This is a genomic window from Burkholderia seminalis DSM 23518 (assembly GCF_902832885.1).
Taxonomy (GTDB): domain Bacteria; phylum Pseudomonadota; class Gammaproteobacteria; order Burkholderiales; family Burkholderiaceae; genus Burkholderia; species Burkholderia seminalis.
The window spans coordinates 746,680-803,613 of the sequence record NZ_CADFDK010000003.1; the positions used below are offsets into that span (position 1 = coordinate 746,680).

Genomic DNA, 56,934 nt, shown 5'->3' on the forward strand with positions numbered 1-56,934 from the left:
GCGCGACCGCATAGCCGTCGCGGGCGAGCCGGATCGCCGGCGCAAGCAGCGCGGAAAGCGGCAGCGTGCCGTGGTCGCGCGCGAGCGTCGCCCACGCGTCGACCGCGCCGGGCACCGTCACCGCGTGCGGCGAGTGCCGCTCGATCGACGTGATGCCGAGCGCGCTCAGCCGCTCGACGCTCGCAGCGGCCGGCGCCCAGCCCGACCCGTTGAAGCCGACGATATCGTCGCCGCCGCCGCGCGAATAAAGCGCGAAGCAGTCGCCGCCGATGCCGGTCGAGCCCGGCTCGACGACGCACTGCACCGCGCACGCGGCAATGGCCGCGTCCATCGCATTGCCGCCCGATTCCAGGATCCGGATGGCGGCCAGCGTCGACGCGGGATGCGACGTCGCGGCCATCGCGCCGGTCGACATCACCAGCGAGCGGCCCGGTTGTTCGAAATTCCTCATGGTGTTCTCCCGATTCAGCGTGCGGCCAGCGACCGGCGCCATGCGAGTGTGTCGTCGAGCGCCTGTTTCGACGCGTCGAACAACCGGTCGATTTCGTCGTGCGTGATGATCAACGGCGGGCAGAAATTGAACGTATCGCCCAGCGCCCGCGTGATCACGCCGTACGTCAGCGCCCGCTCGCCCGCATGGATCGCCACGCCTTCGGCGGGCGGGAACGGCGCTTTCGTCGCCTTGTCGGCGACCAGCTCGACAGCCGCGAGCAGCCCGGACCCGCGTGCCTCGCCCACGAGCGGATGCGCGGCGAGATCGGCCACGCGCTGCTGGAAATGCGGGATGACGTCGCGCACGTGGTCGAGCACGCCGTCCTCGTCGTAGATGCGCAGCGTCTCGAGCGCGACGGCCGCGCAAACGGGGTGGCCGCTGTACGTGAAGCCGTGGCCGAAGGTGCCAATCTTCTCGCTTTCGGCCACGAGCGCGCGATAGACCCCCTCGTTGACCATCAGCGCCGAGATGGGGAGGTAGCCGGCCGACAGCTGCTTGGCGACGACGATCATGTCGGGCTGCATGCCGAACGTTTCCGAGCCGAACATGTTGCCGGTCCGACCGAAACCGCAGATGACCTCGTCGGCCACGAGCAGGATGTCGTACCGTTTCAGCACGCGCTGGATCTTTTCCATATAGGTGGCCGGCGGGACGATCACGCCGCCCGACGCCATGACCGGCTCGGCAAAGAACGCGGCGATCGTCTCGGGCCCTTCGCGAAGAATCAGTTGCTCGAGCGAATCGGCGCAGCGCGTCGCGAACTGCTCCTCCGATTCGCCCGGCAGCGCATGACGATAGTAGTGCGGGCAGTCCGTATGCAGGATGCGATCGATCGGCAGGTCGAAGTCGCGATGGTTGTTCGGCAGGCCGGTCAGGCTCGCCGACGCGATCGTCACGCCGTGGTACGCCCGCGTGCGCGCGATGATCTTCTTCTTCAGCGGCCGCCCGAGCGCGTTGTTGTAGTACCAGATCAGCTTTACCGCGGTGTCGTTGGCTTCGGAACCGGAGTTCGCGAAAAACACCTTCGACATCGGCACGGGCGCCATCGCGATCAGTTTCTCGGCCAGCAGGATCGACGGCTCCGACGATTTGTGGCCGAACGCGTGATAGAACGGCAGCTTGCGCATCTGCCGGTCGGCTGCATCGGCCAGCCGTTGTTCGCTGAATCCCAGCGACGCGCAGAACAGGCCGCTCAGCGCTTCGATATAGCGGTTTCCTTCCGTGTCGTATACATAAACGCCCTCGCCACGCTCGATCACCATCGGCCCGACATCGCGATGGCGGCTCAGGTTCGTATACGGATGAAGGACGTGGTCGATGTCATTCTGCTTCAGCATGTGCATGGGTACCTTCCTGGTTTCGTCTCTTCCATGGTCGTGTCTTGCGTGTGCGGACCCGGCCGGAACTGGCCGTCGAATCCTGCTATTTGAGCCCGCCGGACAGGAATTTCTGCAACCGTCCGCTTTTCGGCATCCTAAATATGTCTCGCGGATGACCCTCTTCCTCCACAACACCCTGGTGCAGGAACATGACGTGGTTCGATACCTCGCGTGCGAAGCCCATCTCATGCGTGACGACGATCATCGTGCGGCCTTCGCCGGCGAGATCGCGCATCACCTTGAGCACGTCGCCGACCAGCTCCGGATCGAGCGCCGACGTCGGTTCGTCGAACAGCAGCGCGTCCGGCTCCATCGCGAGCGCGCGTGCGATCGCGACGCGCTGCTGCTGGCCGCCGGACAGATGGGCCGGGTACGCATCGGCGAAATGCGTCATGCCCACCTGTTCGAGATAGCGCTCCGCCCGCTCGCGCGCCTCCGCGCGGCCGAGCTTCAGGACGTGCAGCGGCGCTTCGACCACGTTCTGCAGCACCGTCATGTGTGCCCACAGATTGAAATGCTGGAACACCATCGCGAGCCGCGTCCGCATCCGGCGCAACTGCACAGGATCCGAAATCCTGATCCGGCCGTTGCGGTCGACCGACGTCCGCACTTCCCCGCCGCCCAGCGACACGCGGCCCGACGAAGGCGATTCCAGAAAATTGATGCATCGAAGCAGCGTGCTCTTGCCCGATCCCGACGAACCGATCACGCTGATCACGTCGCCCGGGTTCGCTGCGAGCGAGACGCCCCTCAGGACCTCGTTGTCGCCGTAGCGTTTGTGGAGATTGTCGACAGACAGTGCATTCATGTGGCGTGGCTCCGCGATTGAGCAAGCGTGGAAAGCGGCAGCGGCCGCAGGTGGACGAGCAGACGCCGCTCGGCGGTCCGGATCAGCAGCGCGACGAGCCCCGTCAACGCGAAATAGACGGTGCCGACGGAAATGAACGCCTCGAACGGCGCGTAGTAATTCGCGTAGGCATCCCGTGCGGCGCCCGTCAGGTCGATCAGCGTGATCGCGCTGACGAGCGATGTGCCGTGCAGCAACAGGATGATTTCGTTGCCGTAGGCGGGCAGGAACCGGCGCAGCGCCGACGGCAGCACGATGCGGCGCCACGCGGTCGCGCGCGACATCCCGTAGGCTTGCGCCGCTTCGATTTCGCCGTACGCGGTGGTGCGAATCGCTCCGGCCAGGATTTCCACGGTATACGCGCAGGTGTTCGCGGTCAGCGCGATCAGCGCGCACCCGAACGGGTCGCGCAGCGGCAACAACAGCGGATTGCCGCGCTGCCACGCGTCCTGGACCCACTGGAACTGACCGAATCCGTAATACACGAGCATCAGTTGCGCGAGCAGAGGCGTGCCGCGCATGAACCACGTGTAGACCGCCACCGGGCCGTGCACGACGCGGTTCGGCGACACGCGCAACACGGCCAGCGGAATCGCGAGCAGCAACCCGAGGGCCAGCGAGCCCACGGTCAACTGCACGGTGACCCACAGCCCGCCGGCGTACGCGCCGAGCAGCGCGATCCATTGTTCATGGCTCATCCGTGCAGCCTCCCCTCGCGCATGCCGCGGTTCAGGCGCACGCGGGCACGCGCCAGGCATGCCGTCGATCCCGACGTCACCAGCAGATACACCGCGCAGGCGGCCAGGTAGAACGTCATCGGCGCCTGGGTCGTGCGGCCGGCCTGGTCGGAGATGAACATCACGTCGTGCAGGCCGATCAGCGACGCGATCGCCGTCGTCTTGAGCAGCACCAGCCAGTTGTTCACGGCGGCGGGCAACGCGAGCCGCGCCATCTGCGGCAACAGGATGCGTCGAAAGGCGAGCCATCCCGAGAATCCGTATGCGCGCGCCGCCTCCATCTGGCCGCGCGGCACGCCGAGCATCGCGCCACGGAACGTCTCCGTGTAGTACGCGCCGAAAATGAAGCCGATCGTCAGCACGGCGGTGACGAACGCGTCGACGTCGGGCGCATGCAAGCCGAACGCGGCCGACAACTGGTTCAGTAGAATCTGGCCGCCATAAAACACCAGCAGCATCATCACGAATTCCGGCACGCCGCGAATCAGCGTGGTATACGCGGTGGCGGCGGACACCAGCACACGCGAGCCCGACAGCTTGGCCATCGCGCCCGCGATGCCGATGCACACGGCGAGCGCGACGGACAACACGGCGAGCACGATCGTCACCTCGGCGCCGCGCAACAGCGCCGGCAGGTATTGCTGCAATTCGGACATAACGCTCCTTTCCAGCGCGCTCGGGGTTCATATCGGCCATGCCGGCGCATCCATGCGCGTCGGCGCGGCGCCGATCGACACGCGATCAGTAGATGTCGAAATCGAAGTACTTCTTCTCGATGGACTGATACACGCCATTGGCGCGAATGGCCGTGATCGCCTGGTTCAGTTGCTGCCGGAGATCGTCGTCGGTCTTGCGCACCGGGATGCCGTAACCCTCGCCGAGCAACGCCTTCTGCTCGGGCGTCGTACCGACGATCGGCGTGCCGACGAACTTGAAGTTCGCGCCTTCCGGTTTCGTCAGAAATGCCGAATACGCGGCGGTCGCGTCCTGCAGCGCGGCATCGATGCGGCCCGAGCGCAGGTCGAGGTAGACCTCGTCCTGGGTCGGGTAGCGCACCAGCTGCACGCCGTTCTGCACCCAATACGCGCTCGCGTACTTGTCGGCCAGCGTGCCGCGTTGAACGCCGACGCGCTTGCCCTTCAACTCCGCCGGCGTCGCGTCCTTGACGGGGCTGTTTTTCGCGACGACCAGCCGGCGCGGCGTGTTGTAGTACTTGTCGGTGAAGGCGACCTTCTGCTTGCGCTCCGCGGTGATCGCGACCGACGCGACGATCGCGTCGACCTTGTCGGCCATCAATGCGGGAAGCAGGCCGTCCCAGCCGATCTGCACCAACGTGCAACGGGCGTGCATCTGCGCACACAGTGCATGGATCACGTCGATGTCGAAACCCACCGGCGTGCCGTCCGGCTGCATCGACGAAAACGGCGGATAAGCGCCTTCGTAGCCGATCCGGATGTCCTTCCACTCTTTCGCCTGGGCCTGCGCGGCCGCCAGCATGACGGCGGCGAGCACCAGGAATCTCATCATGTGTCGTTTCATGTCGATACTCCGTAACGTGTTTCGGTGGAAATGACTGCGTGGTCGTGTTGCAGGTCTCTCGTCTGACGATTATTTCGGATGCCTTATCGATAAGCACGAGGCGTCGGCGACCGCCTCGCCGCGTTCCGTCAGTCGCCGCCCGTCATCCAGTCGCGCAATGCCGGCACGGTCGCTTCGATGTGCTCGCGTACCGCCGCCTCGAGCGCGACAGGATCCCCGCACCGGATCGCCTCGATCAGCGACATGTGGTCGTCGCGCGACGTCTTCGGCTTGTACGCCAGCTCGAGCCACAAGCGCATGTGCGGTTCCACCATCGTATGCAGCCCGGCAATCTGCGTAATCAGGCGCTGGCGGCCGCACAGCTGGCACAGATACTCGTGAAAGCTGCGATGCACGGTCACCCACTGCTGGCCGTCCGGCTCGGCGCGCTCCATCGCGTCGATCAGGCGCGTCAACTCGTCGACATGCTGCGGCGTGATGTTCGGCAGCGCCATGCGCGCCGCCAGCCCCTCCAGCACGCCGCGCATGCCGAATACCACTTCCATCTCGTCGACGTCGAGCCCCCGCACGACCGCGCCGCGATTCGGCCGGATCACGACCAACCCTTCGCTGGCGAGCCGGCGAAACGCTTCTCGCACCGGCATGCGGCTCGTATTGATGTCGGCGGCGATGTCCTCCGGAATCAGGCGATCGCCCGCCTTGTACGTCCCCATCCGGATCCGGTAGAGCACGTACGCGTAGGCTTCCTCTTCCGCCGTCGCGGGAAATTGCGGATATGGCGAGGGTGTCTGTCCGTCCATGTTCATGTCATTGCCCTGTGTCGCTACGCTGGCTGAGCGTGCGTCGATCCATCCGCCGGGGAATCACCATCGCCCCCAATCGGAAAGTATTTTGTAAGACTGGATATTTGTATCCGTGGCTGCACTATACGACGCCAAAAATAACCGACGATACGGGTTTACCCGTTGGCAATCGCAACGCGCGTATCCGGTCACATCCCCGCGAGCCGCGCCGATCCGGCGGCTCGAGATTCGATCGCGCATGTGTTGCCGCCCGGCAAAGTTTGCTGATTCGCTCAAGCGATCTAATGAATGATCGACCACGCGTACAAGATCGAATCGAGGTGTCGTCGATGCGCGGGGTCGCGCGCGAGAATATTCAACGCACGCCCGTCCGCCAACGGGTCGCGCGCACAGCCGTAGCGCCATACCGGATCGGCTTGTGTCGCACCAGGCAGGCGAATGTTGCAGTCGCAACGACGGCGGCGTGGCCACCGCCGGGTCAGGGCTTCCAGCGCGTCGCGCCGTCCCGTTGGATGACTCGTTTTTTCGGCTGCATTCCTTCAGGCCGTCGATGACCAGCCATTGCAGCGATCAAACGTCCGAGCCGCTCGCGCTCCGACTCCCGGCCCCTTGAGCCGGCCGGCATCGGCCACATCCACGCCGCCGAACCGGTTGCGCCAGCGCTCGAACGTCTGTTCCGAGATGTCGTGGCGCTTGCCCGGATCATTCATGGGTTCGTCCCGACTCTCGGCTACGCGCGGAGTCCGGACGATCTGCTCGTCGGTCAACCACTTCTTCATCGAGTTCTCCTTGCCTCCGGGAAAAGAGAACCCGCTTGCCGAATGACTACGAGAAACGTCTCAGGCCCATGCCTGCTGGTTCGCCTCCAGCCGGAAGAAAGACACTGCGTGGTTCAGCTGTCGCCCTTGGTCTTCCAGTGATTTCGACGCGGCCGCCGCTTCCTCCACCAGCGCGGAGTTCTGCTGCGTGACATCGTCCATCTGTGTGATGGCCTGATTGACTTGCTCGATACCCCGGCTTTGTTCGGTCGATGCCGCGGCGATCTCGCTCATGATGTCAGTGACGCGAGCAACCGACTGCGTGACCTCGGTCATCGTTTTTCCTGCTTCACTCGCAAGGGACGAGCCGTCCTGGATCTTCTGCACGGATGCATTGATCAGATCCTTGATCTCCTTCGCGGCGATGGACGATCGCTGCGCGAGACTGCGCACCTCGCTTGCGACCACGGCGAACCCACGCCCCTGCTCGCCCGCGCGGGCCGCCTCCACCGCGGCATTGAGCGCGAGGATATTCGTCTGGAAAGCAATGCCCTCGATGATCCCCGTGATCTCGGCAATCTTGCTGGAACTTGCGCTGATATCGCCCATTGTGTCGACCACGCGGCTGACGACATGATGGCCGCGCCCTGCCACTTCCGACGCTTTGGCAGAAAGTGAGCTTGCCTGCTGCGCGTTCTCGGCATTCTGCCTAACGGTCGACGTGAGTTCCTCCATGCTCGCGGCCGTTTCTTGCAGGGAAGCCGCCTGCTGCTCGGTGCGCGCGGAAAGATCGACGTTACCCGACGCAATCTGGCTCGAACCGGTGGCGATGCCGTCCGCGGACGTCCGGACTTGACCAATCAGGCGCACGAGGCTCGCCTGCATCTCACCCATCGACGCGAGCACGCTGCCCGCGGGCGCGGCTTGCGCACCGGGTACCGGGCCCAGATCTCCGCCGGCCACGCGTTGCGCCACCTTGCCCAGGTCGGCCGGCTCGGCCCCGAGCGCGCGCAACACGCCCCGTGTAATGATGGCGCCGGCCAGGACGGCGATTGCAACCGCGACAAGGCAGATGATGATCAGCACGGCTCGTTGGGTCGAAAACTGTTCGCCCGCCTCCTGCACCATCTGCGCCGCGTGCTGACGCGTGAAGTCCGCATAGTCGTTGGACGCCTTGATCAGCGCCGCCAGCAGCGGTCTGCATTTCGTATTGATTTCGGCGATCGCTGCATCCCGCTGGTTGCTCACTGCCAACCGGTCGATATCCAGCGCCACCGGGCGGTAGAGCGCTTCGATCCGCGGGAGTTCGGCCGCGAGACTGCGCCCCTTGTCGTTCATGTCGGAAGCGCTGGCCACCATTGCATTGAACTTCTCGAGGTTGGACTCGACGCGCCGTTCGGCGTCGATCACGGCGGCTTTTTCCAGTTCGACGTCGGCCGGTGTCGTCACCAATACGAGGTTGCGCACCGCCATCGCCCGATCGTCGACCGCGGTACGTACGGCTTCGGCCATGTCGGCTCGTGCATTGATGCCGCCGATATATCCGGCGAAGCGGCTGTTGGCCTCGTTCAATTCCTTGAGAGACAGCCCGGAGACGACCAGCACGATGACTGCCAGTATCCCGAACGCTCCGGAGAGCTTCGTCTTGACCGGCAGGTTGTTCAGATTCATGTCTTCTACTCCAGGGGCAACAAGGCCGGACGATAAAGAGCAGTCCTTGCGATGTTGGATAATTGAAAGGTGTGCGCAGCAATTGCGACAGACTGACGAGAACGCGCCTGTATCTGCTTTACGGCGGCTCAGTCGGGCGCTGAAGTGCGACAGTCGCTCGTTTGGCATCCGCAAACGTTGGCGACTGATTAAATTTTTTTGAAGGAAAGGCGTAAATCTCGTGAAACCACGCTCATTCACGCGCCGCCCGCCACCGAACCCCCTTGGTCGTCCGGCCGGTGTCGGGGAGGCGCGCCCGTTGCGTGTCGCGCAGGCAATCCCGTGCATCGACCTCCTTGCCGCGCTCTACGCCTGCAGCAGGACAGTAAACCGCGCGCCCTTCCCTGGACTGCTCACCGTCAACTGCCAGTCGTGCGCGAGCGCGATTTCCTTGCAGATGGCGAGTCCGAGGCCGGCACCATCGTGCCGCGCATCCGGGGCGCGCCAGAACCGCGTGAAGAGAAAGGGAAGATCTTCCTGCCTGATGCCGGGCCCCTCGTCCTGCACGTGGATCGAGGCGTCGTCGACGATCAGCGTGACGACGCTATCGGGCGGCGAAACATTGATCGCGTTCTCGACGACGTTCTTCAGCAGGATGAACAAGCCGCTGCGGTCCGCCCAGATCGGAGATGGCGCCTTCGGTATGTCCAGCTGAAGCTGTACGCGTTTCCGGTCTGCCCGGCGCTCCAGATAGCTGACGACGTCCTGCGCGACGACCACACTGCTCACCTCGCCGAAACTGAAACTCTGCAATTCGCTGACCTCCGCCAGATGCAGCAACTGCCGAACCTGACGCGCCATCAGATCGATCTCGCGAAACAGCAGCTCCTTGCCCTCGATCTCCGGCTGGAGTTCGATCTGACCTCGGATCAGGGTGAGCGGCGTTTGCAATTCGTGCGCGGCCGAAGCAAGAAACTGTTGTTGCACCATATAGCCTTTTTCGAGTCTGCCCAGCGCCTCGTTGAATGCGTTGATCAGCGGCTTGATCTCGCTCGGAATGCCGTCGGAAGACAGCCGTGTCGTCAGATTGCGCGGCGTAATCAGAGCGGCGGCGCGCGACGCCTGCCTGAGCGGCTTGAGTACCCGGCGCACGGTGAAGGTCAGCGTAAGCCCGAAAATGATCGTCGCAACGAAGAACGTGACCCGGACGATTTTCGGAATCGGCGCGATCTTCACGCCGATCAACGCTTCGTTCAGACGCTTGCTCGTGGCGGTCTGAACGTAGTAGACCGCCTGCCCGTGCGGAACCTGCTGCGTCATGATGTCGAACGGTTTGCCGCCCATGCTCACTTGCAGGATCTTGCCGCTTGCGGCGGCAAGATCCCCCGCGAGCCAGGGTCGGCCGTCACGCGTGTCGCCCGACGCGAACAGCACGCGGCCCCGCTCATCGAGCACGCGATATTTGAGCTCGGTCTGCAATACGTCGAACAGCCACTGCGCGTGCTCGGGAAGCCGTACCGATGCCAGACGGCCGGTCTCGTCGAAGACAAGCCCGTCCACGACATGCATCACCTTCTCCAGTTGTTCGCTGCGGCCGAGCGTCTCCTCCGGAAAGTGACTGAACACGTGGATGACGAAGGCCGCCAGCAAACCCAGACACACCGCCAGCGCGGCAACGCTGGTCAGCCACAAACGTGCGGACAGACTTCGAATCCAGTGATCGAGCATATCGACAAGTACGGTTGGCTGCCGCTTCCGAAAATTTGCCCCGTCACGCAACTGATCCGGAGCCGGTACGATGCGGCGGTTCATCGCCGATCAAACACCGCGTACCCGGTTCGAGGGAGCGGCACCCACTCGCCGTCGAACATGAGGATGCGCGATGCGTCGCGACACGCGGCGGCGCCGTCCACCGCCGGAATCCGCTGCTTCATACGCCCTTCTTTCGTGATGCAGGTTGGTCAAGCAAACCACCCGGTTCGTCTTCGTTCGCGGCTTGCAGCGCGAAACCTGCGCCACGGGTGTTCGCGAGCCGCGTGGTCGCGCCGAGTGCCGCCAGCTTCTTGCGCAGCCGATACAAGGTCACTTCCAGCGCGTTGGGCGTGACCGCCTCGCCCAAGCCCCAGGCGGCATGCTCGAGTGCAGCGTGCCGCACGGTCCGGCCAGCCGCCTTCATGAGGCACAGCATGATCTGCAATTCGGCCGGCGCGAGCGTGATCGTTTCGGGACCGCAATGCATCGCGCGCTGCTGCGGGTCGACCGTGATGTCGGCGAACGACAGAACCAGTCCCGCCAGCATCGGCGGCCGGCGCATCAGCGTGCGCACCCGGGCGACCAGTTCGCTCATCGCAAACGGCTTGGTCACGTAGTCGTCGGCGCCGCTCTCGAGGCCGTCCACGCGGTCATGCAGTGCATCGCGTGCGGTCAGCATCAGACAGGGCGTCATCACGCCTGCCGCACGCAATGCGCGCAGTAACGCGAGTCCATCCCCGTCCGGCAATCCGCGGTCGACGATCAGCACCGCGTAGTCACCCCGGTTCACGCCGTAGCTGGCCTCGGAAACCGTGGAAAACAGGTCAGCTTCGATTCCGGCAGCCGACAGCGCCTGGCGCACCATCTCGGCCAGGCGCTGGTGGTCTTCGATCAATGCGACTCGCGACATGACGCTGCGCTCATTTGAATTGATAGAGGTAGCCGATCCTGACCGCCGGAATGTACCGCCTTCCGACGATCGGGCTGTCGGTAATACCGTTACCGAGACGCGATACGCCGAGGTCGAGGCTCACACTCTGATGGCGAGTGAACATGTAGTCGACCCGCGTGCCGATCGACGTGTCGTAGACCGCCTTGCCCGAATATTCGGGTCGGCCGGCGCGCACCTCGGATGGTCGCACGCCGTAATAATAGTTGACGTATTTGCTGCTCAACCAGTCGATGCCGGCATGCGGCTCGATGGACCAGTTGCCCAGATCGAAGGACTTGCTGAACGCAAGATTCGCCATCTGCCCCTTGTTGCCGCCCAGCAGGTAGTCGGCCGACAGCGTGCCGAATGCGGTTTTCCAGGCGAGTGCCGGTCCATACCAGAACGCACCGCCGCGATCCGCCATGCCGTTCAAGACGGCCGCATCGGACCCTTTGTATCCGTCGAAGATCGCGAATTTGCCGCGCAGGGCGACGGTCACGTCGTTCCACTTGCCGACCTTCAGGTCGACCGTCGTGCCAAACGCGTGCACCCATTTATCGTCGAAGGAGATCAGCGGAATCGGCGCTACCCGGCTGCCGTCGCCTCGGTAGGGCGACGACTCGATGCCGACGCCCGCGCCGAGGCCCCAGTGGGTCACGTTGGTCGCGTTGCTCAGGATGGTGAAGCCGTTGTCGTCCGCCTGGAGCGGCTCCGCGCCGACACCGTCCGCACAGGCCGCGCCCGAATACAGAACGATCGAGGTGAAAGCCACCAACAGTGGACGCTTGCGGCAAAGGGTTCTTTTCACGGTTGTTTCTCGAAGTAGAGGGGCAACGGAGCCGACTCTAGGAGCGATCGACTTACTCGTTACTTACTCACCGGGAAACAACGAATCGAGCGAGACACGGCGCAGGCGCCTCGCGGAAAACCGATGCCGACACCGAACGCGAACAGCGGCAATGCCCGCACGGTGATCGCCGCCGCCGTCATCACGACGGCGCTCGTGCTTCATGCAGACATCCGCGAGTACTTCCCCCGCGGTACCGGCCTGGGTTGAAGATTGCGGATCATGTCAGTGTCGGGTAAGCCATGCACGCTCAGCATGACGATCACGTCTATCCCGCGGAGAACCTGCGCATCATGAAATCCGGCACCGCAACGGCGCTGCGCACAAACATCGTGCTCTTCTCGGTTTCGACGAGCATGGCCAGCCTCCCCTGTCTGAGCGTCGGCCTGCTGTTCGGCGTGCCCGAAAGCGGTGCACCCACGTTGCTCTATCAGGGCGGCACCTTCACCCTGACGCTTCTGGTGATGATGCTGCTGCGGCGGTGGGCACTGCGAGCGTTCGATGCCGCCGTGGCGGAGCACAAGATCGACTTGAGCGAAAACCCCGGCGTCAACGTGCTGATCGCCGACGACTGCCGCCGTGCGTGGCTGGTCCAGTTGCACCTCGAGCTGCATGGCCGCCAATGCGGCGACTGATTTCGCCCGGCGAACCGGCGGCGACACCCGTTCATCCCGACGTGCAGGTCTCACGCCACGGAATGCGGTCCGAGGGGGGGCGAATCATTCAAGACACGGGAACCGTCGTGGAAACACACGGGCATTGTCTGCTCGTCGGATTGCCGCGGCATCCCGTGCTCGTCAGCGTGGTTGGCACACCGATCATCGATCTGCTCACCCGGCACGTGCTTGACAAGGCGATCGATCGCGCGATCAGGCTCGCCGCGACGACCGCGTACGAGACTGTCCGCGAAGTACCTACAGCCTGGCCGGCGGCTGCAGGATGGCACGCGGAATCAGCGCGATCAGCACGCAGCTGACCAGCAGGCAGGCGCCCAGCGCATAGGTGCCGTTGTTGATGTTGCCGGTCATTTCCTTGGCGATGCCGGTAATCATCGAGCCCGTGAAGCCGGACAGGTTGCCCACCGAGTTAATCAGCGCAATGCCCGCGGCCGCGGCCGTGCCGGACAGGATCTGGCCGGGAAAGGTCCAGTAGATCGGCATCAGCGCCAGAATGCCGCAGGTGGCGATGGTCAGGAACAGTATCGACAACGCCACGTGCTGCGCGCACGCCGCGCTCATGATCAGGCCGACGCCGCCGATCAGCGCGGGAATCGCCGCGTGCAGGCGGCGTTCGCCGGTCTTGCGCGAGTGCGATGCATTCCACACCATCGCGAAGATCGCCGTCAGATACGGAATGGCGGTAAGCAGACCGATATGCAGCGGGCTCTGCACGCCCGATGCGCGAATGATCGACGGCAGCCAGAACGCCAGTCCGTAGAAGCCGGTATTGAAGGTGAGCAGGATGAAGGTCAGCAGCCAGACGCGCGGGCTGCGCAGCGCGGCGCCGATGCTGTGCGACTTGTGCGCGGCCTCGGATTCGAGGTTGCGCGACAGCACGGCCTTTTCGTCGGCGGACAACCACTTCGCCGACTGCGGGCCATCGCCGAGGCAGGCCAGCACGATGAACGCCACCACGATCGACGGCAGCCCTTCCAGCAGCAGCATCCATTGCCAGCCGCTCATGCCCGCCAGGCCATGCGTCTGTTCCATCAGCCAGCCGGACACCACACTGCCGAGCGTCAGGCTCAGCGGGATCGCCACCAGAAAGCCGGACATGGCCACGCTCTGGCGGCGCGCCGGAAACCAGTAGTTCATGTACAGGATCACGCCGGGGAAAAAGCCGGCTTCGCACAGGCCCAGCAGGAAGCGCAACGTGTAGAACATCGTGGACGTCTGCACGTGGAAGAACTGCGCGAGCGGCACGATGAAGGCCATCGACGATGACACGATGCCCCAGGTAATCATGATCCGCGCAATCCAGAAGCGCGCGCCGTAGCGGTGCAGCAGCAGGTTGCTGGGTATCTCGAACAGAAAGTAGCCCCAGAAGAATATGCTGGCGCCGAACGCATAGACGCCATCGCTCAGGCTCAGGTCGTCGAGCATCTGCAGCTTGGCGAAGCCCACGTTGACGCGATCCAGGTACGCCACGACGTAGCACAGCAGCAGCAATGGCAGAACGCGCCGCATGACCTTGCGATACAGGGCGTCTTCCGAAGAGGCGGCCGCGGCCGGTGCGACAGCGGTCTGCGTAATGGACGGCATCGGTTTGTCTCCTGATTGTGTAGGTCTTCTTCGTACCTGCGAGTTCGATGATGCGTGGATGTTACCGATAACAATCCGTCGCAAAAAAAACGCCGACGCGGCAACGGGAACCATCGGCGATCTGATACCGGTAACATAACCAAGTTAGCATGTCGGGACAGGCGAGTTCAAGTGCTGGTGAACGGGGAGTTTCCCTAGTGGAACCACGGTCGCAACGGACGCCGGCGGCCTGCACGGTATTTCGCACCGGTATGATGTAGCCTTGACTGATTTCTCTCCCGGATCGCCATTCCGATGCCCAGCCCCACCGCCGTCCGGCCTGCCGGACCGCCCCGCATGTCCGACGTAGCGCGCCTGGCCGGCGTATCGAAGATGACGGTGTCGCGCGTGCTCGCCGGCCACAGCGTGGCTGCCGAAACGCGCGCGCGGGTCTGCAAGGCCATCGACCAGCTCGGCTACGTGGCCGACGCGGCCGCGGGTGCGCTGTCGTCGGGACGCTCGGCGTTCGTCGCGGTGCTCGTGCCGTCGCTGTCGAGTTCCAACTTCTCCGACACCGTGCGCGGCCTCACCGATGCGCTCGAACCGCATGGCCTGCAACTGCTGCTCGGCGACACCGACTACGACCTGGAACGTGAAGAACGGCTGGTGCGCTCCATGCTGCGTCACCAGCCGCGCTGCATCGCGCTGACCGGTGCGCAGCACACCGATGCGACGCGCCAGGTGCTGCAACGCTCGGCCATTCCCGTCGTCGAAATGTGGGACCTGCCCACGCATCCCATCGACACCGCCGTGGGCTTCTCCAACGTGCGGGCCGCGCGTGCGATGGTGCGGCATCTGGCGGAGCGCGGCTACCAGCGCATCGGTTTTCTCGGCGGCGCCAGCGAACTGGATCGCCGCGGCCTGGACCGGCTCAAGGGGTATCAGGCGGAGATCAAGGCGCTGGGACTCGGTGAGCCGCGCATCGTGCGGCTCGGCGAATCACCGATCACCATGAGCCACGGTGGGCCTGCGATGGCCGCCCTGCTGGAGACGTGGCCCGACACCGACGCGGTGATGTGCGTGAGCGACATGTCGGCGTTCGGTGCCATCATGGAATGCCATCGGCGCGGGCTGTCCGTGCCCGCGGACATGGCCGTGGCCGGCTTCGGGAACTTCGAGGTGGCCGCATGCTGCCACCCGAGCATTACCACGGTGTCGGTCGACGCGTACGGCATCGGCCTGCGCACGGGCGAAGCGTTGCTGGCCGCATTGCAAGCTCGCGATGGCGGCGAGCGGAGCGCGTCGCAACGCATCCGGATCGACTACACGATCGTCGCACGGGAAAGCGCGTAACTGGCCGAAAGCACAGGCTGGCCGGCTCGTGCGGGAACAGCTGCGTATCGAGGCGCGGCGGTAGTGCGACGTGCGAGACCGCATACACACCCTGCCGATCACGCGCACCTGCGCCGCATCGGAGAGCAGCCCTTGCGAGGATCGACGCGTATCGGCGCACGCGGTTCTCCGCCCCTGAAACCGGTGCCCGTGCGTCGCACGATCTCCATTGCCTGCACCATTCGCTCGAGAATCCCCTTACGCAACGCGAAAACCCCGTGCTAACATCGCCGTCATGTTACCGGTAACTATCCGGCACGCAAAACCAAGCAAATCCTTCGGAGACAGCCTGCCATGACCCAAGCCCCTCGCCGTCTGCGCAGCCAGGAGTGGTTCGACGACCCCGCGCATGCGGACATGACCGCGCTCTATGTCGAGCGCTTCATGAACTATGGGCTCACGCGCGAGGAGCTGCAGTCGGGACGTCCCGTCATCGGCATCGCGCAGACGGGCAGTGACCTGGCGCCGTGCAACCGCCACCACCTCGAGCTGGCCGAACGCACCAAGGCAGGCATCCGCGACGCGGGCGGCATTCCGATGGAGTTCCCCGTCCATCCGCTGGCCGAGCAGAGCCGCCGGCCCACCGCCGCGCTCGACCGCAACCTCGCCTACCTGGGGCTCGTGGAAGTGCTGCATGGCTTTCCGCTGGACGGCGTGGTCCTCACGACCGGATGCGACAAGACCACGCCCGCCTGCCTGATGGCGGCGGCCACCGTGGACATGCCCGCGATCGTCCTGTCGGGCGGACCGATGCTCGATGGCTGGCACGCAGGCAAGCGGGTCGGATCGGGCACCGTGATCTGGCACGCCCGCAATCTGCTGGCTGCCGGCGATATCGACTACGAAGGCTTCATGCAGCTGACCACCGCATCGTCGCCGTCGATCGGCCACTGCAATACCATGGGCACGGCGCTGTCGATGAATAGCCTGGCCGAGGCGCTCGGCATGTCGCTGCCGGGGTGTGCGAGCATCCCCGCCGCCTATCGCGAACGCGGTCAGATGGCTTACGCCACCGGCAAGCGCGCCGTCGAGCTCGTGCGCGAAGATCTGCGCCCGTCGCGGATCATGACGCGCGCGGCGTTCGAGAATGCCATCGTGGTCGCCTCCGCGCTCGGCGCATCGACCAACTGCCCGCCACATCTGATCGCGATTGCGCGGCACATGGGCGTGGAACTGAGCCTCGATGACTGGCAGCGCTTCGGCGAATCCGTGCCGCTGCTCGTCAACTGCATGCCGGCCGGCGAATACCTGGGGGAGAGCTTCCATCGCGCCGGCGGCGTGCCCGCCGTGCTGCGCCAGCTCGATTCGGCCGGTCTGCTGCGGCGCGACTGCCTGACCGTGTCCGGCCGCGCGATCGGCGAGATCGCCGACGCGGCGCAGGACGCCGATCGCGACGTGATCCGTACGCCCGAAGCGCCGCTCAAACACGGCGCCGGCTTCATGGTGCTGTCAGGCAATTTCTTCGACAGCGCCATCATGAAGATGTCGGTGATCGGCGAAGCCTTCCGTCAAACCTACCTTGCCGAGCCGGGCGCGGAGAACACCTTCGAGGCACGCGCGATCGTCTTCGACGGCCCCGAGGACTATCACGCCCGCATCAACGACCCGCAGCTGAACATCGACGAGCGCTGCATCCTGGTGATCCGGGGCTGCGGTACGGTCGGCTATCCGGGCAGTTCGGAAGTCGTGAACATGGCCCCGCCTGCCGACCTCGTGAAGCGCGGCGTGACGTCGCTGCCATGCCTGGGCGACGGACGCCAGAGCGGCACGTCGGCCAGCCCGTCGATCCTGAACGTGTCGCCGGAGGCTGCGGTCGGCGGTGGCCTGGCCCTGCTGCGCACGAACGACCGCGTCCGCGTGGATCTGAATCGCCGCAGCGTCGACGTGCTCGTCGACGAAGAGGAACTCGCACGCCGCCGCGAAACTGCCCGCTTCACCGTCCCGCAGGCGCAGACGCCCTGGCAGGAACTCTATCGCCGGTTCGTGGGCCAGTTGTCCACCGGCGGCTGCCTCGAACCGGCCACGCTGTACCTGAAGGTCATCGAGCAGCGCGGCAACCCGCGCCACTCCCACTGATCTCGTTGATCCCGCCGATCCAACCGTCCACGACTCCCACCGAGCTGACCATGCGTACACTTTCCGTTTCCGACTGCCTGCCGCACGACCTCGCACACGCGCTGCTGATCGGCCGCGTCTGGCGGCACGATGGCGCCCACGCGGGCCCGAGCGTCGTTGCCGTGCGCGGCGGCGAGATGTTCGACATCACGCGCACCGTGCCGACCACCGCGGACCTGTTCGACTGCCCCGACGCAGTCGCCATCGCGCGCGCGGCCCCCGGCGAATCGCTGGGCCGCGTCGAGCCGCTGCTGCAGGCGGCACTGGACGGCACGTCCGGCGCCACGCACCTGCTCGCACCGTGCGACGTGCAGGCCATCAAGGCTTGCGGCGTCACCTTCGCCGTCAGCCTGATCGAACGCGTCATCGAGGAACAAGCCGGCGGCGATCCGGCCAAGGCGCGGGACGTGCGCGACACCCTGACCGCGACCATCGGCACCGATCTGTCGAGGATCGTTCCCGGTTCGGAAGCCGCCATGCGCCTGAAGGCCGAACTCGAGCGCCGCGGCGCGTGGTCGCAATACATGGAAGTCGGAATCGGCCCGGACGCCGAGGTGTTCTCCAAATCGCAGCCGATGTCCGCGGTGGGCTTCGGCGCGGAGGTGGGCCTGCTGCCCGTGTCGGTGTGGAACAACCCGGAGCCCGAGATCGTGCTCGCGGTCAGCAGCGCCGGCGCGCCGGTCGGCGCCACGCTCGGCAACGACGTGAACCTGCGCGACATCGAAGGCCGCTCGGCGCTGTTGCTTGGCAAGTGCAAGGACAACAACGGCTCGTGCGCGATCGGCCCGTTCGTGCGGCTGTTCGACGACGGCTTCACGCTGGACAGCGTGCGGCAGGCCAGCGTGTCGCTGCGCGTCGAAGGCGCGGACGACGGTTTCGTCCTCGACGGCATCAGCCACATGCGCGAGATCAGCCGCGACCCCGCCGACCTCGTCGCGCAAACCTGCGGCGCGCATCACCAGTATCCGGACGGCTTCATGCTGTTCCTGGGCACGATGTTCTCGCCGATCCAGGACCGCGACGCGCCCGGCGGCGGGTTCACGCATCACCTGGGCGATCGCGTCACCATCTCGACGCCCACGCTCGGCGCACTCGTCAATACCGTACAGCTTTGCACGACGATTGCCCCCTGGACCTTCGGCGTGCGCGCCCTGTACGCCAATCTGGCCGCACGCGGCCTGCTCGGCGCCTGACGCAGCGAAACTCGACGGCGCGCGGCCGCGCGAAAGCGTACGCGAACCCGATCGACGGGCAGCAGGGCAACGGCAAGACCGCGGCCCCGCCACCTCGGTGCGCGGCGCCCGGTCGCGGTCGGCCCCGACAAGTCAGCACCGCGTCCCTACCGCCCCAGGACCCGCTCCACCAACCTCACGAAATAACTCGCCCCCACCGGCAGCAACGCATCGTTGAAATCGTAACTGGCGTTATGCAGCAGGCAAGGCCCGCCGCCGTGCCCATGCACGCGATGATCGCCCGCGCCATTCCCGAGGAATGCATAACAACCCGGCTTCTCGCGCAGCATGAACGAGAAATCCTCCGCCGCCATGGTCGGATCGACGGCGGCGTTCACATGCGCGTCGCCCACCAGTTCACGCATCACCGCCACCGCCACCGCCGTCTGCTCGGCATCGTTCACGGTAGCCGGATACTGGCGCTGGAAATCCACCTCGCTTTCGCAATCGAAGGCCGCGGCCGTCGCAGCCACCACGGCGCGCATGCGCGTTTCGATCAGGTCGAGCGTCGCATCGGAGAAGGTCCGCACCGTGCCGCCGAGCCAGGCGTCGGTCGGCACCACGTTCATCGCTTCGCCCGCATGCACCTGGGTGACCGACAGCACCGCGCCGTCGACCGGATTTCGGTTGCGCGTGACGATTCCCTGCAGCGCGCTCAGCACCTGCCCCGCCGCGAACACCGGATCGCGGCCCAGGTGCGGCATGGCCGCGTGGCAGCCGGCACCGCGCAAGTTGATCCGGAACAGGCTGGTCGAGGCCATCAGCGGCCCCGGCCGCACCGCGAAATCGCCCGCCGCGATGCCGGGCCAGTTGTGCAGCCCGAACACGGCATCCACCGGGAAACGCTCGAACAGGCCGTCCTCGATCATCGCGCGCGCGCCGCCGCCCGCCTCCTCGGCCGGCTGGAAAAACAGCTGCACGGTGCCGTCGAACTCGCCATGCCGCGCCAGATGGCGCGCGGCCCCCAGTAGCATGGCGGTGTGCCCGTCGTGGCCGCAGGCATGCATCGCGCCGGGCACCGTCGAACGATGCGCGAAGGTGTTGGCCTCCTGCACGGGCAGCGCATCCATGTCCGCGCGCAGGCCGATCGCGCGCGCGCTGCCGCCGCGCTTCAAGGTGCCGACCACGCCGGTGCGGCCGACACCGCGCGTGACGGCATAACCCCATTGCTCGAGCCGCTCGGCGACGAGTTCGGCGGTGCGGAACACGTCGTAGCCCACCTCGGGATGGGCATGGATGTCGCGGCGTATCGCCGTCAGTTCGTCGGTATGCGCGACGATGGAATCGATCAATTTCATGCAGATGGGTACGTGCTTGTCGGTCGTCGCGGCTTGGCGGCGGGCTGGTCCATGGCGCCCGCCGCCACGCCGCGAGGCATCAGATATGGAACAGCTGCGCCACCAGGGTCGCGCCGATGAAGGTGCCGGCATTCGCCACGAAGGACACCAGCACGATACGCCAGCCGAGCCGGCGGAAGGCCGGGATGTCCTTGGCGATCGACAGCCCCGCGAACACCAGCATCGGCGTGGTCACCCCGAGGAAATCGTTGTGCGAGCCGAGCGCGGCGATCTGCGAAGCCCACGGGCACCACGGCGAGGTCAGGAACATCGCCACCACCGATACCCAGCAGACGGCCGGAATCCGTCGCCCCGTCACGCGCGCCAGCGCATCGCCGACGATCGTCGCGCACACCATGATCGCCATTCCCGGCAGTCCCACCAGCGGTGTGGTGCCGTGCGCGATCCAGTCGCACACCAGCGCCATCGCGGCCGTCACGATCCAGGCGAGCAGCTTGCCGCCGTAGCCGAGCGCGGGCGCCTCGGTCCGCACTTCGCCCAGCGACGGGCTGGCCGCCTCGGGCTGTGCCGAAGCCTTGGTGGTGCGGCCGATCAGCGGCTCCAGCACGCGATAGCCCCAGACCGCGAGCGGCAGCGAGATGAACAGCGTGAAGTAGGTACCGATGGTGGTGGTGATCAGGTTGCTGGCCGCGGCGAAGGCGAGCACCGATTTCGCCGTCTCCGGGTCCTGCTGCGCGGCGATCGCGCCCGAGGCGGCCGCCATCATGCTGCCCGAGCCGACGCCCGAGCCCATCGCCAGCGCAAGCGGATCGAAGATGCCGAGGCTGCTCACGAAACCCGCGAACACGGCGATGAACACCGCACCGAACACGGTGCCGGTCAGGTACTCGGCCAGCACGCCGCGGCCCTCGGCCGAATCCATGCCGTACTTCTCGCCGATGATCGCCAGGCTCGGCTCGCGGCCCACCGAGAAGGTCGCGCCGATCGCTTCGCGCTTGATGCCGAGCAGCAATGCGAGCGGCAGGCCGAGCAGGATGGTGCCGACGAAGTGGCCGAATTCCTGGAAGGCCAGCGCCCATCCCGCCGAAGCCAGCTTGGGCAGCGCGCTGCCCACCATCAGCCCGAGCTTGGAGACGAACAGCAGCAGCGCCGGCTGCAGGATCGCGGCCGCGAAGAACTGGTCCGGCACGCTCAGGCGCGCGCTGCTGTTCCAGCGCGCACTGGCCAGCCCCACCGCGGCGCCGAGCAGCAGCGCCCAGATCATCGGCAGCAGCACGACCTTGCCCGGTCCGAGCTTGAACGTGAACGAGCCGATCCATTCGGCGATCAGCAGGATGCCGGCCGCATAAAGCAGGACCTTGGCGGTGGCCGCGCCGCCCAGCTCGCGGCGTTCGATACCCAGTGCGTGTTCCATGACGAATCTCCCCTTGAAGCCCGGCTGCCGTCGAATGCGGGCCGGTAGTTACAGATAACCGAACGCGGTGGGCGGCGCTTCGGCCGTCTCGACCCACACGCTCTTGGTCTGCGTGTATTCGTACAGCGCCTCGACCCCGCTCGAGCGGCCGTAGCCGCTCATGCCGTAGCCGCCGAACGGGGAGGCCACGTTGATGGTCTTGTAGCCGTTGACCCAGAAGGTGCCGGCATTCACCTGCGCGGCCACGCGATGCGCGCGCGCCACGTCGGTGGTCCAGGCCGCGCCGGCCAGGCCGAAGTCGGTGTCGTTGGCGATCGCGATCGCCTCGTCCTCGGTGTCGAACGGGATGGCGGCCACCACCGGCCCGAAGATCTCGGTGCGCGCCACCTCCATCGCGTTCGACACGCCGGCCAGCACGGTGGGCGCCACGAAGTAGCCGCCGCGACCCGCCTCGACGCGCTCGGCCGAGCCGCTGGCGAGCGTGGCGCCCGCCGCCACGCCGCGCGCGATCATCGACATCACATGGTCGTACTGCTTGCGATTGTTGATCGGGCCCACCTCGGTCGCGTCGTCGAGCGGCGCGCCGACGCGGATCTTCTTCGCGCCGGCAGCCACCATCGCAACGAATTCGTCGTAGACGGCGCGCTGCACCAGCAGGCGCGAGCCGGCCACGCAACTCTGGCCCGCGCCGGCGAATATCGCCGCCTGCGCGGTCAGCGCGGCGCGCTTGAGGTCGGCATCGGCGAACACGATATTGGCCGACTTGCCGCCCAGCTCCAGCACGCAGGGCAGCACACGGCGCGCGGCGGCCTCGGCAATGCGCGCGCCGGTGGCCGGCGAGCCGACGAACACCACCTTGCTCACCACGCGATGCGCGATCGCGGCCTGCCCGACGGTGTGACCGAAACCGGCCAGCACGTTGACCAGACCGCGCGGCAGCCCGGCCCGCTCGCCGAGCCGGGCAACCGCCAGCGAGGTGAAGGGCGTCAGTTCCGACGGCTTGAGCAGCACGCCATTGCCCATCGCCACCGCGGGCGCCACTTGCCAGCCGCAGGTGAACACCGGCGCGTTCCAGGGCGTGATCTGCAGCACGACACCGGCCGGCTCGCGGCGCGTGTAGTTGAGGTGCGAGGTCGGCACCGGGATCACGCTGCCGTAGAACTTGTCGGTCCAGCCCGCGTAGTACTCGAACATCTCGGCGACCTTCGCCACCTCGCCGCGGCAGTCGCGGATCGGCTTGCCCGAGCCCAGCGCCTCCAGCCGCGCGATCGCCTCGGCCTCGGCGCGGATCGCACGCGCCACCTCCTGCATCACGCGGCCGCGCGCGGCATGCGTGAGCGCCCACCATTCGCGCTGCGCGCGGCGCGCGCTTTCGGCGGCATGGTCGATCACGGCCGCGCCGGCGTCGCGATAGGCGAGCGTGGCCTCGCCCGTCGCCGCATCGTAAAGCTGGATCGTGTCGCCCTGGCCGGCGACGAGTTCGCCGTCGATATACGAGCCGATCGTGGCGGCACCGGGGAAGAAATGCGCGAAGGCGGCGAGCAACTGGTCTGCGTGCTGGGTCATGTCAGGTTTCCGTATAGGGGTCGAGCGGGATCGCGGCGCGGGCTACCCGGCCTCAGGCAGGGTCGACGAAGTCGACGATGCGGTTGAAGTCCTCGCCGTCGGCGACGGCCACCTCGCTGGCGGCCCACACACGCGCCGCCTCGCGCGCCACCGGCGCGACGCTGTCGAACTGGTCGAGCAGGCCCAGCGCGAGCCGCACGTCCTTGCGCATCAGCTTCATGGTGAAACCGGAATCGAACTTGCCGTTGAAGATCCAGGTCGGGTAGTTGGTCAGCGTCGCGCTGTTGCGGCCGGAGCCGCCGTTGAGCGCCTCGACCAGCTTTTCCGGATCGACGCCGGCCGCGCGCGCGGTGCGCACCGCCTCGCTGGCGGCCAGCAGGTGCACGCCGGTCAGCAGATTGTTGAGCAGCTTGGTGACGTGGCCGGCGCCCACCGGGCCCACATGCACGCGCTTCGCGCTGATCGCCGCGAGGATCGGCTCGATGGCCGCGATGTCGCTGTCCGAGCCGCCCAGCACCATGGTCATGGTGGCGGTGGCCGCGCCCTTCGGGCCGCCGCTCACCGGGCCGTCGACGAAGCCGATGCCGCGCTCGGCCAGGGCCGCCGCCACGCGCCGCGTGCTGTCCGGATCGGCCGTGGTGGTATCGATCACGATGCTGCCCGGCCTGGCGTTCTCGAGCACGCCGCCCGCGCCCAGCACCACCGCCTCGACCACCGCCGAGGTCGGCAGCGACAGCAGCAGCACGTCGGCATCGCGCGCGATCTCGGCCACCGAATCGCGCGCCGACAGCACCGCCTGCCCGGCCAGCGCGAGCGCCACGCCAGGCGCCGCGTCGTAGCCGAGCACCGTGTAGCCGCCGCGCCGCAGCGAACCCGCCATGCCGCGCCCCATGTTGCCCAGACCGATCACGCCCACCGTTTTCATCCGACGACTCCTGATAGCTGTTGGTTCGAGGCCGGCGCGCCAGCGTGCGCCCGCCTTGCATGGCCACGATGTTCGGTCCGGCGACCCGTATAATCAATCAACGCCAATATTGATATTGTTCTCTTTTTTAGAACACCTGGATCATGAGCGACACCCTTACCGACAGCCGGATCGTCTATTTCTACGAGGCCGTGCGCTGCGGCACGATCCGCGCCGCGGCCGACTGGCTCGACGTGGCGCCCTCGGCCGTGAGCCGCCAGATCGGGCTGCTGGAGAAGGAGCTCGACGCCACCCTGGTGGAGCGCCACGCGCGCGGCGTGACGCCCACCGAGGCGGGACGCTGCGTGATCGAGTATTTCCGCGAGCAGCTCGCGCACCGCGACGACCTGCTCTCGCGCCTGCAGGAACTGCGCGGCCTCAAGACCGGCGAGGTCAGCCTGGTGCTCGGCGAGGGCTTCGTCTCGGACCTGTTGGCCGGGCCGATGCAGCAGTTCTGCCGGCAGTTCCCCGGGATCCGCGTCAACCTCGACGTGGGCAGCACCAACGACGTGATCCGCAAGATCTCGAACGACGAGGGCGAGATCGGCCTGGTCTACAACCCACCCGCCGAGCCCAAGCTGGTGTCGCGCGCCTCGAAGCGGCAGCCGATGATGGCGATCGTCGGCCCCGACTTTCCGCGCCGCACCCACAAGGTACTGACGGTGCAGCAGCTCGCCACCTACCCGCTGGCGGCCACGCACCCGTCCTACGGCACGCGGCAGATGATGGAGGCCGTGGAGTACGCCGAGCGCGTGCGGCTCGGACCGGTCGTCACCACCAATTCCTTCGCAATCCTCAAGGAGTTCGTGAAATCGGGACTCGGCATCTCGGTGATGCCCGCCTTCGCGGTGGCGGCCGAGCTGCAAGCCAAGGAGCTGTTCGCGATCGAGATCGCGCATCCGATCCTCGAGAACGCCGAGGCGCATATGGTCACGCGCGTGGGCCGCAAGCTCTCCGTGGCCGCCAACAAGATGCTGCAGATGATGATGGGGCAGATGCGGGCGTTCCGCTAGTTGTGCAGCGTCACGAGGTTGTTTCTCGACGCAGGAAGTCCGGCCATCGGCGCAACGCCGCCGCGGTTACAGGACATACGCGTCCCCGTCCGATTCGATCGGCAACCTGTCGCCCAGGCAGTTCGCCCGCGCGCACGGTGCCAAGCAGCGGGTTTTTACCTCGGACTCCACGCCGGTTCGAACAAAAATAGGGGTACGTCATCCCGGCCTCAATCGGGCCGGGACTGAAAGGCAGCGACCTTGTTCCGGCCGGTTGCCTTCGCGTAGTACAGCGCCTCGTCCGCTGCCTTGATCACGGCGCCAGCCTCCCCTTCCTGCTCCGGTGTCCAGCTTGCCAGGCCAATACTGGCCGTGACGCGCCCGTATTCGCTGCCAGCATGCTCGAGCGCCAATTCATCGATGGCCGCACGAATGCGCTCGGCGATCTGCGCGGCGCCCGTTGGCGGCGTATCGGGCAACAGCACGACGAATTCTTCCCCACCGTAGCGAGCCGCGGTATCTGCCGGGCGGCGGATGTTGTCGCCGATGCAGCGGGCAACAGCCGCCAGCGCGTCGTCGCCCGCCTGATGGCCGTACGTGTCGTTGTACGCCTTGAAGCGGTCGACGTCGACAAACAGCAGGGAAAAAACGGAATGAGCGCGGCGGGCGCGGCGCCATTCGCGGTCCAGCACTTCCCCGAAGCTGCGCCGATTGTTCAAGCCAGTGAGCCCGTCCGTGCGTGCCAGGAGCACCAGTTCGGACTCCGCCCGCATACGACGCCGCAGTTGTGCACCGAGCATGATCGACACGACGATAAAAGCGACGCCGAACGTGGCCACCAGCGCGCCGATCGTTACCGCGCGGTGCCGCCAGCCTGCATAGATGTCCTGTTCCGCCTCCGCGACCATGATGATCAGCGGCAGCTTCGGCAGGCGCTTGAAATAATAGAGACGACGCACCCCGTCGATCGACGCCGTTTCGGAAAAAGAGCCCTCCGATGCCGTCTGGAAGCGCCGGAATGTCGCTGCCTTGCTGATGTCGCGGCCGATGAGGTGCACGTCGTACGGGTAACGCATCACCAATATGCCGTCTTTGCCGATCAGGGACATCGAGCCGTGCTGCCCGAGCGACAGCCCGGCAAACAGCTGCCGGAAGTACTCGAGGTTGATCGCAATCAGCGCGACGCCGCCAAACGAGCCGTCGGGGTTCGAGATTCGCCGCGACAGCACCATGCTGAGCAATCCGCCCCGCAACCGCGATGCGAATGGGTCACTGACGTAAAGCCCTGCATTGGGATTGTCGCGATGGACGGCGAAGTACTTGCGATCCGCAAAATTTCCCTGGCGCGGCACGTCGTTGGCGGAATCCAGGACGATGTTTCCGCCAGCGTCGAGCACCAGCATCGAGCCAAGAAATTGCGCAGTCATCGCATGATCGAACAGCACGGCGCGGCGCAGGCTCGCGGAAGAATTCATCACGTCCGTGCGCTGCAGACCGTGAAGCACCGCCTGCAACGAAAGGTCGTAGAGTTCGACGTTGCGCTCGATGTCGCGTTCGGCCATCAGGCCCAGATTGCGGGAGGTTTCGCGGGCCCGGTCGAGTGCATCATTACGGCTCTGCAACAACTGCAGCACGCACAGGCCCATCAACGCGCAGGCGATCACGATACCAATAACGACGACAGTATAGGGAGCAGTCGACCTGGATTGCATTGAGGCCCTCGGAAGTGGTTTGGGCGCACGTGCGGGCGCGTTTCCCTCATAGTAAAAAACGGATGGGGGCACATCAAGCCCGCGATGACCCGGGTGGATCGCCTTTTTCGACGGGAGCGCGACGGACACTCGTCAGGCGCGCACCGCGGTGCACGCCCGCGGCGTTTACACTGTCCGACTTCCGATTCCACACGACGCAAGGAGACCGGCATGCTGACGGTATGGGGACGACGCAACGCGTTCAACGTCCAGAAGGTGATGTGGCTCGTCGACGAACTCGCGCTCGCGCATCGGCACGTGCCGGCCGGCGGCCGGTTCGGCGTGCTCGACACGCCCCAGTTTCTCGCGATGAATCCGCATGGACGCGTGCCGTTGATCGACGACGAAGGGTCCGTCGTATGGGAATCGCACAGCATCCTGCGCTACCTCGCCGCGCGTTACGGGCGCCCCGGCTTCTGGCACGACGACCCGGCCGAACAGTCGCGCGCCGACCGCTGGATGGACTGGGCGCAGACGACGCTGCAGCCCACGTTCCTCAACGGCGTGTTCCGCGGCTACTTCCGGACGCCGCCCGAACAGCGCGACACCGCGCGCGTCGAGCAGAGCATCGCGCAATGCGCGCAGTATTTCCGGCTGCTCGACGCGGTGCTGGCCGGGCAGCCGTTTCTCGCCGGCGACACGATCACGCTCGCCGACATCGCGGCGGGCACGCATCTGTATCGCTACTTCGAACTCGACATCGCGCGGCCGGACATCCCGCACGTGCAAGCGTGGTACGAACGCCTGAAGGCGCGGCCCGCGTATCGCACGCACGTGATGATTCCGTTCGACGACCTGCGCGGGAAACTCGACTGACCGGGTACCGCACCAGCGGTAAAACGGCTTGTTGGAAGGTTGTAAGCACAACGGCGTAGGGTACGGATCTGTACGCCCGCCGGATGCGCACGTGTCGTCGCGACAACGATCGTCGTCAGGCGGGTCATGACGGACCAACCACGCAGGCGAGGCGATGAGCGCTCACGACGTTCCGGTCAACCTGGCGTTTCAGCAAGACGGGGCAGTTGCCGTGCATCGAAATGCCGGCCTCGACGCACTGCGGGCCTGCCTGACGTTGCTGGTGGTCTTTCACCACTGCGCGATCACGTACGGCGCACTCGGCGGGTGGTACTACCACGAAGTGGCCGCCGGGCCGTCGGTCGAATCCGCGCTGTTGACGCTCTTCTGCGCGATCAACCAGGCATTTTTCATGGGCCTGTTCTTCTTCCTGGCGGGCTATTACACGCCGCCGTCGATCGCGCGCAAGGGCACCGTCCGTTTCCTGGCCGACCGGTTTCTCCGGCTCGGGCTGCCGTTGCTGATATACGGCGTCCTGATCGGCCCCGTAACGATCGCCCTCGCACAGTCTGGCGCGGGCCACCCGTTCGCGAAGACGCTGGAACATCTGTGGCGAACCGGCACGTTCGAGAACGGACCGATGTGGTTCGCCGAGGCGTTGCTGATTTTCAGCGTGGCGGCGGCCCTGCTGTACCCCCCCTTCCCGCGCGCTGTCGCACACGATATGAACCGCTCCGCCCGCGGCCCTTCCGACAGGACGCTGGCCATCGCAGCGTGGTTCACGGGTATCGCGGCACTGGCGCTGCGGTCCCGGTGGCCGATAGGTACCAACGTATGGGGACTGCAACTCGGCTACTTCGCGAGCTACGTCGTGTTGTACGCGGCCGGTTGCCGGGCAGCGCGCGTGCACTGGATCGCGCATCTGCCGGCACGGCAGGTCCGGCTGTGGTCGCGCATCGCGCTGCTGGCGCTGCCCGTGCTGCCGCTCGCCTACCTGCTCGCGAAACACGTTCCCGCGTGGCGCGGCCGCCCTCAGGCGGTGATCTACGCGTTCTGGGAACCGCTGGTCGCATGGGGGGCGATCCTGTTTCTCGTCGACCGCTTTCAGCGGTGCTTCGACCGGCTGACGGGCGCATGGCGGCCACTGTCGCGACGCGCGTATGCCATCTACATCATCCATCCGCCCGTGCTGGTCGGTGTCGCCCTCGCGTGGCGGCACGTGCCCGCGAACCCGTTCCTGAAATTCACCGTGACCGGCAGCGTCGCCTGCGTCGCGTGCTACCTGGTTGCCGGTCTCCTGCTTCGCGTGCCCCGGTTCGCGTCGATCCTGTAAGCGCCTCGGTCGTCTCGCGCGGAGCGGAATACCGCACCGCGCTCCCGGCTACTACACTGATTTCAGGGTTGTCCGCGTCGCTTCGTCGATCGATACCGGCTGTCCCGCACGGGAGCACGAACATGGCACATCTGCGGTGGTCGCAGCACAGGATGGCTACTGTCTGGGTACTGGCGTCGCTGATGCTTGCGACTCCGCACATGGCGCTGGCCAGTGACGAATCGGACGCCAGCGTCGGCAAGAGCGCGTCCGAACCGCAACCGAAGGTCACCTGGGCTGACCGCATTCGCGCAGCAGACGTGCACGAGCACGAACCGATCGTCCTGATCGTGCACGCGGCAAAGGATTGCGTTTATTGCCAGCGGTGGGCAGGTTCATTGGGCGGAAAAGGCGAATTCGAATCCTGGGCCAACGCGCACCCGGACGTGCATCTTTTCATCGTGGAACGCGATACCATTGCGTCCGCCGAAACGGTCGACGACTATCCGCCGATCGTCCGATGGTTGTTCGAGCGGCGACAGCGCCTCGAAAAATTGTCGCCACCGACGCCCACGTTCGAAATTTTCGTCAAACGGAAAATACTGTGGCAGTCGTACGGCCTTGGTTCATGGGACCGCAGCGTCTTTCCGGCACTGAAGGACCTGGACAGTCGCCGCACACCGTCCAGGGTCGAATAGGCATCGCGACACCGGTCAATCGCCGTCTAATGTCGTCGCATGCCGCCCGATCCGCGAGTCGCACCGACCGGAAACGAGCCATGGCGGAACCCCGCGCCCATCGGGGCGCCGAAGCGGCGATGCTCGATCGGATTGAAGTGATCGACGTGATCGAAGTGGTGGAAACGCCGGAAACGATCGACGAAGATGAAGCTCACGCCCGCTCCGACGAACAGCGGCGGCCCCCAGTACCACGGATCGGCATAGGGGTAGGCCGCCGCCGGATACCACAGCACGCTGCCGTCGGGGCTTTGCACGATCTGCCACGTACCGTCGCCTTGCAGGCACGCGCGCCCCACGATCTGCTGCCGCGTGCCGTCGATGTCCGCCTGCGCGACGATCGCACGGCAGTTCGCGCCGTTCTCCGCCGGATCGTCAGCCATTTGCGCGAAGACGGACGCGGCAAGGCCGAGACAGACGATGCCTGTCGCGGATCGAAACAGGTTGCACATGATCGGCTCCTACGTTGCCCCCGACCATTTGATCCCGAGCGTCGCCAACGACGCCCGACACACCGTTTTGCTTGCGCACGATTCGTCGCGCGGCGATCACCGCTCGCCGCTACTTCGCTTCGCACCGCGGTCTCCTGACGGCTAAACGACACGGCGCGCCAGGTTATTCCAGGGGTCGGGATACGGATGACGGGGGCAGGCACCCTCGGCAATCGATGCCGGGGTCAGCGACCCGTCTCGCGCCGGGCGACGCAGTAGACTGCCGCAGCCGTGACCCCGAATACCAGATGAGCGATCAGCGTGATCGCGCCGCGAACCGGAATGAACCACGGGAAGATTGCCGTGAAGGCGTACAGGTTGACGCCGTACAGGACGAGGCCGAATGCGCCGCCGGCAAGCGGCGTGGCGCGAAGCGACAAGCCGTAGGCCAGCCGTGCCAGCACGGCCGCATAGACCAGCGAAAGCGCCGCATGCACGAGCGTCGCCACGCCCATGACCAGCGGATCGAAGCCGCCGGACGAACCGAGCACGCTGCACCCCATCACGATCGCGGCCGTGAGGCGTGCGTCGCGCAACAGATTCCGGACGGCATCGTCACCGGCAATTGCCCACAGCAGCAACTCGATGACGGTCGATCCGACGGCCGCGCCGAAGGCTGCCCAGAGAATCGGGACCGGACTGATTTGCTTCAATGGTCGTCCACCATGGCAAGCGGCGGATGCGTCGCGCCGCCGTGCAACCTTACAGCGCGCGGTCGCAATCCGACCAGTATGCAAACGGGTCGCGATGTTTCGGATAGTGCTCGTCGAGCCACTTCAGCAACGTCGCGCGGGCGTTGTCCATGTCGGCCTTCAGCGACGACGTCGTCAGTTCGTGCACCTCGACGGACTTTTCGCGGTCGATCACGAAGCAGTTCCAGTCGGGACCGTCCAGATCCGGATCGTCGGACGCCTTCGACGACTTGCTCCAGCCGAAACGCTTGCGTGCATCGATGTAGTAGCGCGGGTGCACCTTCAGATACGACATCTCGCCGCCCTGCAGGCTGCTCTCGGCGCGCAGCACGTCGTGTTCGTCGACGATCTGCGTGACTTCCGGAAGGCGGCGCGAGCGCCATCCGGCCGGCAGCGTCGCCACGGCCCGGATGCTGTCGTACGTCCCCCATTCCAGCCCCCACGCTTCGGCCATGCGCTTCATGAACGCGTCGGCGCTCGGATAGCCGCGCAGCTGGATTCGGGTCGACAGCGTGACTTCGACGCGGCCACGGCCGCCGGATGCACTGGACACCTCGTCGTCCGCCGCCTCGAACGGATTGCCGGGGCGCGGCGAAGTACGCGTCGCGTCCGCGGGCGCCATGCCCGAAAACAGCTGGTCCAGCGCCGCACGCGCTTTCGACGACTTGTCTGGTCTATTCATCGGTTCCCTTTTCAACAGATTTGAACCCGTACTGCAATGATTGAAGAGTGGCCCGCCACCGGCCGAAGGCACGATTCTGCCTCACCGTGGCGATCTCACCGTATTCCGCGGCTGCATTGTAACGATCTGGCGACGACGGTCGAGCTGGCAGAAATGGCACCGCACGGTCGATCGCATCCACGGCAAGGCGCGTGCCTACCCCAACGCCTTCACCATCCGCTCCATCAACGCCAGCACCTCCGGCCGACTCTCGCCCTTCGCATGCACGAAGTGATACCTGAGCTGCGAATCGACTTCATGCCGGCTGACGCGAACAAGCGCGCTGCGCGTCAGGTACGTATCCGCGAGCGGGGTCCGCGCCAGCGCCACGCCGAGGCCCGCTTCGGCCGCCGCGAGGACGAGGTTGTAATCCTCGAACCGGCGATCCTGCACCCGCGGCTTGAACGGAATGCCCAGCCCGTCGAACCAGGTGCGCCAGCCCGTCACGTCGGAATCGTGCAGCAACGGCATGTCGAGCAGCGCGGCGTCCCCCGCCCGGCGGCGCGCCTTCGCCAGCTGCTCGGCAAGCCGCGGATGCGCCACCGGGTACAGCCGTTCCGGCATGAACGCACGGGTTTCGAGCTGACGCCAGTTGCCGCGCCCGTACCGAATCGACAGATCGGCTTCACCGCCGGCGATATCGACGTTGCGCAGTTCGATGCCGAGCTCGATACGCAGCGCGGGGGCTTCGCTTTCGAGCGCATGCTGCCGCTCGAACAGCCAGAGCTGCGCGAACGCCGGCACGACGCTCATCCGGACCAGCCGCGGCGTACGCGGCGAGCGCCATTGATCGGCCGCGCCGTCGATGATCGCGAACGCCTGCTCGATCCGGCCGACGAAGCGCTGCCCGTCCGGCGTCAGGCGCACGCCGCGCGCATGCCGCTCGAACAGCGCCATCCCGAGCCAGTTTTCGACGGCGGCCACCCGCCGGCTGATCGCACCGTGCGTGACGCCGGAAACATCGGCGGCCGCGAGAAACGAACCCTCGCGGGCCACCGTGCAGACGGTCTCCAGGCTCGCGAGCGGCGGCCGCGGGCCGGGCGCCGACGCGGCAACCGGCAGCACGTCCACGACCGGACGCGCACGCGCCAGATCGTCAGCCCGACGCGAACCCGAGCTGTGAACCATATTCATATCCGCGTGTTGATCTGTGCGCTAGCTTAACATCTCGCGACGCCGCACCATGGCTGCATGAATACCCTTTCCTCATCGACGTCGCGCGGCACGCGACAACCGCTCGTCGCGGCAGGCGCGGTCGCGTTCACGATCGTCTCGTGGGCATCCGCATTCCCGTTCATCCGGATCGGCCTGCACGGCCTCGCACCGCTGCAGCTCGCGTCGGCACGTTTCGCGACCGCGGCGCTGCTGGTGATCGCGTGGCTCGCGTGGCGGCGGCCGCCGCTGCCGGCGAAAGGCGACGCATTGCGCTTCGTCGCGTGCGGTTTTCTCGGCATCGCGCTGTACAACGCGCTGCTCAATACCGGCGAGCAGACCGTGTCGGCCGGCGCGGCGAGTTTCATCGTGAATACGCTGCCGATCTTCACCGCGCTGCTGGCCGCCGTGTTTCTGCGCGAGCGCTTCAACCGCTGGGGATGGCTCGGTTCGCTGGTCAGCCTCGCCGGCATCGCGGTGATCGCGCAAGGGCAGCCGGGCGGCCTCGTGCTCGGCTCGGGCAGCACGCTGATCCTCGGCGCGGCGCTGTGTTCCGCCAGCTATTTCGTGTTGCAGCGGCGGCTGATTCCCGTGTACGGCGCACTGGCCTGCACGGCATACACGCTGCTGGCCGGCGCGGTGCTGCTCACGCCCTGGCTGCCCGGCGCGCTCGGGTCGCTCGCCGGCGGGTCCCGCGACACGGCGCTGGCCGTCGTGGTGCTCGGCGTGTTCCCCGCCGCGCTGGGGTATGCGACCTGGACCTTCGCACTCGGCTACTTCGGCGCGGCCCGCGCGGCCAACTTCCTCTACCTGACGCCGGCGGTCGCGACGCTGCTGTCGATGGTACTGACGGGCGAGCGGCCCGGCATCGCGACGGCCTGCGGCGGCCTGCTGGCCATCGCAGGCGTGGTCTTCGTCGCACTGCGCGGGCGTTCGTAGATCGCCACCGCTTCGGTTGGCCGTGCCGGCCCGTCGATGCGGCAGCAGGCGGACCGAAACGCACCCCAGCTTCTGCGAAGCGGAATGGATCGTCCCGGGCAGGTGGTCGACACCCATTCGCCGACACAGGCGGGCTTGACCGTTAGTTGCATTAAGACGAACACCACCGTTGATGAAAGCCAGCCGACGAAACCGGATAGGCGATCGCAAGTGCCCAAACTGTGCAGACAAATCGACCGAACAGTTCCGGATTGACCGCGCGTCAGTGTCCATGGCTTCGCCCCGTCGCCCGGCCGAATAATGGATGCATCCGTAAGGACATCGACAGCGAACCGCAGCCGGTGGCCCGCCGCAGCGCACGATTTCCGGCATCCGGAGGCTTCGACATCCGGGCGTCCGCCCTTGCCGCGCGAGCCGCTACGCGATTCGCCGCGGCGCGCAAAATCGCCTTCGTATATATTCATACGAATTGCATGACGGCCGGCGACGATTCGCCCGCTCGTCCGGGCGAGCCCGTCATACCGCCGGACGCCATGCAAGTGACGCCCATGATGGGTATGGAGACTCGTCCGACCGCCCCGGCGCCTCGCCGGCCGGTCGAGACGTCAATAGAAAGACATTCAATTCGGAGATGGCAGATGGAACGAAGCACTGTCGGCATGCGCTGCAAACCCCTGATCACCGTTGCACTGGCTGCCGCCGCATTCGCGGCCGCGTCGACGGCAATGGCCGACCAGGTCGTGAAGATCGGCAGCGTCGAACCGACGACGGGCGGCATCTCGCACCTCGGCAAGGACAACGAGAACGGTGCACGCCTCGCGGTCGAGGAAATCAACGCCAAGGGCCTGACGATCGGCGGCAAGAAGATCACGCTGCAGCTCGACGCGCAGGATGACGCGGCCGACCCGCGGCAGGCCACGCAGGTTGCGCAGAAGCTCGTCGACGACAAGGTCGTCGCCGTCATCGGCCACCTGAACTCGGGTACGTCGATCCCGGCGTCGAAGATCTACAGCGACGCGGGCATCGTGCAGATCTCGCCGTCGGCCACCAACCCGACCTACACGCAGCAAGGCTTCAAGACGACCTACCGCGTCGTCGCGACCGATGCGCAGCAGGGCCCCGCGCTCGCGAGCTACGCGCAGGCGAAGGGGGTGAAGAGCGTCGCGGTGATCGACGATTCGACCGCGTACGGCCAGGGCCTCGCGAACGAGTTCGAGAAGAAGGCGAAGGCGCTCGGCCTGAAGGTGCTGTCGCACGACGCGACCAACGACAAGGCGGTCGACTTCCGCGCGATCCTGACGAAGGTCAAGGGCGAGAATCCCGACGCGATCATGTACGGCGGCATGGACGCGACCGGCGGCCCGCTCGCGAAGCAGGCGAAGCAACTCGGCCTGCGCGCGAAGATCCTGTCCGGCGACGGCGTATGCACCGACTCGCTGGCCGAACTGGCCGGCCCGGCGGCCGACAACGTGCTGTGCTCGCAGGCCGGCGCGGCGCTCGAGAAGATGCCGGGCGGCGCGGACTTCCTCGCGAAGTACCAGAAGCGCTTCAACCAGGGCATCAAGTTCGATGCGCCGTTCGCGTACGACGCGGTCTACATCGCGGTCGATGCGATGAAGCGCGCGAACTCGACCGACCCCGCCAAGATCCTCGCCGCGATGCCGTCGACGAAGTACAACGGCGTGATCGGCACGACGACGTTCGACGCGAAGGGCGACCTGACGCACGGGATCATCTCGATCTACGGCTACAAGAGCGGCAAGAAGACCTTCCTCGATCAGGTGAAGATGTAACCCGCCGCGGCGCCGGCACGACGGGAACGCCACCCGTCGGCGCCGGGCGGGTCGAATGCCGATTCACGGAGACGAAGCATCATGTGTGCAATGGCGTATGCCGAATTCCAACAGGAGCTGAAGAAAGCGCAGTTGACGGCGCGCGAGTTCGCCCGCCTGATCCGGATGAACGAAAGTTCGATCACGAACTATTCGAGCAAGGGCACCGTCCCGTCCCACCTCGCGGTCATCGCGAAACTGATCGGCACGCTGGCCGCGCACGAGATCGATTTCCGGCGCGTGATCCGGCAGATGCGGATCGAGCCGAAACGCCCGCGCGGCGGCGGCGTGTTTCCCGCGGCGGAAAAGCCGCGCGCGCGGAAGGCCGCGAAAGCCGACGCCTGAACCGCGGCATGCGTCGCATGCGGCAACGCAGAGGGCCGCTCGATGCATCGATCGATGCCCCCTTGCGCGCCGCGCAAACCGCGCCGCCCGATCGTTACCCCGCCGCCCGCACGTGATCGAGCAGCGCCTGCAACGGATGGCGCACCTGCTTCGACGACAAGCGCTTCACCTGGCTGCGACATGAATACCCGGTCGCCAGCGCCTCGCCTTCGTCCGCGGGCCCGTCGACGCGCGCCGCCCACGACTGCGCATAGATCGTCCTCGACGTCGCGAGATTGCGCGCCTCGTGCCCGTACGTGCCCGACATCCCGCAGCATCCGGTCGACTCGACCTTCAATCGCAAACCGCGCCGCGCGAATACCTGCATCCATTGCTTGCCGCTGTCGGGCGCATTGGTCTTCTCGGTACAGTGCGGCAGCAACCGGTACGAACCGGTCACGCCGCTCGCGCCGGCTTCCGGCAGTGCCTGCAGCAGCCACTCCTGCGGCAGCGCAACTTTCGGTACCTCGGCGAGCCCCGTCACCTTCAGGTATTCCTGCCGATACGTGAGCGTCATCGCCGGATCGAGGCCGACCAGCGATACGCCCGAACGCGCCAGCGCGGCCAGTTGCGTCGCATTGCGGATCGCGGCCTTCTCGAACGCGTGCAGAAAGCCCTGCACGTGCAGCGCCTTGCCGTTCGGTGCAAGCGGCGCGAGCCAGACCTGAAAGCCCGTACGCGCCGCCAGCTCGATCAGCGTCGCCAGCTGCTCGGTATCGAAATAGCGCGTGAACGTGTCCTGCACGATGACGACGCTGCGAACGCGCTGCGCGTCGCTCAGCGCGGCAAGCGCGCGCGGGTCGGCCGGCTTCACGCTCCATTGCCGGATCACGGCCGCGAGATCGAAGCGGCTCAGCAGCGGGCTGTCGACCATGCCGACCTGCCGTTCGAGCAGCGTGCGTACCCATCCCGCACGCATCAGCCCGTTGTACAGCGCCGGCACGCGCGCCATCCACGGCATCGTGACTTCGAGCGAGCCGATCAGGTAGTCGCGCAGCGGCCGCAGGTAGCGCTGGTGATACAGCTCGAGAAAGCGCGAACGGAACTCGGGCACGTTGACCTTCACGGGGCACTGCCCCGCGCACGACTTGCACGCGAGGCATCCGGCCATCGCGTCGTACACCTCGTGCGAGAAATCGGCGTCGCCGCCGCGCGCCGCGCGACTGTTGCGCCAGCGGGCGGCCAGGCCGCGCAGGAACGGCTGCCGCGCACGCGCCGCCGCGACGACGTCGATGCCGGCCTGTCCTTGCAGGCGCAACCATTCGCGCATCAGCGACGCGCGCCCCTTCGGCGACTGCACGCGTTCGCGCGTCGCCTTCCACGACGGGCACATCGCGTCGTCCGGATCGAAGTTGTAGCACGCGCCGTTGCCGTTGCAGTGCATCGCGGTGCCGTAGGCCTGCCACACGCGCTCGTCGATCTGCCGGTCGTGGTCGCCGCGCGTCGGCACTTCGTCGATCTTCAGCAGCCGCATCGTATTGTCCGGCGGCGTCGCGATCTTGCCCGGGTTGAACTGGTTGTGCGGATCGAACGCGGCCTTCAGTTGCTGCAGCGACGGATACAGCTCGCCGAAAAACGCCGGCGCGTACTCGGAGCGCACGCCCTTGCCGTGCTCGCCCCACAGCAGGCCGCCATGACGCTGCGTGAGTTCGGCCACTGCGTCCGACACGGGCCGCACCAGCGCGGCCTGCTTCGGGTCCTTCATGTCGAGCGCCGGCCGTACATGCAGCACGCCCGCGTCGACGTGACCGAACATCCCGTACTGCAGCCCGTGGCCGTCGAGCAGCGCGCGGAATTCGGCAATGTACGCGGCGAGGTTCTCGGGCGGCACCGCGGTGTCCTCGACGAACGGCTGCGGACGCGCCTCGCCCTGCACGTTGCCGAGCAAGCCGACCGCGCGCTTGCGCATCGCATACACGCGCTTCACCGCATCGTCGCCGGCCGCGAGCGTATGGCCGAGGCGCTCCACGCTCGTATCGGTGCGCAGATGCTCGACGAACGCACGCACGCGCGCATCGACGTCGTCCGCATCGTCGCCGCTGAATTCGACCAGGTTGATGCCAAGTGTCGGCCGCCGGTCGTCCTGCGGGAAATACTCGGCCACGCTGCTCCACACGAAATCCTTCATCGCGAGCATCAGTACCGTCGAGTCGACGGTCTCGATCGACAACGGCCGGTGCCCGAGCAGCGCGCGCGTCACGCAACGCATCCATGAAGCCCGCATAGCGCACGTTGACCAGCACCGAATACTTCGGGATCGGCAACACGTTGAGCTGCGCCTCGACGACGAAGCCGAGCGAACCCTCCGCGCCGCACAGCACGCTGTTCAGGTTGAAGCGGCCGTCGGGTTCGCGCAGGTGCGCGAGGTCGTAGCCGGTCAGGCAGCGGTTGAGCTTCGGAAGCTTCGCGTCGATCAGCGCGGCCTGGTCGTCGCTGATGCGGCGCGCGGTGCGATAGACCTTGCCGATGCGGTCCTGCCGCGCGCAACGGCGCGCCAGCTCGTCGTCGTCGAGCGCATCGCTGTGCAGCCGCTCGCCGCCCATCAGCACGAAATCGAGTGCGAGCACGTGATCGCGCGTCTTGCCGTACGTGCAGCTGCCCTGCCCGCTCGCGTCGGTATTGATCATCCCGCCGACGGTCGCGCGGTTCGACGTCGACAGCTCCGGCGCGAAAAACAGTCCGTGCGGCTTCAGCGCCGCATTGAGCTGATCCTTGACGACGCCCGCCTGCACGCGCACCCAGCGCTGCTCGACGTCGATTTCGAGGATCCGGTTCATGTTGCGCGACAGGTCGACGACGACGCCGTCGGTCAGCGACTGCCCGTTGGTGCCCGCGCCGCCGCCGCGCGCGGCCACCGCGACGTCGCGGTGCGCGGGTTCGGCCAGCAGCCGCGCCAGCAGCCGGACGTCGTCCGCATGCGCGGGGCAGATCACCGCCTGCGGCAGACGCTGGTAGATCGAGTTGTCGGTGGCCTGCACCGTCCGGTTCGCGTGGTCCGCGTGAATCTCCCCGGCGAATCCCGCCGCTTGCAGCGCGGCGAGGAAATCGCGGTAAACGTTCGCGGGCGGGCTGGCGGGACGGGGCAACGGGGCGATCGACATGGGTAAAAACGCAGTGTGGGTGGAGCCGGCCGGCTCGCGCGCACCGAAACATGATTTTTTAGCAAGTTTCCGCGCGACCGGGAATTCCAGTATCTTTGGATATTCCGCGAGAAACAAACGAATTCTTGCCCGGCGAATATTGCATAAAACTCATGAATTACCGTCGCCTGACCCCGTCGATGTCATTGCTGCTCGTGTTCGAGGCCGCCGCGCGGCATGAAAGCTACACGCGCGCGGCCGAGGAGCTGTCGCTGAGCCAGAGCGCGATCAGCCGGCAGGTCCAGACGCTCGAGGACCAGCTCGGCGTGCCGCTGTTCCGGCGCGAAGGCCGCTCGGTGAAGCTAACCGAAGTCGGCCGCCGCTATTTCGCCGAACTGAGCGGCGCGCTCGGGCGCATCCGCGGCGCGACGCTGCAGGCGATGTCGCACCAGGCGGGCGCCGGCACGCTGCGGCTCGCCACCTTGCCGACGTTCGGCTCGAAATGGCTGCTGCCGCACCTGCACGACTTCTACGCCGCGCATCCGGGCGTGACCGTGCACCTTCATTCACGGATCGGCACGATCGATTTCCTCAACGACGACCTCGACGCGGCCATCACCGTCGGCGCGGGCGACTGGCCCGGCCTGCACGCGCACCGGTTGTACAACGAGTTCCTGATCGCGATCGCGCCGCCCGAGGCGGGCCGCGGCCGCAAGGCCGACGCGCGCACGCCGGCATGGGCCGCGAAGCAGACGCTGCTGGGCGTGACGAGCAACCAGCAGGCATGGGCCGAATGGTTCTCGCACTATCGGCTCGACCATCGCCAGATGCGTATCGGCCCGAGCTTCGAGCTGACGTCCCACCTCATCCAGGCCGTGCGCGCCGGGATGGGGATCGGGCTGGTGCCGAAGGTACTGGTGGAGGATGAATTGAGCCGCGGCGAACTCGTGTCGATCGGCGACGCGATCACGAGCCAGCGCAGCTACTACCTCGTCTATCCGCCCGGCAACGAGACGCTGCCGTCGCTCGCCGCGTTCCGTGAATGGCTGCTGGCGTCGTGCTGACGCGCGCCGGCCGCCGGCCGGTCAGGTGCGCCATTCGCCGAGAATCTGCTCGGCCAGGTAATCGCACGGCGGGCGCGCCGACTGCGCGCTGCGCGCGAGCACGACCTCGATCTCGCCCAGCGGCGGCAGCCCGTGGCTTTCCGAAAGCTGCACGAGGTGATCCGGAATGCAGCAGCGCGCCAGCGGCGCGACCGCGAGCCCGGCCTCCACCATGCTCAGTATCCCGAGGTGGCTCGGGCTTTCGTACGACATCCGGTACGGGATCTTCCGCCGGTTCAGCGCCTTGACCGCGTGATCGCGCGCCATGCTGCCGCCGTGCGTGAAAAACGCCACCGGCAGCGGCCGCTCCTTCCACACGTCGCGTTTCGGCGACCCGACCCAGACGAGCGGCTCCATCCGGATCAGCTCGCCGGTCACGCCCTTGATCCGCGTGAGACACGCGAGGTCGACCGTGTTGTCCTTGAGCATCGGCACGAGCGCGCTGCTCGGCTGGCCGATCACGCGCACTTCGACGCGCGGATGCATCGCGGCGAATTTGCCGAGCACCTGCGGCAGCAGCGACGAAATGTAGTCGTCCGGCACGCCGATCGTCACGCGGCCGCGGATCTCCGGGCGCACCACCGACGCCCATGCCTCGTCGCGCAGCGCGAGCATCCGGCGGCCGTAGTCGGCGAGCATCGTGCCGTCGTCGGTGGCCGTCACGTTGCGCGTGTCGCGGATGAACAGCGGCTTGCCGAGCGCGTCTTCCAGCGCCTTGATCTGCATGCTCACCGCCGACGGCGACCGGTGCACGGCCTGCGCGCCCTGCGCGAACGAGCCGGTGTCGGCGACGGCCACCACCATCGCGAGTACGTCGAGGTCGAGCTTTTTCATGTCGATTCAGGAAATCTGATCAATCGATTCAGTTTATCCCGTTTTACTGCTCTCCTCCACGGCCGGACAATGAATCCCGTCAGCACTCACTCGATGCAGGAAGCGGAAAAATGCACACGTCCGGATCGCTCTACGGATTTCTCGCCATCGGCGGCATGCTCGCGGTCACGCCCGGGCCGAACATGGTCTACGTGATGTCGCGCTCGATCGCGCAAGGCCGCACGGCCGGACTCATTTCGCTGGCCGGCGTGATGATCGGCTACCTGTTCTACATGTTCGGCGCGGCATTCGGCATCACGACGCTGTTCATGAGCGTGCCCTATGCGGGCAGCGTGCTGGGCGCGGTCGGGGCGGTCTACCTGCTGTATCTGGCATGGCAGGCGGTGCGGCCCGGCGGCCGCTCGCCGTTCGAGGTGCAGGCGTTGCCGAACGAGCAGCCGATGCGCCTGCTCGCGATGGGTGCGACGACGAGCGTGCTGAACCCGAAACTCGCGATGCTGTTCGTGTCGCTGCTGCCGCAGTTCATCGACTACCGGCAGGGCAGCGTGTTCGGCCAGTCGCTGTTTCTCGGCTCGCTGCTGATCGCCGCGTTCGCGTCGGCCAACGGGCTGGTGGCGATCTGCTCGAGCGGCATCGCGAAATTCCTGCGCGGGCGCCCGACGCTGCTGCTCGCGCAGCGCTGGGCGATGGGGCTCGTGCTTGGCGGCCTCGGCGTGCAGATGGTCCGGGAAGCATCGAAGCTGGCGGGCGTGGCGTGACGGCGGCGCGCGGGTAACGACATCCGCCTGCCGACGCGCGCGTGATGCCGTACAGCACGCACCGGCGCGCGTTGCGTCACTTCGCCGGCAGGTCGGCCGCCAGTTCGCGCAAGCGTGGGGGAAACCGGACGCGCAGCGAACGGCAGCTTCCGTTCGCTGTCGCGCGACGGCACATGTGCCACGAGCCGCGCCGCGACGCGGTGTGCGACCTCGATCGCTTCCGCATCGGAACCGATGAATCGATCGACGGATCCCCCAGGCATCCGTCGCCCCCTGTTTCGCTATACGAAGCGTCAGATCGGAACGGCCCGCGACAGCCGTCGCAGGCAACCTGCCTCGATCGGCCGGCGCGTCACGCCGCGATCGCCTGCCGCTGCGCCTCGAGTTCGCGCACGAGCGGCAGCACCTTCTTGCCGAAGTACTCGACTTCCTCGATGAAATGCAGGAACCCGGCCAGCACCAGATCGACGCCGATCGCCTTCAGCGCGACAATGCGCTCCGCGATCTGCCGCGGCGTGCCGATCAGGTTCGTGCGGAAGCCGTCGTTGTACTGCACGAGATCCTCGAACGTCGATTTCGCCCAGTTGCCCTCGCCTTCCGGCGACGCCTTGCCCGCCTGCTTCACCGCGTCGCCGAACGCATTGACCGCCTCGACGTGCGCGTGCGCAATGATGTCGTCGAGCACGGCCTTCGCCTCTTCCTCGGTGTCGCGCGCGATCACGAACGCGTTCACGCCGATCCGTACGCGATGGTTGTTCGCGGCCGCCTTGGCACGAATATCGTCGATCTGCGCCTTGAGGTTCTCCGGCGTGTTGCCGTTGGTGAAATACCAGTCCGACACGCTCGCCGCGTTGTCGCGCGCCGCCCGCGAGCTGCCGCCCTGGAAGATTTCCGGGTGCGGCTTCTGCACCGGCTTCGGGCTCAGCGTGTAATCGTTGAAGCGGTAGAAGTCGCCCTTGAACGTGAAGTTGTCCTGGGTCCAGATGCCCTTGAGCGCCTGGATGAATTCCTTCGAGCGCCGATAGCGTTCGTCGTGCTCAAGCCACGGCTCGCCGATCGCGGTGAATTCGCCCTTGAACCAACCGCTCACGACGTTGATCGCGATGCGCCCGTTCGAAATGTGGTCGATCGTCGCGAGCTGCTTCGCGACCACCGCCGGATGCCACGGCCCCGGCAGGATCGCGGCGAGCACCTTGAGCTTCGTCGTCGCATGCAGCAGCGCCTGGCTGAACGACACCGACTCGTGCTGGTATTCGGCGCCGTAGCCGGCCGTGAAGCGGATCTGGCTCAGCGCGTAGTCGAAGCCGGCCGCCTCGGCCGTGCGTGCGAGCTGCTGGTTGTATTCAAGGCTCCAGTCGGTACGCTGCTCGATCGTGCTGACGACGAGGCCGCCGCTGACGTTCGGCACCCAGTACGCGAATTTGACGCCGTCGGCGGAAGGGTCGTGAAGGCTCATGGAGGTGTCCTGGTCGAAGGGGAAACGGAAGCGGCCTACGCGGCCGCGGCGGAGAATGCGTGCGCACGCAACTGCGGTACCGCGCGATCCACGGCGAGCGCGATGCGCTCGCGCAGCGCCGGGTTCGCGATCCGGTACGCGTCGAAATCGCTTTCGGACGCGGACACGCCGACCGGCAGCGTGCGCGTCTGAAAGAAGCTGAACAACGGCCGCAGTTGATGGTCGATCACGAGCGCATGACGTTCGCTGCCGCCGGTGGCCGCGAGCAGCACGGGCACGTCGACGAGCGCGTCATGGCGCACGAGGTCGAACAGGTGCTTGAACAGGCCCGTATACGACGCGCGATAGACCGGGCTCGCGACGACGAGCGCATCGGCCGTCTCGATCGCGCGGATCAGCGCCTCGAGATCGGCCGGCACCTGCGCGCGCGTCAGCGCACCGGCCAGCCGGCTGCCGATCTCGCCGAGTTCGATCAGTCGCGGCTCGATCGGCAGCGCGGCGCCGAGTGCCGCGACGATCTCGTTGGTCAGCGCCAGCGTACGCGACGGTCGTTGCAGGCTGCCCGATATCGCGACCACGTTGAGGGTGTTGCTCATGCGATGCGTTTCCGTTGTCGAGCCGCGTGTCGATGCGGCGATACCGCTTCGGATCAGCAAGGAGCGTGCCATTCGGGCGGCCGGGTCGCGTCGCGATCGTCTGCATCGCGAAGTTTCGTGCGTTCGTCCGCCTGGCACGGGATTCGCACAAATGCGCGAGCGCGGCAAGCGTTCCGCCGCGCGTATCACATCGATATTCCACGACGTGATGAACCGGGCGAAGCGACCGTGCTGGCGAACTGCTGCCCAGGAAGCAGCGCGGCGCGCGATGGCATCGAATTCGACGCCCTGACGTCGGGGCAACCCCGCTCGCCCGCACCATTGCAGGTTTCTCAGCAATCGCGCTTTGGTTATCAGAAATCGATGCTTTTCGCGCGCGGCGAAACATTGAACACTCTGCTGACCACGCAGCAGCCGGACCCCGGCGCTTGTCGGCACGGGTCCGTCTCGCCCGGCCATCCAACGGTTCATCGCCATGACTTCCATTTCCGCTTCGTCGCGCCCGCTCAACCTTCGTGTCGTCGTCCCGTCCCGCGACGCATCCGACACGCGCGATCCGGCCGGCCTGCCCGCTGCGGCACGCACCGCCTCCGTCCTGACGTTGCCCGGACGCCCGGCACAGGTCCGCGCGCGGACGCAGGTGTTTGCCGATCCACGCTCGCTCGCGCTGCTCGAGGAGGTGCACCGTGTCGCACCGAGCGACGCGAACGTGCTGATCGTCGGCGAGACGGGCACCGGCAAGGAACTGATCGCGCGTCACGTGCACGATCTCGGCAATCGCCGCGACGGGCCGTTTGTCGCGGTGAATTGCGGCGCCTTCTCCGAAACGCTCGTCGACAGCGAACTGTTCGGCCATGAGAAAGGCGCATTTACGGGCGCCGTCGGCGCCAAGCCCGGCTGGTTCGAAGCCGCGCACGGCGGCACGCTGTTTCTCGACGAGATCGGCGACCTGCCGCTGTCGATGCAGGTCAAGCTGCTGCGCGTGCTGCAGGAGCGCGAGGTCGTGCGGCTCGGCTCGCGCACGGGCATTCCGGTCGACGTGCGCGTGGTCGCGGCGACCAACGTCGATCTGCAGCAGGCGGTGGCGGCCGGGCATTTCCGCGGCGACCTGTACTACCGGCTCAACGTCGTGCAGCTTGCGGTGCCGCCGCTGCGCGAGCGTCCGGGCGACATCCTGCCGCTCGCGCGTCACTTCTTCGACGACTACCGCGCGCGCCTCGGTGCCGGACCGCGCGGTTTCGACCCGCGCGCCGAGCGCCGGCTCGTATCGCATCACTGGCCCGGCAATATCCGCGAACTGGAGAACGCGATCCATCACGCGCTGCTCGTGTGCCGCCACGATGTGCTGCACGACACCGACCTGCACCTTGCGTCGCCGTGCGTGCCACCGGCCGCCGTGCCTGCGCCGGAACCGTCCACCCATGCTCAGGCTGCGTTCGAGCACGCGTTGCGCGACCTGCTCGACGACGGACACGGCAACCTGTTCGAGCATATCGAGGACACCGTGATGCGCGTCGCGTTCGACTTCAGCCACCGCAACCAGATCCGGGCCGCGCAACTGCTCGGCATCAGCCGCAACGTGCTGCGCGCGCGGCTGATCCGTGCGAAGGAAATTGCGGCGCTGAAATAATCTCGCCCAACGGCGCGATCGCGCCGCAATCCGTGCATTGACGTCCGAACCTGATGTATCGTGGCGCGACGCTCGTGCTTCGTTGCCGCTCGCGCATCCGGTCATCCGTCATGCGACCGGCTGCCCCCGGCGACCGGGCACCCGCACGATTCTCCGCAATACGAAGCCGACCGACGCCCATGCAGGCCCGGCCGCGCCCCCGTTCACCCGTCCGGAATCCGTCGCCATGAAAAAGCTTGTGAATCGTCCGTCCGATGTCGTGCGAGAAATGCTGGAAGGCATCGCGCGGCAGTCGCCGCATCTCGCGATCCTCGGCGACGAGCACGTGCTCGTCCGCCAGCCGCTGCCCGAACCGTCTCGACGCCCCGTCGCGATCCTGTCCGGCGGCGGCAGCGGCCACGAGCCCGCGCACGGCGGCTACGTCGGCGAAGGGATGCTGAGCGCGGCCGTGTGCGGCGAAGTGTTCACGTCGCCGTCCACCGACGCCGTGCTTGCCGCGATCCGCGCGAGCGCCGGCCCCAACGGCGCGCTGCTGATCGTGAAGAACTACACCGGCGACCGGCTCAATTTCGGGCTCGCCGCCGAGCTTGCGCGCGCGGAAGGCATTCCGGTCGAGACGGTCGTCGTCGCCGACGACGTATCGCTGCGCGGCCGTGTCGACCGTGGCCAGCGGCGCGGGATCGCCGGCACCGTGCTGATCCACAAGCTCGCCGGCGCGGCCGCCGCGCGCGGGCTGACGCTTGCCCGTGTTGCAGCCATCGCGCGCGACGCGGCGGCCGAGCTCGGCACGATGGGCGTCGCGTTCGACGGCTGCACGATCCCGGGCGCCGACAAATCGGGCTTCAGCCTCGGCGATCAGGAGATCGAGCTCGGCCTCGGCATTCACGGCGAGAAAGGCGTCGAACGTCGCGCGCCGCTGCCGGCCGACGCGCTGGTCGACACGCTGCTGTCGAGCATCGCCGCCGATCTCGTGCTCGACCGCGGCGAACGCGTCGCGCTGTTCGTCAACGGTCTCGGCGCGACGCCGGACATGGAACTCGCGATCGTGCTGCGTGCCGCGTACGACAATCTGACCCGGCGCGGCATCGTCGTCGCGCGCGCGTGGGCCGGCACATTCCTGTCCGCGCTGAACATGCCCGGCTGCTCGATCTCGGTGCTGCGGCTGAACGACGAACGCGCATCGCTGCTCGACGCACCGACGCAGGCGCGCGCCTGGCCGGGCGGCGGCGCCGTGAATGCACGGATCCGCGTAGCCGCGGCCGCGTCGCCGGACGCACCACTGCCGCCGCTCGACGCGGCCGGCCGCGCCTGGGCCGCGCGCCTGCAGCCGGCGCTGCACGCGGTCGCGCAGACGCTGATCGATCACGAGCAGACGCTGACGGACCTCGACGCGGCGGCCGGCGACGGCGACCTCGGTGCGAGCATGCTGCGCGCCGCGCACGCGATCCTCGCGTTGCCCGATACCGCGTACGCCACGCCGGCCGGCGCACTCGCGGCGCTCGGCGCGGCGTTGCGCCGCGCGATCGCCGGCAGTTCCGGGCCGTTCTATGCAACCGCGCTGCTGCGCGCATCGCGCCGGCTGGCCGACCTTGCCGAACCCTCGGCGCGCGACTGGGCGGCGGCATTCCGCGCGGCAGTGGATTCAATCAGCGAACTGGGGGGCGCGCATGCCGGCGACCGGACGATGCTCGATGCACTGGTGCCGGCCGTCGAGGCATTCAGCCGCGCGCTCGACAGCGATCGCGACAACGCAAGTGCATGGACGGCGGCCGTGGAAGCGGCCGTGGAAGGCGCGGAAGCCACCGCGCACATGACGCCGCGCGCAGGGCGGGCGAGCTATCTCGGCGAGCGCGCGATCGGCACGCCGGATGGCGGCGCGGTAGCCGTGTCGTACTGGTTGCGCGCGTTGCAGCCTCACGTGCGCTGAACGGCAACGCGCGGGATGCGGGTGGGCGGCCGCGCCGCCCGCCTCTCAGCCTGCGTTCATCCGCCCGGGCGACAGCATCGCGCCGACGCGCAACACTGTGGTGAACATCGCGGCGAGACGACGCTGCACGCCGGCGGCGAGCAGCGTGATGGCCGCGCGGCCCATCGGCGGACGGACGGGCGCGGGGGAAGATGTCATCGCAAACATGACAACGTCAATCACGACATCGCGTCGCGGTGAACGGCAGAAACGCCGCGCTCAAACACCTTCGACCAGCACGGCACGATAGCGCGCGCCCTTGAACCGGTGCTGCACGACGGCCTGGTATTCGGGGCCGTGATACCACGCATGTGCGGCCTCCTTCGACGGAAACTCGACGATCACCACGCCTTCCGGTCCTTCGCCTTCCAGCGTTTCCTGAGCGCCGTAAGCCGCGAGCACCTTCACCGGATGACCAGCGAGCGTCGCGCCAACCTTGCTCGCGTAGGTATCGAGTTCGTGCTGATCCTGCGTGCTTTCCCGTGTAAAAACGATGTAAGTTGCCAAGATGCGTGCCCCTTTGTCCGGTGGATGGAAATCGCGCGCGTATCGCTGCTTTCCGACGATCGCGCCGCCCCCGGCCGCGTGCAGTGCGAACGGGTGTGCGGATTATAGGCGGTCGCGGCGCAAGCCGCCGCGACGCTGAAAAAACCGATCCCCACATCGTCCGATCACATCGGGCATCGCAAATTGGCGGGATGACTTGCCCGGCGTGCGACGTGTCGACACCGCTGTTCGGCGGTACCGTTCCGATCGCCAACGACCGGTTGATCGGCGAGACCGGCAACGCGCTGATTCCCGCGTATCACATGCTGGCCGCTGCGCAACCGGGCTGATCCGCGCGCCGGCGGCGCCCGGCTTTCCATCAACGGCATCCATTGCATCGCCCGCCGTCCGGCGACGGACAGCGGGCGACGCAGGTCGGGCGGCTGAAGCCGCGGCGGGATTGTTGTCGCCCGGACAACACGATGTGCACACGTGCGGCGCTGTTGGCGTGTATCGGCCGTCACTACAATCGCTGACACGCTCGACCGGAATCCGGGCGAACCGAAGCGCGCGACCTTCACGATCGCGCTCGCGAACCGCGCCGCGCCGCGCGGCTCAATCCATTCGACGAACAGGACTACTGAACATGAACGCACCACTCCGCAACGTCCAGCCGGTTATCGACCGCCTGGGAAAAGAAGGTTCGGGCGAGCTCGTTCCCTCCCGCTACGCCGTGCGCATCGGCGATGTCGATGTCGTGCTGATCAGCGACGGCGTGCTGCCGCTGCCGACTTCCACCATGTCCACCAACGTGAGCGAGGCGGAGCGCAACGCCTGGTTCGACGGGCGTTTCCTGCAACGCGACCGATTCGACTGGGCGCTCAACATCGCGCTCGTGCGCAGCGCCGATCGTCTGATCCTGATCGATTCGGGCGTGGGTGACGGCTTCGAATACTTTACGCGCGCCGGGCGATCGGTGATGCGTCTGGAATCGGCCGGTATCGACCTGGCCGCGATCACCGACATCGTGATAACGCACATGCACATGGATCACGTCGGCGGGCTGAACACCGACGGCGTCAAGGCCCGGCTGCGCCCCGACGTACGCATTCACGTATCGGCCGCCGAAATGGCGTTCTGGAAGAATCCGGACTTCAGCAAGACGGTGATGCCGGAAACCGTACCGCCCGCACTGCGCAAGGCGGCGGCCAGGTTCGTGACGCTCTACGGCGAAAACATCGTGACGTTCGATCGGACCGTGGAAGTCGCAGCCGGCGTGACGGCGCGCGTGACGGGCGGACATACGCCCGGGCACTGCGTGGTCGACGTCGCGTCGAACGGGGAAAAGCTGACGTTCGCGGGCGACGCGATCTTCGAAGTCAACTTCGACCATCCCGACTGGCAAAACGGCTTCGAGCACGATCCCGAAGCGGCTGTCGACGTGCGCATCGCATTGTTCAACGAAGCCGCCGACACCGGTGCGCTGCTGGCCGCCGCACATGTCGCGTTCCCTTCCATCGGCCATGTTGCGAGGGACGGCAGCGGCTTCCGCTTCGTTCCCATCGTGTGGGACTACTGATCGAGGATCGGCGGCCGGTGCGTGCTGCGGCAACGCATCGGCGGTCCTCCCGAACGGCACCACCATAAAAAAGCGCCGCCGCATTTCATGCGGCGGCATCACGTCACGCGCCAAAGCGCATCACGACCGCCCGAACCTCACGCGAGCGCCGACATGTTCCGCTCCGCGACCTCGTCCGCCGCCTCCTTCACGATACCGACGCTCTCGTCGGCTTCCGCACGCGTCACGAGCCGCTTGTCTCTCGACTCGATGCCGGGCACCGCGCCGATCGCGTCGCGCCAGCCCGCCGATACCTCGGTCTTTCCCGTCTCGATGTCTCCGTCGTGACATCCGCCTCGTCGCTCGGCAAGACACCCTGAAAATATTGTCCCGGTGGAATCGCGCACGTCAGCAGGGCGCTGCGGGTCGAGTCGATGCGGACGGTCAGGCCACCGGCGCGCACGGCATGTGCCGTGTCTTCGAGGTCCCCGGCACATCGGTCGGAATCGCGTCGCAACGCAGTTGCGGCGGGACCGTCGCGAGCGTGAGACCGCGACCGGGAACCGCGTTCGTCGTGGGTTGTGGAAACGAAATCGGGTCGCGCCGTTCGCGCGGCGCGTCAAGCCAGCGTCGCCGTCGCCTGCATCGTCAGCCAGCCATCGCGATCCTTCGCCCACAGCTCGATCGTACTGCCGTCGTCCGACGGCTTGCCGCACAGCGTGAACGGCTCCCCGTCGAAGGTCGGGCGCACCGCGCGAAACGCAAAGCTCGCGAGCACCGCGTCCGGCCGTTCGCGATGCACGAGATCGACGAGCAGCGTCGCGATCAGCGGGCCGTGCACGACGAGCCCCGGATAGCCTTCTTCCTGCGTCACGTAGCTGCGGTCGTAGTGGATACGGTGACCATTGAAGGTCAGCGCCGAATAGCGGAACAGCATCACGGCGTCGGCCGTGACGGTGCGCGCCCACGTTTCACCCGTGGGCGCCGCGACCGGCTTCTGCGCCGGCGCGCCCGGCTGCTGCGCGTCTCGATAGACGATGTCGTGCTCTTCCTCGATACACGGCACCCCATCGGATTCGATGCGGTGCTGCACCGTCACGAACACGAGCCGGCCGCTGCGGCCCGTCTTGTCCTCGATGTTCGCGATCGTCGATTCGCGCGTCGCGCGCCGCCCCGCGCGCAGCGGCGCGTGAAACGTCAGCCGGCCGCCGGCCCACATGCGGCGCGGCAGCGGCACGGGCGGCAGGAAGCCGCCGCGCTTCGGGTGGCCGTCGGGGCCGACTTCGGCCAGCGGCGCGATGGGCAGGAAATAGAGCCAGTGCCACATCGGCGGGACGACGTCGCCGGGCGACGGGCGGTCGAGCGTGGCGGCCAGCGCGTTGAGCGGGAACGCGGTGATGTCGTCGCCAAGCGTTTCGGTCTTGCCGAGCCACGCGTCGAGTGACGCGGGTGCGGCGGGCTGCGAGGATGAGTTCGACACTGATGGAGTCTCCGGTGCGTTGGCCAGGGCCCAAATATGCGCGCCGCACGGCGTTTCGCGAAGTCGGCATTCCCGAACCCGGGCTTCGAATTTGCTCGACCCCTGCGGCCCTGCCGGTCCTGCGCGACGATTTTCGTCTGACCATTCGATACATTCGACAATATAGCCGCCTCGCGTGCCGCGTGCGATTCCTGGCGCGGACCTTACAGCTTGACCACCGCCGGCACGCTGCCTAAATTGGTTCTGACGGACCGGCCGCGCGACGAGCGACATGTCATCCGGGTGACAAGAAAACGATAGTTTGCTATCGAATGTTTTTACCCTATCATCTCGGCCATGACCAATCTGCACGACCTCCGCCTCGCCGTCAGCAGCCTGCTCGTGCTGTCCGCGCGCAAGTGGCGCCGCACCAGTGACGGTGTGCTGAACACGTACAACGTGTCCGAGGCCTGCGCGACGCCGCTCCTGATCGCCGGCCGGCTCGGCGAAGGTGTACGGCAGGGCACGCTCGCCGAACACGTCGGGATCGAAGGGCCGTCGCTCGTGCGCCTGCTCGACCAGCTGTGCGCGGCCGGCCTTGCGCGCCGCGACGAGGATCCGCACGATCGTCGCGCGAAAACGATCTCGCTGACGGCCGCCGGCCGCGCCGTCACCGCGAGGATGGAAGAAGACCTGCGCACGCTGCGCGCTCAGGTGCTCAAGGGCGTGACGCGCACCGATCTCGAAACGACGCTGCGCGTGCTCGAAGCGTTCAACGCGTCCGAGTCGCACCCGCCCGCCTCGCGTATCTCCCCCGCCGACGACACCGCGTCATGACCTATCCGAGCCTCCGCGACTGGCTGTTCTCGGGCAAGACGTTCGCCGCGTCGATGCTGGCGCTGTACCTCGGCCTGTATTTCCAGCTGCCGCGCCCGTACTGGGCGATGGCGAGCGTCTACATCGTGTCGAACCCGTTCGTCGGCGCGACGCGCTCGAAGGCGCTGTACCGCGCGCTCGGCACCGCGCTCGGCGCAGCCGCCGCGATCTTCTTCGTGCCGCCATTCGTCGAGACGCCGCTCCTGTTCAGCATCATCGTCGCGACCTGGTGCGGCACGCTGCTCTATCTCGCGATCTCCGACCGCACCGCGCGCAGCTACGTGTTCATGCTCGCCGGCTATACGATGCCGCTGATCGCGCTGCCGACCGTGACCGACCCGTCCACCGTGTTCGACGTCGCGATCGCGCGAACCGAGGAAATCGTGCTCGGCATCGTCTGCGCGAGCGTGGTCGGCAGCACCGTGTTTCCGAACCGGCTCGCGCCGACGCTGATCGAACGCACCGACGCGTGGTTCAAGGACGCCGCGTTCTACGGTCGCGAGACTCTGTCCGGGCAAATCGCCGGCAAGGCGTTGTCGGCATGCCGCCAACGGCTCGCCGCGACGATCACCGGCCTCGAATTCCTGCTGAGCCAGCTGAGTTACGACCATGCGCACCCGCGCATCCTTGCCCGCGCGCAGGCGCTCGCGGGCCGCATGCAGTTGTTCCTGCCGCTGATGTCATCGCTCGCCGATCCCTTGATCGCGCTGATGCGCGACCTGCACGTGCGCCCGCCCGCTCTCGATGCGCTGCTGGCCGATGCCGCGAAATGGTTCGACGCACCGCTGCCGTCCGTGAAGGCCGACGGCGACATGGCCCACGACGCGGTCGCGGACAACCTGCGCGAGCGCATCGCCGCGCTGCAGCCCGCCGACAGCGCCCTGGCGAGCTGGGAGGGCGCACTGCTGTCGAACGCGCTGTGGCGGCTGCGCCAGGTCGTCGACATCTGGCAGGACTGCCGTTCGCTGCGTGCGCTGATCGCGAACGAATCGGGTGTGTGGCAGCCGCGCTACCGGCACTGGCGGCTCGGCGGCACCGAACGCTTCTTCGATCGCGGGATGATGCTGTTCTCGACGCTGACCGTCGTGTTCGCGATCGTGTTCGCGTGCTGGCTGTGGATCTCGTCCGGCTGGCACGACGGTGCGGCGGCCGTCACGCTCGTGGCCGTGTCGTGCAGCTTCTTCGCCGCGCTCGACGAGCCGGCGCCGCTGGTGTTCAAGTTCTTCCTGTCGACCGCCGCGAGCGTCGTGTTCGCGGGCCTGTACCTGTTCGTCGTGCTGCCGCACGTGCACGATTTCGCGATGCTCGTGCTGATGTTCGCGGGCCCGTTCATCCTGATCGGCACGCTGCTGCCGCGCCCGCAGTTCAACATGGTGACGATGCTCGTCGCCGTGAACACGGCGACCTTCATCAGCATCCAGAGCGCGTACGAAGCCGATTTCTTCGTGTTCCTGAACAGCAACCTCGCGGGTGTCGCCGGGCTGCTGTTCGCGTACGTGTGGACGCGGGCGACGCGGCCGTTCGGCGCGGAGCTCGCGGTGCGGCGCCTGTTGCGCTCGGGCTGGGAAGACGTCGCGCGCTCCGCGTCGACGCAGCCGCTCGACGACCAGCGCAACCACGCATCGCGGATGCTCGACCGCGTCACGCAGCTGCTGCCGCGCCTGGGCGCATCCGACGATCACCGCCACCCGTCGATCGAGAGCTTCCGCGACCTGCGCATCGCACTGAACGCGCTCGACCTGCGCCGCTCGCGCCGTCGCCTGTCGGGCGACGTACCCGACGCGATCGATCGCGTCCTCGCCGGCGTCACCGATCACTACGCGCGCTGCGCGGCCGCGAACGCGCGCCAGCCGGCACCGCCCGCGCTGCTCGCGACGATCGACGACGCACTGCACCGCGTGGGCAGCGGCGGCCTGCCGGGTGCCGCGCCGGCCGAGGGCGGCACCGCGCCTGCCGCCCCTGCCACGCACCGCCGGCTGCGCGACACGCTGCACGCGCTCGTCGGGCTGCGTCTGTCGCTCTATCCGGCCGCTGCCGGCCAGGCGCCTCGGGCCTCGGACGGAGCACGCGCATGATCCGGCTTTCCAACCCGTCCTTCCGACCGCGACCATGATCGGCGAAATCGACATCTTCGGCGTATTCGTGCCGGCCCCGCTCGTGCTGATGCTGATCGCCTACCTGATCAACATCGTCGTGCGCGCCGTGCTCGAGCGCGTCGGCTTCTACCGCCTCGTCTGGCACCGTTCGATCTTCGACCTCGGCATCTACGTGTTCGTGCTTGCCGCCGTCGTCATCGCTTCCCACCATCTCGTGGCTTCCTAACGTGAAAAAAACCTGGCTCTCGGCAGGGCAAATCCTGCTCACCCTGATCGTCGTCGTCGTGGCCGGCCTCGTGCTGTGGCGGATCATCAACTACTACATGTTCTCGCCGTGGACACGCGACGGGCACGTGCGCGCCGACGTGATCCAGGTCGCGCCGGACGTGGCGGGCCTCATCACGTCGGTGCAGGTCGCCGACAACCAGGAGGTCAAGCGCGGCCAGGTGCTGTTCGTGATCGACCAGGCGCGCTACACGCTCGCGGAACGGCTCGCCGAAGCGACGCTCGCGCAGCGCCGCGCGACACTGGCCCAGGCGAAGCGCGAATACGCGCGCAACCTGCAGCTCGGCAACCTGGTCGCGAGCGAGCAGGTCGAGGAAAGCCGCACGCGCGTCGAACAAGGCGAAGCCAGCGTCGCCGACGCACAGGTATCGCTCGACACCGCGAAGCTGAACCTGCAGCGCACGACGATCGTGAGTCCCGTGGACGGCTACCTGAACGACCGCGCGCCGCGTGTCGGCGAATACGTGCCGGCCGGCCGCGCGGTCCTGTCGGTCGTGGACCGCCATTCGTTCCGTGTCGACGGCTACTTCGAGGAAACCAAGCTGCGCGGCATCCATATCGGCCAGCCGGTCGACATCATCGTGATGGGCGAGCAGCATGCGCTGCGCGGCCACGTGCAAAGCATCGTCGCCGCGATCGAGGATCGCGACCGCACGCAGGGCGCGAACCTGCTGCCGAACGTGAACCCGGCGTTCAGCTGGGTGCGGCTCGCACAGCGCGTGCCGGTGCGCGTCGTACTCGACGAAGTGCCCGACGATTTCCGGATGATCGCCGGCCGTACCGCGACCGTGTCGATGCGCGACGCCGACACGCGCCGAAACGACAACACAAAACCGGCTGCCGGTGCCGGCTCGGCCCCGGCACCGGTCACCGCGGCGTCCGGGGCGTCCGGGGCCGCCGCCAGCGCGGCGGGAGCATCGCAATGAACCGGCACGGTCTGCGCGTCGCGGCCGCACTCGCGCCGCTTGCGCTCGCACTCGGCGCATGCAAATCCGTCGGCCCCGATTACACGCTGCCGCAGCAGGCGTACGTGAATGCGCCGCTCGCGAACCATGCGCTCGACGACGCGAACGGAACGCTCGTGTCGCGCGACGCGGTGCCCGGCAACTGGTGGCAGCTGTACGACGATCCCGTGCTCGACGCACTGGTGCGCGATGCGCTGAAGTCGAACACCGACCTGCGCGTCGCCGCGGCCAACCTCGCGCGGTCGCGCGCGGCGCTGGAAGTCGCGAGCCAGCAGGGCGGCTTCTCGGGCGGCGCCGAAGCCGCGGTGCAGCGCGCGCAGGAATCGGCCGAGCAATACCTGCTCGAGAACAAGCTGCCGGTCGTCAACGAAGGCGCGGTCGGCATCAACGTGTCGTACGAGATCGACCTGTTCGGCAAGCTGCGGCGCGGCGTCGAAGCCGCACGCGCGGACAGCGAGGCCGTCAAGGCGGCCGGCGACCTGGCGCGCATCACCGTCGTCGCCGACGTCGTGCGCGCGTACGTCGAATCGTGCTCAGCCGGCGACGAGCTGGCGATCGCGAGGCAGTCGCTCGCGCTGCAGAAGCAGCGCGTCGCGCTGTCGCAGCGGCTGCGCGATGCCGGGCGCGGCAACCAAACCGACGTGACGCGCGGCGTGACGCAGGTGCGCACGCTCGCGGCCGACATCCCGCGCTTCGAAGGGCGCCGCAAGGTCGCGCAATACCAGCTCGCCGCACTGCTCGCGCGCGCGCCGGCCGACCTGCCGAAGGCCGTCGTCGAATGCGAACGGCTGCCGAAGCTGCGTCAGCCGATTCCGATCGGCGACGGTGCCGCGCTGCTGCGCCGCCGCCCCGACGTACGCGAAGCCGAGCGGCAGCTCGCCGCCGCGACCGCGCGGATCGGCGTCGCGACCGCGGCGCTGTATCCGTCGATCAGCATCGGTGCGTCGGCCGGCTCGGTCGGCGTCGCCGCCGACCTGTTCTCGTCCACCACGAATCGCTGGTCGTTCGGCCCGCTGATCAGCTGGTCGTTCCCCGTCAACGGCCAGCGCGCCCGCGTGCGCGAAGCCGAGGCGTCGACGGGCGGCGCGCTCGCGCATTTCGACGGCGTCGTGCTGAACGCGCTGCGCGAAACACAGTCGAGCCTCGCGACCTATGCGGCCGACGTGCAACGTACGGACGCCTTGCGCACCGCGTACGAATCGGCCCGCAATTCCGCCGACGAAACCCATCGTCTCTATGCGGCCGGCCGCGAGTCGTTCATCTCCGATCTCGACGCGACGCGCACGCTGACGAGCGTGAAGGCGCAGGTTGCGGCGGCCGAAGGCCAGGTCGCGGCCGATCAGGTGCGGCTCTTCCTCGCGCTGGGCGGCGGGTGGGACGGCGACGGTACGGCGGCCGCGCGCGGCAGCGCCGCCGCCGCCGCGCGTGCCGCCGCAACGATCAAGGACGGCGAGTCGCCACGGTAGCGTCATCGCCTTCAATACATCACACCGGTGCGGCAAAACGCACAGCGGTGGCGGGTTTTACTGATTCGCGCCATAGCATCCGGATGGCGACGCGTCCCTGCGTTGACGGTAGACTGGGCGATGCATTTCCATTCATCCGCGGCTGCCGATCCGGCAGCCGCCTTCATTCGGAGCGTCATCATGCGAACCAGTGCCCGCAACCATTTCGCCGGCCAGGTCGGCGCCGTCAAGCCCGGTGCCGTCAACGACGAAATCACGCTGCACACGCAGGACGGCCTCGACATCGTCGCCGTGATCACCCACGGCAGCGCGGCTTCGCTGGGCCTCGCGGCGGGCACGAAGGCGTTCGCGCTCGTCAAGGCATCGTCGGTCATCGTGATGGTCGACGTCGACAGCAGCAAGGTATCGGCGCGTAACTGCGTCGCGGGCACCGTCGCGACGGTCACGAAGGGCGCGGTCAATTCGGAAGTCGTGATCAAGGCCGCGGGCGGCGCCGAAATCGTCGCGATCGTCACCAATGACAGCGTCGATCGCCTCGGCCTCGCGAGCGGCTCGGCCGCATCCG

General features: G+C 67.0%; 51 protein-coding genes and 2 pseudogenes (2 of these 53 cut by a window edge). 23 read left to right on the plus strand and 30 right to left on the minus strand.

What is annotated here, in order from left to right:
* From HWX00_RS13910 to HWX00_RS13965, 12 genes and pseudogenes are all read right to left on the minus strand, one after another.
* Positions 1–451: the beginning of a gamma-glutamyltransferase family protein gene (locus HWX00_RS13910; protein WP_175026870.1), read on the minus strand. It extends 1,139 nt beyond the left edge of the window; the window shows 451 of its 1,590 coding nt (coding positions 1–451); it begins with the start codon at positions 449–451; its stop codon lies beyond the left edge, outside the window.
* 14 nt (positions 452–465) lie between these two features.
* A complete protein-coding gene (locus tag HWX00_RS13915) occupies positions 466–1,836 on the minus strand; it encodes an aspartate aminotransferase family protein (RefSeq protein WP_175026871.1) in 1,371 nt (456 codons plus the stop codon).
* A gap of 79 nt (positions 1,837–1,915) precedes the next feature.
* Entirely contained in the window at positions 1,916–2,680 is a 765-nt protein-coding gene (locus HWX00_RS13920) for an ABC transporter ATP-binding protein (RefSeq protein ID WP_175026872.1), read from the minus strand.
* Positions 2,677–3,417 (minus strand): ABC transporter permease, encoded by a 741-nt coding sequence (locus HWX00_RS13925; RefSeq protein ID WP_034191980.1) that lies wholly within the window; start codon positions 3,415–3,417, stop codon positions 2,677–2,679. The genes HWX00_RS13920 and HWX00_RS13925 overlap by 4 nt, the downstream gene beginning before the upstream one ends.
* Positions 3,414–4,112, minus strand: coding sequence for an ABC transporter permease (locus tag HWX00_RS13930; protein WP_175026873.1), 699 nt, complete (start codon positions 4,110–4,112; stop codon positions 3,414–3,416). Before HWX00_RS13930 ends, HWX00_RS13925 begins: the two co-directional genes overlap by 4 nt.
* Before the next feature lie 85 nt (positions 4,113–4,197).
* Entirely contained in the window at positions 4,198–4,983 is a 786-nt protein-coding gene (locus HWX00_RS13935) for an ABC transporter substrate-binding protein (RefSeq protein ID WP_069704927.1), read from the minus strand.
* Positions 4,984–5,123: 140 nt separating this feature from the next.
* Positions 5,124–5,801: a GntR family transcriptional regulator gene (locus HWX00_RS13940; RefSeq protein ID WP_080288031.1), complete on the minus strand. Its 678-nt coding sequence runs from the start codon at positions 5,799–5,801 to the stop codon at positions 5,124–5,126.
* A 344-nt stretch (positions 5,802–6,145) separates the two neighbouring features.
* Positions 6,146–6,577 (minus strand): annotated as a pseudogene (locus HWX00_RS36820) (IS3-like element ISBcen23 family transposase); the annotation flags it as partial.
* Positions 6,578–6,637: 60 nt separating this feature from the next.
* A complete protein-coding gene (locus tag HWX00_RS13950) occupies positions 6,638–8,227 on the minus strand; it encodes a methyl-accepting chemotaxis protein (protein WP_049028745.1) in 1,590 nt (529 codons plus the stop codon).
* 345 nt (positions 8,228–8,572) lie between these two features.
* On the minus strand, positions 8,573–10,018 hold the full coding sequence (locus tag HWX00_RS13955) for a sensor histidine kinase (RefSeq protein ID WP_319001522.1): 1,446 nt from the start codon (positions 10,016–10,018) through the stop codon (positions 8,573–8,575).
* A 118-nt stretch (positions 10,019–10,136) separates the two neighbouring features.
* Positions 10,137–10,868, minus strand: a complete 732-nt coding sequence (locus HWX00_RS13960) for a response regulator transcription factor (RefSeq protein WP_175026875.1) — start codon at positions 10,866–10,868, stop codon at positions 10,137–10,139.
* 10 nt (positions 10,869–10,878) lie between these two features.
* Complete coding sequence (locus tag HWX00_RS13965; RefSeq protein ID WP_175026876.1) at positions 10,879–11,697, minus strand: MipA/OmpV family protein; 819 nt, start codon at positions 11,695–11,697, stop codon at positions 10,879–10,881.
* Positions 11,698–11,820: 123 nt separating this feature from the next.
* Between HWX00_RS13965 and HWX00_RS37155 the strand changes: the two genes are divergently transcribed.
* A complete protein-coding gene (locus tag HWX00_RS37155; protein ID WP_264166262.1) occupies positions 11,821–11,946 on the plus strand; it encodes a hypothetical protein in 126 nt (41 codons plus the stop codon).
* A gap of 32 nt (positions 11,947–11,978) precedes the next feature.
* The gene (locus tag HWX00_RS13970) at positions 11,979–12,371 is read left to right on the plus strand and encodes a hypothetical protein (protein ID WP_175026877.1); all 393 of its coding nucleotides are present in this window, start codon (positions 11,979–11,981) and stop codon (positions 12,369–12,371) included.
* 279 nt (positions 12,372–12,650) lie between these two features.
* Here the strand turns inward: HWX00_RS13970 and HWX00_RS13975 are convergent, their stop codons facing one another.
* A complete protein-coding gene (locus HWX00_RS13975; RefSeq protein ID WP_049028750.1) occupies positions 12,651–13,997 on the minus strand; it encodes an MFS transporter in 1,347 nt (448 codons plus the stop codon).
* Positions 13,998–14,291: 294 nt separating this feature from the next.
* Here HWX00_RS13975 and HWX00_RS13980 point away from each other — a divergent pair, with 294 nt between their 5' ends.
* From HWX00_RS13980 to HWX00_RS13990, 3 genes are all read left to right on the plus strand, one after another.
* Positions 14,292–15,329 (plus strand): LacI family DNA-binding transcriptional regulator, encoded by a 1,038-nt coding sequence (locus HWX00_RS13980; protein ID WP_175026878.1) that lies wholly within the window; start codon positions 14,292–14,294, stop codon positions 15,327–15,329.
* Between the two features lie 333 nt (positions 15,330–15,662).
* A complete protein-coding gene (locus HWX00_RS13985) occupies positions 15,663–17,444 on the plus strand; it encodes an IlvD/Edd family dehydratase (RefSeq protein WP_034191987.1) in 1,782 nt (593 codons plus the stop codon).
* A 50-nt stretch (positions 17,445–17,494) separates the two neighbouring features.
* Positions 17,495–18,676, plus strand: coding sequence for a fumarylacetoacetate hydrolase family protein (locus HWX00_RS13990; RefSeq protein ID WP_175026879.1), 1,182 nt, complete (start codon positions 17,495–17,497; stop codon positions 18,674–18,676).
* Between the two features lie 146 nt (positions 18,677–18,822).
* Here the strand turns inward: HWX00_RS13990 and HWX00_RS13995 are convergent, their stop codons facing one another.
* The 4 genes from HWX00_RS13995 to HWX00_RS14010 all read right to left on the minus strand — a co-directional run bounded on the left by HWX00_RS13995 (position 18,823) and on the right by HWX00_RS14010 (position 23,933).
* Complete coding sequence (locus HWX00_RS13995; RefSeq protein WP_034191989.1) at positions 18,823–20,013, minus strand: M20 aminoacylase family protein; 1,191 nt, start codon at positions 20,011–20,013, stop codon at positions 18,823–18,825.
* Positions 20,014–20,092: 79 nt separating this feature from the next.
* Positions 20,093–21,427: a DUF3100 domain-containing protein gene (locus HWX00_RS14000; RefSeq protein ID WP_034191990.1), complete on the minus strand. Its 1,335-nt coding sequence runs from the start codon at positions 21,425–21,427 to the stop codon at positions 20,093–20,095.
* 48 nt (positions 21,428–21,475) lie between these two features.
* Positions 21,476–22,993 carry an aldehyde dehydrogenase family protein gene (locus tag HWX00_RS14005; protein WP_059562269.1) on the minus strand — a complete coding sequence of 506 codons (1,518 nt, stop codon included), beginning with the start codon at positions 22,991–22,993 and terminating at the stop codon, positions 21,476–21,478.
* A 52-nt stretch (positions 22,994–23,045) separates the two neighbouring features.
* On the minus strand, positions 23,046–23,933 hold the full coding sequence (locus HWX00_RS14010; protein WP_226103838.1) for an NAD(P)-dependent oxidoreductase: 888 nt from the start codon (positions 23,931–23,933) through the stop codon (positions 23,046–23,048).
* A 128-nt stretch (positions 23,934–24,061) separates the two neighbouring features.
* Here HWX00_RS14010 and HWX00_RS14015 point away from each other — a divergent pair, with 128 nt between their 5' ends.
* The gene (locus tag HWX00_RS14015; RefSeq protein ID WP_034191993.1) at positions 24,062–24,970 is read left to right on the plus strand and encodes a LysR family transcriptional regulator; all 909 of its coding nucleotides are present in this window, start codon (positions 24,062–24,064) and stop codon (positions 24,968–24,970) included.
* A gap of 209 nt (positions 24,971–25,179) precedes the next feature.
* Here the strand turns inward: HWX00_RS14015 and HWX00_RS14020 are convergent, their stop codons facing one another.
* The gene (locus HWX00_RS14020) at positions 25,180–26,661 is read right to left on the minus strand and encodes a sensor domain-containing diguanylate cyclase (RefSeq protein ID WP_175026880.1); all 1,482 of its coding nucleotides are present in this window, start codon (positions 26,659–26,661) and stop codon (positions 25,180–25,182) included.
* A 210-nt stretch (positions 26,662–26,871) separates the two neighbouring features.
* On the opposite strand from HWX00_RS14020, the gene HWX00_RS14025 reads away from it, so the two are divergent.
* The 3 genes from HWX00_RS14025 (at position 26,872) to HWX00_RS14035 (ending at position 29,505) form a co-directional block, all read left to right on the plus strand.
* On the plus strand, positions 26,872–27,516 hold the full coding sequence (locus HWX00_RS14025) for a glutathione S-transferase family protein (protein ID WP_124610182.1): 645 nt from the start codon (positions 26,872–26,874) through the stop codon (positions 27,514–27,516).
* A 154-nt stretch (positions 27,517–27,670) separates the two neighbouring features.
* Entirely contained in the window at positions 27,671–28,828 is a 1,158-nt protein-coding gene (locus tag HWX00_RS14030) for an acyltransferase family protein (RefSeq protein WP_049035414.1), read from the plus strand.
* 152 nt (positions 28,829–28,980) lie between these two features.
* Complete coding sequence (locus HWX00_RS14035; RefSeq protein ID WP_175026881.1) at positions 28,981–29,505, plus strand: hypothetical protein; 525 nt, start codon at positions 28,981–28,983, stop codon at positions 29,503–29,505.
* Positions 29,506–29,531: 26 nt separating this feature from the next.
* Here the strand turns inward: HWX00_RS14035 and HWX00_RS14040 are convergent, their stop codons facing one another.
* The 4 genes from HWX00_RS14040 to HWX00_RS14055 all read right to left on the minus strand — a co-directional run bounded on the left by HWX00_RS14040 (position 29,532) and on the right by HWX00_RS14055 (position 32,582).
* Positions 29,532–29,996, minus strand: a complete 465-nt coding sequence (locus HWX00_RS14040) for a hypothetical protein (RefSeq protein WP_175026882.1) — start codon at positions 29,994–29,996, stop codon at positions 29,532–29,534.
* Positions 29,997–30,220: 224 nt separating this feature from the next.
* Positions 30,221–30,688 (minus strand): sodium:proline symporter, encoded by a 468-nt coding sequence (locus tag HWX00_RS14045; protein WP_175026883.1) that lies wholly within the window; start codon positions 30,686–30,688, stop codon positions 30,221–30,223.
* A gap of 49 nt (positions 30,689–30,737) precedes the next feature.
* Positions 30,738–31,409 (minus strand): hypothetical protein, encoded by a 672-nt coding sequence (locus tag HWX00_RS14050; RefSeq protein WP_034192000.1) that lies wholly within the window; start codon positions 31,407–31,409, stop codon positions 30,738–30,740.
* Positions 31,410–31,604: 195 nt separating this feature from the next.
* Positions 31,605–32,582, minus strand: a complete 978-nt coding sequence (locus HWX00_RS14055) for a LysR substrate-binding domain-containing protein (RefSeq protein WP_175026884.1) — start codon at positions 32,580–32,582, stop codon at positions 31,605–31,607.
* 57 nt (positions 32,583–32,639) lie between these two features.
* Here HWX00_RS14055 and HWX00_RS14060 point away from each other — a divergent pair, with 57 nt between their 5' ends.
* The 3 genes from HWX00_RS14060 (at position 32,640) to HWX00_RS14070 (ending at position 35,716) form a co-directional block, all read left to right on the plus strand.
* A complete protein-coding gene (locus HWX00_RS14060; protein ID WP_175026885.1) occupies positions 32,640–33,539 on the plus strand; it encodes a DMT family transporter in 900 nt (299 codons plus the stop codon).
* Between the two features lie 638 nt (positions 33,540–34,177).
* The gene (locus tag HWX00_RS14065) at positions 34,178–35,332 is read left to right on the plus strand and encodes a branched-chain amino acid ABC transporter substrate-binding protein (protein WP_034192003.1); all 1,155 of its coding nucleotides are present in this window, start codon (positions 34,178–34,180) and stop codon (positions 35,330–35,332) included.
* 81 nt (positions 35,333–35,413) lie between these two features.
* Entirely contained in the window at positions 35,414–35,716 is a 303-nt protein-coding gene (locus tag HWX00_RS14070) for a hypothetical protein (protein WP_059562243.1), read from the plus strand.
* Positions 35,717–35,810: 94 nt separating this feature from the next.
* Here HWX00_RS14070 and ydiJ read toward each other — a convergent pair.
* Positions 35,811–38,856: pseudogene (gene ydiJ / locus HWX00_RS14075) on the minus strand (D-2-hydroxyglutarate dehydrogenase YdiJ).
* 152 nt (positions 38,857–39,008) lie between these two features.
* Here ydiJ and HWX00_RS14080 point away from each other — a divergent pair.
* Positions 39,009–39,899, plus strand: coding sequence for a LysR substrate-binding domain-containing protein (locus HWX00_RS14080; RefSeq protein WP_034192006.1), 891 nt, complete (start codon positions 39,009–39,011; stop codon positions 39,897–39,899).
* Positions 39,900–39,920: 21 nt separating this feature from the next.
* On the opposite strand, the gene HWX00_RS14085 is transcribed toward HWX00_RS14080, so the two are convergent.
* Positions 39,921–40,772 (minus strand): LysR substrate-binding domain-containing protein, encoded by an 852-nt coding sequence (locus HWX00_RS14085; protein ID WP_034192007.1) that lies wholly within the window; start codon positions 40,770–40,772, stop codon positions 39,921–39,923.
* Between the two features lie 110 nt (positions 40,773–40,882).
* On the opposite strand from HWX00_RS14085, the gene HWX00_RS14090 reads away from it, so the two are divergent.
* Positions 40,883–41,530 (plus strand): LysE family translocator, encoded by a 648-nt coding sequence (locus HWX00_RS14090; protein ID WP_034192008.1) that lies wholly within the window; start codon positions 40,883–40,885, stop codon positions 41,528–41,530.
* Between the two features lie 352 nt (positions 41,531–41,882).
* Here HWX00_RS14090 and sfnG read toward each other — a convergent pair whose 3' ends face one another.
* Both sfnG and msuE read right to left on the minus strand, forming a co-directional pair.
* Positions 41,883–42,986: a dimethylsulfone monooxygenase SfnG gene (gene sfnG / locus HWX00_RS14095; protein ID WP_175026886.1), complete on the minus strand. Its 1,104-nt coding sequence runs from the start codon at positions 42,984–42,986 to the stop codon at positions 41,883–41,885.
* A gap of 35 nt (positions 42,987–43,021) precedes the next feature.
* Positions 43,022–43,582 carry an FMN reductase gene (msuE, locus tag HWX00_RS14100; protein WP_124610105.1) on the minus strand — a complete coding sequence of 187 codons (561 nt, stop codon included), beginning with the start codon at positions 43,580–43,582 and terminating at the stop codon, positions 43,022–43,024.
* A gap of 475 nt (positions 43,583–44,057) precedes the next feature.
* Here msuE and HWX00_RS14105 point away from each other — a divergent pair, with 475 nt between their 5' ends.
* Both HWX00_RS14105 and dhaL read left to right on the plus strand, forming a co-directional pair.
* On the plus strand, positions 44,058–45,212 hold the full coding sequence (locus tag HWX00_RS14105; protein WP_124610106.1) for a sigma-54 interaction domain-containing protein: 1,155 nt from the start codon (positions 44,058–44,060) through the stop codon (positions 45,210–45,212).
* Between the two features lie 226 nt (positions 45,213–45,438).
* Positions 45,439–47,139 carry a dihydroxyacetone kinase subunit DhaL gene (gene dhaL, locus HWX00_RS14110; protein ID WP_124610107.1) on the plus strand — a complete coding sequence of 567 codons (1,701 nt, stop codon included), beginning with the start codon at positions 45,439–45,441 and terminating at the stop codon, positions 47,137–47,139.
* Between the two features lie 45 nt (positions 47,140–47,184).
* Here dhaL and HWX00_RS14115 read toward each other — a convergent pair whose 3' ends face one another.
* Both HWX00_RS14115 and HWX00_RS14120 read right to left on the minus strand, forming a co-directional pair.
* Complete coding sequence (locus HWX00_RS14115) at positions 47,185–47,337, minus strand: hypothetical protein (RefSeq protein ID WP_175026887.1); 153 nt, start codon at positions 47,335–47,337, stop codon at positions 47,185–47,187.
* 60 nt (positions 47,338–47,397) lie between these two features.
* On the minus strand, positions 47,398–47,685 hold the full coding sequence (locus HWX00_RS14120) for a DUF1330 domain-containing protein (RefSeq protein WP_034191737.1): 288 nt from the start codon (positions 47,683–47,685) through the stop codon (positions 47,398–47,400).
* A 625-nt stretch (positions 47,686–48,310) separates the two neighbouring features.
* On the opposite strand from HWX00_RS14120, the gene HWX00_RS14125 reads away from it, so the two are divergent.
* Positions 48,311–49,243 carry an MBL fold metallo-hydrolase gene (locus HWX00_RS14125; RefSeq protein WP_124610122.1) on the plus strand — a complete coding sequence of 311 codons (933 nt, stop codon included), beginning with the start codon at positions 48,311–48,313 and terminating at the stop codon, positions 49,241–49,243.
* A 137-nt stretch (positions 49,244–49,380) separates the two neighbouring features.
* Here HWX00_RS14125 and HWX00_RS14130 read toward each other — a convergent pair whose 3' ends face one another.
* Together HWX00_RS14130 and HWX00_RS14135 are read right to left on the minus strand one after the other, a co-directional pair.
* Positions 49,381–49,629 carry a hypothetical protein gene (locus tag HWX00_RS14130; RefSeq protein WP_124610108.1) on the minus strand — a complete coding sequence of 83 codons (249 nt, stop codon included), beginning with the start codon at positions 49,627–49,629 and terminating at the stop codon, positions 49,381–49,383.
* Positions 49,630–49,841: 212 nt separating this feature from the next.
* Entirely contained in the window at positions 49,842–50,702 is an 861-nt protein-coding gene (locus tag HWX00_RS14135) for an HTD2 family dehydratase (protein ID WP_069245778.1), read from the minus strand.
* Positions 50,703–51,038: 336 nt separating this feature from the next.
* Between HWX00_RS14135 and HWX00_RS14140 the strand changes: the two genes are divergently transcribed.
* The 6 genes from HWX00_RS14140 to HWX00_RS14165 all read left to right on the plus strand — a co-directional run.
* Entirely contained in the window at positions 51,039–51,518 is a 480-nt protein-coding gene (locus HWX00_RS14140) for a MarR family winged helix-turn-helix transcriptional regulator (protein ID WP_124610109.1), read from the plus strand.
* A complete protein-coding gene (locus HWX00_RS14145; protein ID WP_124610110.1) occupies positions 51,515–53,632 on the plus strand; it encodes an FUSC family protein in 2,118 nt (705 codons plus the stop codon). Before HWX00_RS14140 ends, HWX00_RS14145 begins: the two co-directional genes overlap by 4 nt.
* Positions 53,633–53,666: 34 nt before the next feature.
* On the plus strand, positions 53,667–53,879 hold the full coding sequence (locus HWX00_RS14150) for a DUF1656 domain-containing protein (RefSeq protein ID WP_034191733.1): 213 nt from the start codon (positions 53,667–53,669) through the stop codon (positions 53,877–53,879).
* A gap of 1 nt (position 53,880) precedes the next feature.
* Complete coding sequence (locus HWX00_RS14155; RefSeq protein WP_175026888.1) at positions 53,881–54,864, plus strand: efflux RND transporter periplasmic adaptor subunit; 984 nt, start codon at positions 53,881–53,883, stop codon at positions 54,862–54,864.
* Positions 54,861–56,369 carry an efflux transporter outer membrane subunit gene (locus HWX00_RS14160; RefSeq protein ID WP_124610112.1) on the plus strand — a complete coding sequence of 503 codons (1,509 nt, stop codon included), beginning with the start codon at positions 54,861–54,863 and terminating at the stop codon, positions 56,367–56,369. Before HWX00_RS14155 ends, HWX00_RS14160 begins: the two co-directional genes overlap by 4 nt.
* A 180-nt stretch (positions 56,370–56,549) precedes the next feature.
* A protein-coding gene (locus HWX00_RS14165; RefSeq protein ID WP_034191730.1) for a TOBE domain-containing protein crosses the window boundary here: on the plus strand, positions 56,550–56,934 show its 5' portion. Its footprint extends 41 nt past the window's final position; 385 of the gene's 426 nt are visible here — the first part of the coding sequence; its start codon is at positions 56,550–56,552; the stop codon falls past the right edge of the window.

Excerpts from the sequence above, each read along its gene's own strand:
- HWX00_RS14020 (WP_175026880.1), bottom strand. The coding sequence starts at position 26,661 with ATGCAATCCAGGTCGACTGCTCCCTATACTGTCGTCGTTATTGGTATC.
- HWX00_RS14070 (WP_059562243.1), top strand. The coding sequence starts at position 35,414 with ATGTGTGCAATGGCGTATGCCGAATTCCAACAGGAGCTGAAGAAAGCG.
- HWX00_RS14055 (WP_175026884.1), bottom strand. The coding sequence starts at position 32,582 with ATGAATATGGTTCACAGCTCGGGTTCGCGTCGGGCTGACGATCTGGCG.
- HWX00_RS14040 (WP_175026882.1), bottom strand. The coding sequence starts at position 29,996 with ATGTGCAACCTGTTTCGATCCGCGACAGGCATCGTCTGTCTCGGCCTT.
- HWX00_RS14000 (WP_034191990.1), bottom strand. The coding sequence starts at position 21,427 with ATGGAACACGCACTGGGTATCGAACGCCGCGAGCTGGGCGGCGCGGCC.
- HWX00_RS13955 (WP_319001522.1), bottom strand. The coding sequence starts at position 10,018 with ATGAACCGCCGCATCGTACCGGCTCCGGATCAGTTGCGTGACGGGGCA.
- HWX00_RS13990 (WP_175026879.1), top strand. The coding sequence starts at position 17,495 with ATGCGTACACTTTCCGTTTCCGACTGCCTGCCGCACGACCTCGCACAC.
- HWX00_RS14060 (WP_175026885.1), top strand. The coding sequence starts at position 32,640 with ATGAATACCCTTTCCTCATCGACGTCGCGCGGCACGCGACAACCGCTC.
- HWX00_RS14160 (WP_124610112.1), top strand. The coding sequence starts at position 54,861 with ATGAACCGGCACGGTCTGCGCGTCGCGGCCGCACTCGCGCCGCTTGCG.
- HWX00_RS13915 (WP_175026871.1), bottom strand. The coding sequence starts at position 1,836 with ATGCACATGCTGAAGCAGAATGACATCGACCACGTCCTTCATCCGTAT.
- HWX00_RS13935 (WP_069704927.1), bottom strand. The coding sequence starts at position 4,983 with ATGATGAGATTCCTGGTGCTCGCCGCCGTCATGCTGGCGGCCGCGCAG.
- HWX00_RS14005 (WP_059562269.1), bottom strand. The coding sequence starts at position 22,993 with ATGACCCAGCACGCAGACCAGTTGCTCGCCGCCTTCGCGCATTTCTTC.
- HWX00_RS13940 (WP_080288031.1), bottom strand. The coding sequence starts at position 5,801 with ATGAACATGGACGGACAGACACCCTCGCCATATCCGCAATTTCCCGCG.
- HWX00_RS13985 (WP_034191987.1), top strand. The coding sequence starts at position 15,663 with ATGACCCAAGCCCCTCGCCGTCTGCGCAGCCAGGAGTGGTTCGACGAC.
- HWX00_RS14065 (WP_034192003.1), top strand. The coding sequence starts at position 34,178 with ATGGAACGAAGCACTGTCGGCATGCGCTGCAAACCCCTGATCACCGTT.
- HWX00_RS14035 (WP_175026881.1), top strand. The coding sequence starts at position 28,981 with ATGGCTACTGTCTGGGTACTGGCGTCGCTGATGCTTGCGACTCCGCAC.
- HWX00_RS14150 (WP_034191733.1), top strand. The coding sequence starts at position 53,667 with ATGATCGGCGAAATCGACATCTTCGGCGTATTCGTGCCGGCCCCGCTC.
- HWX00_RS14080 (WP_034192006.1), top strand. The coding sequence starts at position 39,009 with ATGAATTACCGTCGCCTGACCCCGTCGATGTCATTGCTGCTCGTGTTC.
- HWX00_RS14140 (WP_124610109.1), top strand. The coding sequence starts at position 51,039 with ATGACCAATCTGCACGACCTCCGCCTCGCCGTCAGCAGCCTGCTCGTG.
- HWX00_RS13980 (WP_175026878.1), top strand. The coding sequence starts at position 14,292 with ATGCCCAGCCCCACCGCCGTCCGGCCTGCCGGACCGCCCCGCATGTCC.
- HWX00_RS14105 (WP_124610106.1), top strand. The coding sequence starts at position 44,058 with ATGACTTCCATTTCCGCTTCGTCGCGCCCGCTCAACCTTCGTGTCGTC.
- HWX00_RS14015 (WP_034191993.1), top strand. The coding sequence starts at position 24,062 with ATGAGCGACACCCTTACCGACAGCCGGATCGTCTATTTCTACGAGGCC.
- HWX00_RS14025 (WP_124610182.1), top strand. The coding sequence starts at position 26,872 with ATGCTGACGGTATGGGGACGACGCAACGCGTTCAACGTCCAGAAGGTG.
- HWX00_RS13950 (WP_049028745.1), bottom strand. The coding sequence starts at position 8,227 with ATGAATCTGAACAACCTGCCGGTCAAGACGAAGCTCTCCGGAGCGTTC.
- HWX00_RS13975 (WP_049028750.1), bottom strand. The coding sequence starts at position 13,997 with ATGCCGTCCATTACGCAGACCGCTGTCGCACCGGCCGCGGCCGCCTCT.
- HWX00_RS13920 (WP_175026872.1), bottom strand. The coding sequence starts at position 2,680 with ATGAATGCACTGTCTGTCGACAATCTCCACAAACGCTACGGCGACAAC.
- HWX00_RS14125 (WP_124610122.1), top strand. The coding sequence starts at position 48,311 with ATGAACGCACCACTCCGCAACGTCCAGCCGGTTATCGACCGCCTGGGA.
- sfnG (WP_175026886.1), bottom strand. The coding sequence starts at position 42,986 with ATGAGCCTTCACGACCCTTCCGCCGACGGCGTCAAATTCGCGTACTGG.
- msuE (WP_124610105.1), bottom strand. The coding sequence starts at position 43,582 with ATGAGCAACACCCTCAACGTGGTCGCGATATCGGGCAGCCTGCAACGA.
- HWX00_RS14030 (WP_049035414.1), top strand. The coding sequence starts at position 27,671 with ATGAGCGCTCACGACGTTCCGGTCAACCTGGCGTTTCAGCAAGACGGG.
- HWX00_RS14050 (WP_034192000.1), bottom strand. The coding sequence starts at position 31,409 with ATGAATAGACCAGACAAGTCGTCGAAAGCGCGTGCGGCGCTGGACCAG.
- HWX00_RS14145 (WP_124610110.1), top strand. The coding sequence starts at position 51,515 with ATGACCTATCCGAGCCTCCGCGACTGGCTGTTCTCGGGCAAGACGTTC.
- HWX00_RS13970 (WP_175026877.1), top strand. The coding sequence starts at position 11,979 with ATGCACGCTCAGCATGACGATCACGTCTATCCCGCGGAGAACCTGCGC.
- HWX00_RS37155 (WP_264166262.1), top strand. The coding sequence starts at position 11,821 with ATGCCGACACCGAACGCGAACAGCGGCAATGCCCGCACGGTGATCGCC.
- HWX00_RS13995 (WP_034191989.1), bottom strand. The coding sequence starts at position 20,013 with ATGAAATTGATCGATTCCATCGTCGCGCATACCGACGAACTGACGGCG.
- HWX00_RS13925 (WP_034191980.1), bottom strand. The coding sequence starts at position 3,417 with ATGAGCCATGAACAATGGATCGCGCTGCTCGGCGCGTACGCCGGCGGG.
- HWX00_RS14090 (WP_034192008.1), top strand. The coding sequence starts at position 40,883 with ATGCACACGTCCGGATCGCTCTACGGATTTCTCGCCATCGGCGGCATG.
- HWX00_RS14115 (WP_175026887.1), bottom strand. The coding sequence starts at position 47,337 with ATGACATCTTCCCCCGCGCCCGTCCGTCCGCCGATGGGCCGCGCGGCC.
- dhaL (WP_124610107.1), top strand. The coding sequence starts at position 45,439 with ATGAAAAAGCTTGTGAATCGTCCGTCCGATGTCGTGCGAGAAATGCTG.
- HWX00_RS13930 (WP_175026873.1), bottom strand. The coding sequence starts at position 4,112 with ATGTCCGAATTGCAGCAATACCTGCCGGCGCTGTTGCGCGGCGCCGAG.
- HWX00_RS13960 (WP_175026875.1), bottom strand. The coding sequence starts at position 10,868 with ATGTCGCGAGTCGCATTGATCGAAGACCACCAGCGCCTGGCCGAGATG.
- HWX00_RS14085 (WP_034192007.1), bottom strand. The coding sequence starts at position 40,772 with ATGAAAAAGCTCGACCTCGACGTACTCGCGATGGTGGTGGCCGTCGCC.